At 60.8% G+C, this 54,698-nt stretch carries 45 protein-coding genes; 18 read left to right on the forward strand and 27 right to left on the reverse strand.

All coding sequences use genetic code 11. From position 1 onward, the window contains the following. From KGA85_RS21565 to KGA85_RS21585, 5 genes are all read left to right on the forward strand, one after another. Window positions 1-548: calcium-binding protein (locus KGA85_RS21565; protein ID WP_411741686.1), on the forward strand; the 548-nt coding region annotated here is incomplete at its 5' end. 185 nt (window positions 549-733) lie between these two features. Continuing rightward, a complete protein-coding gene (locus tag KGA85_RS21570) occupies window positions 734-1,315 on the forward strand; it encodes a hypothetical protein (protein WP_223461756.1) in 582 nt (193 codons plus the stop codon). Window positions 1,316-1,927: 612 nt separating this feature from the next. Beyond that, window positions 1,928-2,575, forward strand: coding sequence for a hypothetical protein (locus tag KGA85_RS21575; RefSeq protein WP_046037771.1), 648 nt, complete (start codon window positions 1,928-1,930; stop codon window positions 2,573-2,575). 266 nt (window positions 2,576-2,841) lie between these two features. After that, window positions 2,842-4,881, forward strand: a complete 2,040-nt coding sequence (locus tag KGA85_RS21580) for an FAD-dependent oxidoreductase (RefSeq protein ID WP_223461754.1) — start codon at window positions 2,842-2,844, stop codon at window positions 4,879-4,881. Window positions 4,882-4,952: 71 nt separating this feature from the next. Beyond that, window positions 4,953-5,879 carry a 1-aminocyclopropane-1-carboxylate deaminase/D-cysteine desulfhydrase gene (locus KGA85_RS21585; RefSeq protein ID WP_223461751.1) on the forward strand — a complete coding sequence of 309 codons (927 nt, stop codon included), beginning with the start codon at window positions 4,953-4,955 and terminating at the stop codon, window positions 5,877-5,879. A gap of 133 nt (window positions 5,880-6,012) precedes the next feature. Here KGA85_RS21585 and KGA85_RS21590 read toward each other — a convergent pair whose 3' ends face one another. The 3 genes from KGA85_RS21590 to KGA85_RS21600 form a co-directional block, all read right to left on the reverse strand. Then, window positions 6,013-6,573 (reverse strand): cytochrome b, encoded by a 561-nt coding sequence (locus KGA85_RS21590; protein ID WP_223461749.1) that lies wholly within the window; start codon window positions 6,571-6,573, stop codon window positions 6,013-6,015. Window positions 6,574-6,756: 183 nt separating this feature from the next. Further along, window positions 6,757-7,584: a phosphonoacetaldehyde hydrolase gene (phnX, locus tag KGA85_RS21595; protein WP_223461747.1), complete on the reverse strand. Its 828-nt coding sequence runs from the start codon at window positions 7,582-7,584 to the stop codon at window positions 6,757-6,759. A gap of 154 nt (window positions 7,585-7,738) precedes the next feature. Further along, window positions 7,739-8,848 (reverse strand): 2-aminoethylphosphonate--pyruvate transaminase, encoded by a 1,110-nt coding sequence (locus KGA85_RS21600; protein WP_223531900.1) that lies wholly within the window; start codon window positions 8,846-8,848, stop codon window positions 7,739-7,741. Window positions 8,849-8,957: 109 nt separating this feature from the next. On the opposite strand from KGA85_RS21600, the gene KGA85_RS21605 reads away from it, so the two are divergent. Then, window positions 8,958-9,821 (forward strand): LysR substrate-binding domain-containing protein, encoded by an 864-nt coding sequence (locus KGA85_RS21605; protein ID WP_046037777.1) that lies wholly within the window; start codon window positions 8,958-8,960, stop codon window positions 9,819-9,821. 121 nt (window positions 9,822-9,942) lie between these two features. Here the strand turns inward: KGA85_RS21605 and KGA85_RS21610 are convergent, their stop codons facing one another. Continuing rightward, window positions 9,943-10,815 (reverse strand): LysR family transcriptional regulator, encoded by an 873-nt coding sequence (locus tag KGA85_RS21610; RefSeq protein ID WP_223531898.1) that lies wholly within the window; start codon window positions 10,813-10,815, stop codon window positions 9,943-9,945. Window positions 10,816-11,083: 268 nt separating this feature from the next. Here KGA85_RS21610 and KGA85_RS21615 point away from each other — a divergent pair, with 268 nt between their 5' ends. Then, window positions 11,084-12,409, forward strand: a complete 1,326-nt coding sequence (locus KGA85_RS21615; protein WP_223543362.1) for an MFS transporter — start codon at window positions 11,084-11,086, stop codon at window positions 12,407-12,409. Window positions 12,410-12,479: 70 nt separating this feature from the next. Beyond that, window positions 12,480-13,871 carry an FAD-dependent oxidoreductase gene (locus KGA85_RS21620; RefSeq protein ID WP_223459950.1) on the forward strand — a complete coding sequence of 464 codons (1,392 nt, stop codon included), beginning with the start codon at window positions 12,480-12,482 and terminating at the stop codon, window positions 13,869-13,871. 3 nt (window positions 13,872-13,874) lie between these two features. On the opposite strand, the gene KGA85_RS21625 is transcribed toward KGA85_RS21620, so the two are convergent. Then, window positions 13,875-15,296, reverse strand: a complete 1,422-nt coding sequence (locus tag KGA85_RS21625; RefSeq protein ID WP_223459957.1) for a type VI secretion system Vgr family protein — start codon at window positions 15,294-15,296, stop codon at window positions 13,875-13,877. Window positions 15,297-15,521: 225 nt separating this feature from the next. Here KGA85_RS21625 and KGA85_RS21630 point away from each other — a divergent pair, with 225 nt between their 5' ends. Continuing rightward, on the forward strand, window positions 15,522-16,226 hold the full coding sequence (locus KGA85_RS21630) for a YebC/PmpR family DNA-binding transcriptional regulator (RefSeq protein ID WP_223459948.1): 705 nt from the start codon (window positions 15,522-15,524) through the stop codon (window positions 16,224-16,226). 141 nt (window positions 16,227-16,367) lie between these two features. On the opposite strand, the gene KGA85_RS21635 is transcribed toward KGA85_RS21630, so the two are convergent. From KGA85_RS21635 to KGA85_RS21675, 9 genes are all read right to left on the reverse strand, one after another. Then, a complete protein-coding gene (locus tag KGA85_RS21635) occupies window positions 16,368-17,687 on the reverse strand; it encodes a leucine-rich repeat-containing protein kinase family protein (RefSeq protein ID WP_223459947.1) in 1,320 nt (439 codons plus the stop codon). Between the two features lie 108 nt (window positions 17,688-17,795). Beyond that, window positions 17,796-18,920: a cell division protein ZapE gene (gene zapE, locus KGA85_RS21640; protein ID WP_223459945.1), complete on the reverse strand. Its 1,125-nt coding sequence runs from the start codon at window positions 18,918-18,920 to the stop codon at window positions 17,796-17,798. A gap of 321 nt (window positions 18,921-19,241) precedes the next feature. Beyond that, window positions 19,242-20,303: an ABC transporter substrate-binding protein gene (locus KGA85_RS21645; protein WP_223459943.1), complete on the reverse strand. Its 1,062-nt coding sequence runs from the start codon at window positions 20,301-20,303 to the stop codon at window positions 19,242-19,244. 18 nt (window positions 20,304-20,321) lie between these two features. After that, on the reverse strand, window positions 20,322-21,437 hold the full coding sequence (locus KGA85_RS21650; protein ID WP_223459942.1) for an NAD(P)/FAD-dependent oxidoreductase: 1,116 nt from the start codon (window positions 21,435-21,437) through the stop codon (window positions 20,322-20,324). Continuing rightward, window positions 21,434-22,789 (reverse strand): NAD(P)/FAD-dependent oxidoreductase, encoded by a 1,356-nt coding sequence (locus KGA85_RS21655; RefSeq protein ID WP_223459940.1) that lies wholly within the window; start codon window positions 22,787-22,789, stop codon window positions 21,434-21,436. Before KGA85_RS21655 ends, KGA85_RS21650 begins: the two co-directional genes overlap by 4 nt. 127 nt (window positions 22,790-22,916) lie before the next feature. Beyond that, window positions 22,917-23,207, reverse strand: coding sequence for a (2Fe-2S)-binding protein (locus KGA85_RS21660; RefSeq protein ID WP_223459938.1), 291 nt, complete (start codon window positions 23,205-23,207; stop codon window positions 22,917-22,919). 7 nt (window positions 23,208-23,214) lie between these two features. Further along, window positions 23,215-24,009 carry an ABC transporter permease gene (locus KGA85_RS21665; RefSeq protein WP_223459937.1) on the reverse strand — a complete coding sequence of 265 codons (795 nt, stop codon included), beginning with the start codon at window positions 24,007-24,009 and terminating at the stop codon, window positions 23,215-23,217. Between the two features lie 6 nt (window positions 24,010-24,015). After that, window positions 24,016-24,876, reverse strand: a complete 861-nt coding sequence (locus tag KGA85_RS21670) for an ABC transporter permease (RefSeq protein ID WP_223459935.1) — start codon at window positions 24,874-24,876, stop codon at window positions 24,016-24,018. Next, window positions 24,873-25,898, reverse strand: a complete 1,026-nt coding sequence (locus KGA85_RS21675; protein ID WP_223459933.1) for an ABC transporter ATP-binding protein — start codon at window positions 25,896-25,898, stop codon at window positions 24,873-24,875. Before KGA85_RS21675 ends, KGA85_RS21670 begins: the two co-directional genes overlap by 4 nt. Before the next feature lie 244 nt (window positions 25,899-26,142). Here KGA85_RS21675 and KGA85_RS21680 point away from each other — a divergent pair, with 244 nt between their 5' ends. After that, window positions 26,143-26,979: an IclR family transcriptional regulator gene (locus tag KGA85_RS21680; RefSeq protein WP_223459931.1), complete on the forward strand. Its 837-nt coding sequence runs from the start codon at window positions 26,143-26,145 to the stop codon at window positions 26,977-26,979. Window positions 26,980-27,014: 35 nt separating this feature from the next. Here KGA85_RS21680 and KGA85_RS21685 read toward each other — a convergent pair whose 3' ends face one another. Continuing rightward, window positions 27,015-27,767: an anti-sigma factor family protein gene (locus KGA85_RS21685; RefSeq protein ID WP_223459930.1), complete on the reverse strand. Its 753-nt coding sequence runs from the start codon at window positions 27,765-27,767 to the stop codon at window positions 27,015-27,017. Continuing rightward, window positions 27,764-28,270 (reverse strand): sigma-70 family RNA polymerase sigma factor, encoded by a 507-nt coding sequence (locus KGA85_RS21690; RefSeq protein ID WP_223459927.1) that lies wholly within the window; start codon window positions 28,268-28,270, stop codon window positions 27,764-27,766. The genes KGA85_RS21685 and KGA85_RS21690 overlap by 4 nt, the downstream gene beginning before the upstream one ends. A gap of 163 nt (window positions 28,271-28,433) precedes the next feature. On the opposite strand from KGA85_RS21690, the gene KGA85_RS21695 reads away from it, so the two are divergent. After that, window positions 28,434-29,519: a catalase family peroxidase gene (locus KGA85_RS21695; protein WP_223459926.1), complete on the forward strand. Its 1,086-nt coding sequence runs from the start codon at window positions 28,434-28,436 to the stop codon at window positions 29,517-29,519. After that, window positions 29,516-30,061 carry a cytochrome b gene (locus KGA85_RS21700; RefSeq protein WP_223459924.1) on the forward strand — a complete coding sequence of 182 codons (546 nt, stop codon included), beginning with the start codon at window positions 29,516-29,518 and terminating at the stop codon, window positions 30,059-30,061. Before KGA85_RS21695 ends, KGA85_RS21700 begins: the two co-directional genes overlap by 4 nt. A 62-nt stretch (window positions 30,062-30,123) precedes the next feature. Here KGA85_RS21700 and KGA85_RS21705 read toward each other — a convergent pair whose 3' ends face one another. Beyond that, window positions 30,124-31,275: a M14-type cytosolic carboxypeptidase gene (locus KGA85_RS21705; RefSeq protein ID WP_223459922.1), complete on the reverse strand. Its 1,152-nt coding sequence runs from the start codon at window positions 31,273-31,275 to the stop codon at window positions 30,124-30,126. Window positions 31,276-31,758: 483 nt separating this feature from the next. Next, window positions 31,759-32,100 (reverse strand): DUF6124 family protein, encoded by a 342-nt coding sequence (locus tag KGA85_RS21710; RefSeq protein WP_150725904.1) that lies wholly within the window; start codon window positions 32,098-32,100, stop codon window positions 31,759-31,761. Between the two features lie 129 nt (window positions 32,101-32,229). Here KGA85_RS21710 and KGA85_RS21715 point away from each other — a divergent pair, with 129 nt between their 5' ends. Then, entirely contained in the window at window positions 32,230-32,877 is a 648-nt protein-coding gene (locus KGA85_RS21715) for a LexA family protein (protein WP_223459921.1), read from the forward strand. Window positions 32,878-32,916: 39 nt separating this feature from the next. Here KGA85_RS21715 and KGA85_RS21720 read toward each other — a convergent pair whose 3' ends face one another. From KGA85_RS21720 to KGA85_RS21735, 4 genes are read right to left on the reverse strand one after another with little or no spacing between them, the layout of a single operon-like run. Beyond that, window positions 32,917-34,872, reverse strand: coding sequence for an acetyl/propionyl/methylcrotonyl-CoA carboxylase subunit alpha (locus tag KGA85_RS21720; RefSeq protein WP_223459919.1), 1,956 nt, complete (start codon window positions 34,870-34,872; stop codon window positions 32,917-32,919). Next, on the reverse strand, window positions 34,872-35,684 hold the full coding sequence (locus KGA85_RS21725; RefSeq protein ID WP_223459917.1) for a gamma-carboxygeranoyl-CoA hydratase: 813 nt from the start codon (window positions 35,682-35,684) through the stop codon (window positions 34,872-34,874). The genes KGA85_RS21720 and KGA85_RS21725 overlap by 1 nt, the downstream gene beginning before the upstream one ends. Before the next feature lie 13 nt (window positions 35,685-35,697). Then, entirely contained in the window at window positions 35,698-37,305 is a 1,608-nt protein-coding gene (locus KGA85_RS21730) for a carboxyl transferase domain-containing protein (RefSeq protein WP_056724065.1), read from the reverse strand. Window positions 37,306-37,317: 12 nt separating this feature from the next. Continuing rightward, on the reverse strand, window positions 37,318-38,481 hold the full coding sequence (locus KGA85_RS21735; RefSeq protein WP_223459915.1) for an isovaleryl-CoA dehydrogenase: 1,164 nt from the start codon (window positions 38,479-38,481) through the stop codon (window positions 37,318-37,320). Between the two features lie 205 nt (window positions 38,482-38,686). On the opposite strand from KGA85_RS21735, the gene KGA85_RS21740 reads away from it, so the two are divergent. Beyond that, window positions 38,687-40,384 carry an AMP-binding protein gene (locus tag KGA85_RS21740; protein ID WP_223459913.1) on the forward strand — a complete coding sequence of 566 codons (1,698 nt, stop codon included), beginning with the start codon at window positions 38,687-38,689 and terminating at the stop codon, window positions 40,382-40,384. Window positions 40,385-41,001: 617 nt separating this feature from the next. Here KGA85_RS21740 and KGA85_RS21745 read toward each other — a convergent pair. From KGA85_RS21745 to KGA85_RS21755, 3 genes are all read right to left on the reverse strand, one after another. Beyond that, on the reverse strand, window positions 41,002-41,901 hold the full coding sequence (locus KGA85_RS21745; RefSeq protein ID WP_223543363.1) for a hydroxymethylglutaryl-CoA lyase: 900 nt from the start codon (window positions 41,899-41,901) through the stop codon (window positions 41,002-41,004). A 147-nt stretch (window positions 41,902-42,048) separates the two neighbouring features. Further along, on the reverse strand, window positions 42,049-42,450 hold the full coding sequence (locus tag KGA85_RS21750) for a MerR family transcriptional regulator (protein ID WP_085725920.1): 402 nt from the start codon (window positions 42,448-42,450) through the stop codon (window positions 42,049-42,051). 218 nt (window positions 42,451-42,668) lie between these two features. Beyond that, a complete protein-coding gene (locus tag KGA85_RS21755) occupies window positions 42,669-43,598 on the reverse strand; it encodes a LysR family transcriptional regulator (protein ID WP_223461402.1) in 930 nt (309 codons plus the stop codon). A 164-nt stretch (window positions 43,599-43,762) separates the two neighbouring features. Here KGA85_RS21755 and KGA85_RS21760 point away from each other — a divergent pair, with 164 nt between their 5' ends. Next, a complete protein-coding gene (locus KGA85_RS21760; protein WP_223461403.1) occupies window positions 43,763-44,992 on the forward strand; it encodes an acyl-CoA dehydrogenase in 1,230 nt (409 codons plus the stop codon). 117 nt (window positions 44,993-45,109) lie between these two features. Here KGA85_RS21760 and KGA85_RS21765 read toward each other — a convergent pair whose 3' ends face one another. Both KGA85_RS21765 and xthA read right to left on the reverse strand, forming a co-directional pair. Further along, window positions 45,110-46,450 carry a substrate-binding domain-containing protein gene (locus KGA85_RS21765; protein ID WP_223461405.1) on the reverse strand — a complete coding sequence of 447 codons (1,341 nt, stop codon included), beginning with the start codon at window positions 46,448-46,450 and terminating at the stop codon, window positions 45,110-45,112. Between the two features lie 187 nt (window positions 46,451-46,637). Beyond that, window positions 46,638-47,450, reverse strand: a complete 813-nt coding sequence (gene xthA / locus KGA85_RS21770) for an exodeoxyribonuclease III (protein WP_007999540.1) — start codon at window positions 47,448-47,450, stop codon at window positions 46,638-46,640. Between the two features lie 299 nt (window positions 47,451-47,749). Between xthA and KGA85_RS21775 the strand changes: the two genes are divergently transcribed. The 3 genes from KGA85_RS21775 (at window position 47,750) to KGA85_RS21785 (ending at window position 53,861) form a co-directional block, all read left to right on the forward strand. Continuing rightward, window positions 47,750-48,400, forward strand: a complete 651-nt coding sequence (locus tag KGA85_RS21775) for a GNAT family N-acetyltransferase (protein ID WP_046037811.1) — start codon at window positions 47,750-47,752, stop codon at window positions 48,398-48,400. 65 nt (window positions 48,401-48,465) lie between these two features. Then, a complete protein-coding gene (locus KGA85_RS21780) occupies window positions 48,466-50,193 on the forward strand; it encodes an autotransporter assembly complex protein TamA (RefSeq protein WP_223531892.1) in 1,728 nt (575 codons plus the stop codon). Continuing rightward, a complete protein-coding gene (locus KGA85_RS21785; protein WP_223531890.1) occupies window positions 50,190-53,861 on the forward strand; it encodes a translocation/assembly module TamB domain-containing protein in 3,672 nt (1,223 codons plus the stop codon). The genes KGA85_RS21780 and KGA85_RS21785 overlap by 4 nt, the downstream gene beginning before the upstream one ends. Window positions 53,862-54,698 lie beyond the last annotated feature (837 nt).

A 54,698-nucleotide genomic window follows, 5' to 3' on the forward strand; every position in this document is an offset into this window, starting at 1 on the left:
ACATCATCATCGGTGGCGCAGGTACCGACACGATGGTCGGTGGCGTCGACAACGATGTCTACGCAGTCACCGAGCTTGGGGACGTGGTGAGCGAGCTTGGCGGTGAGGGTATTGACACGGTCTGGACTTCGCTCGCGAGCTACACCCTGGGTGCCGACGTCGAGAATCTGTTTTTCGGCGGCAGCGGCAACTTCGCGGGCAGCGGCAACGCGCTCGACAACACGCTCGTGGGCGGTGCGGGTAACGACGTGCTCACCGGCGGTGGCGGTAACGACCTGCTGAGTGGCGGCGTCGCTGGCAACGATACGTTCGTGTTTGCTGCCGCGGGTTTCGGCAACGATACGATCCTGAACTTCGGAGCTAATCCGGCCGGACAGGACTTGCTCAATATCACGGCGCTGGGGATCAATAGCGCGACGTTCGCTGCCAACGTGACCATAACGGCTAACGGGGCGGACACGGTGGTAGGGATCGGGGCGGACACGATTCACCTTGTTGGTGTCAACAGCGCGGCCGTTGATCAGACGGACTTCATTCTGGCCACTTGAGGTCCTGGTCAGTACTGTCGCAGGGAGCGTGGACAGAGGAGGGGAGGGCAATGGATGCCCTCCCTTTCTCCTTCCATTCAATTGCCCATTAGCTATCGGGGTGCCAGCAGCGTACTGGAACTCATCAAAGCAGGTTGGAACCGAGCGGCGAAAACAAAAAACAATGGAAAAAAGGAAGCCCGGCCTTGAACATTTCAGCCATCTGCCTCTTGAGCAGCCTATTGGTTTCGGTCGCGGCGTCTGCTACCGGAGTGACTCCGCTCTTCGACCTGGACTTCACCAGATCAGCCACGGAAACGCTGAAAAAACTGGATATCAACGACGCTTGCATTATCGCCGTCTCAAGTCCTGCGGCGTTTACCTTCTGCCGAAAAGGGTCGTCAACGCTCTGGAAGTATCAGGTGTTGGATCTGGAGCAACTGGCGGCGATCCAGACTGGCCAAAAGCGCTCTTCGACGGATGATCAGCGAATTACCGTTGAGGAAGTCGATAGCGCTGCCTGCGAGCAGGATCACCTTGCGCTATTGGTTAATCCGGTTATCAGGCGTGGACTTGTCCTCGGCCTGATCAGCCTGTTTCTGTTGATTGGCCTGCGACAGACCTACCGGGCAATCCTGTATTGCCGTTATGACCAATCCGGGTTTTCGAAGTCCGGCTTGCGGCGGTTGAGCGAATCCCGGTTACCGCACAATTCAACGGTAATGGCGTTGGCCGCGTGGGGTGTAGCTGCAGCCATGGCATTTGTTTACTTCGGATTTTGGGCATGACCACAGATGACGAATAAGTAACTTGATTCACGCCCTGATTGATTCAATTGATCCTGCGTTGCGGCCTGCGTGAAGTGGTGGCCGGATTATCGTGGAATCCGCAGTTGGAGTTGGCTCTGGATGAGAGTCGCTCGCTATTGTGCGTGTTGTCGGATGTATAACAACTAGTGGATCCAATGTGCAGTTGTAAAAATGCAAGTAGTCAAGCAGGCCAGTTGTGGTGGGGCATAGAGTGAAAGTTGGCTCATTACTGTCGCTTCAGGCGCACTTGCGCTACGCACCGTTTGTCGGTGGTTTGTTCAAGAAATGAACATTGGAGCGTCTGTGGCCTCTGATTCCTAAGCACGTCAGTCATGACCTGCCCATGCAGTCGCAAAAAAGAAGTGGAAATTGAATTTCAAATGCAGTGAATGCACATGGGGATTTTTATCTAAAAATCAGGGGGGTGATAAACCAGCCGGTCATTGAATCGCCAAGCGAGTCAATGAGGTTAACAGTGCCGAGTCCATGATTTGGCTTATCTTTTAGAAGTAAGGTCGTACAGGGTTTTTAATAATTAAAGATTCTGTCAAGTGGTCGATCCGTACTCTCGAATAAGGTGGAGAAAATACCGTGGCGATAAATACCATTATGAGTCTGCTGGAAAATAAGGAATTCCTGGAGTTTTTGCGTCTGGGCGTTATTTACGTTCATTTGGTGGCGTGTTGTGTGGCCATCGGTTTGGTGCTGACCAGTGATGTTGCGATGGTCAGGGATCTTTTAAAACGGAAAGTATTCACTGAGCATGATAATGCTCACATGGAAAGTCTTCAGAAGTCTGTCATCGTTGCACTAATAGCGCTGTGGGTAACGGGTGTCGCTGTCGTCGGTATCGATTACCTGGATAAGGGTGCCGATTACTTTTTGAATCCAAAACTTCAAGCCAAAGTCATTATTGTGGCGTTGCTGACTTACAACGGCATCTTGTTGCATCGCATGGTACTGCCAGCCCTGCAAAAGGCGGGCTCCTTGCTAAATCTCGGATTCAGTGCACGGATGCTGGCGTTGGCCTGCGGGTCGTTGTCGGCAGTGTCCTGGATGTATGCCGCCATGCTGGGTGTCGGGCGCCCTTTGGCCTGGAAGTATTCCCTTTCCGAACTGTTGATGGCTTATCCGGTGCTGATTGTGCTCGGGTTCCTGGCGATGGTGGCGTTGACCCAGCGAGCGAAACAACAGGACGACTATGTTGCGCCTGCTCGGTCAGTAGCAAGCGCATGCTAAGCCGGTTCTGCGCGTAAACCTTGCGGGCTTCTCCAGAGCCCGAAAGGAAGCGGCCTTCTGGTGCAGGTTTCAATCCGGACCTGCACCGCAAGGTCGTTTTTGTTTTGAGTCATCCCCGGGTGCCCAAAGCCGCTGCTCATTTCGATCAATAATTTGTCAGTTACGGTCATTGAGGGATGACGGCGCGACTCTTAGTCTGTCGAACATGACTGATGGGGGCCACAGAGCTCCTGCACTTTCCGTGATCGCTCGATGTGGAGTTACCGATGACCGCCGCTCAATACCCGCACCTGCTGGCTCCGCTGGACCTGGGTTTCACCACGTTGCGCAACCGCACCCTGATGGGGTCGATGCACACTGGCCTTGAAGAAAAACCGGGTGGCTTCGAGCGCATGGCGGCGTACTTTGCCGAGCGTGCCCGTGGCGGTGTCGGCCTGATGGTCACTGGCGGTATCGGCCCGAACGAAGAGGGTGGCGTGTATTCCGGTGCGGCCAAGCTGACGACCGAAGAAGAGGCGCTCAAGCACCGTATCGTCACCCGTGCCGTGCACGACGCAGGCGGCAAGATCTGCATGCAGATCCTCCATGCCGGTCGTTATGCCTACAGCCCGAAACAGGTTGCGCCCAGCGCGATCCAGGCGCCGATTAACCCGTTCAAGCCCAAGGAGCTGGACGAGGAAGGCATCGAGAAGCAGATCAGCGATTTCGTCACCTGCTCGGTGCTGGCACAAACCGCCGAGTACGACGGCGTGGAAATCATGGGCTCCGAAGGTTATTTCATTAACCAGTTCCTCGCCGCCCACACCAACCACCGCACCGACCGCTGGGGCGGCAGCTACGAAAACCGTATGCGCCTGCCGGTGGAAATCGTGCGTCGCGTGCGTGAAGCGGTAGGCCCGAACTTCATCATCATTTTCCGCCTGTCGATGCTCGACCTGGTCGAAGGCGGCAGCACCTGGGAAGAAATCGTGCAACTGGCCAAGGCCATCGAGCTGGCCGGTGCGACCATCATCAACACCGGTATCGGCTGGCACGAAGCGCGGATTCCGACCATCGCCACCAAAGTGCCGCGCGCGGCCTTCAGCAAGGTCACGGCCAAACTGCGGGGTTCGGTCAATATTCCGCTGATCACCACCAACCGCATCAACACCCCGGAAGTGGCCGAGCAGATCCTGGCCGAGGGCGATGCCGACATGGTGTCCATGGCGCGGCCGTTCCTCGCCGACCCGGATTTCGTCAACAAGGCCGCTGAAGGTCGCGCCGATGAAATCAACACCTGCATCGGTTGCAACCAGGCCTGCCTCGATCACACCTTCGGCGGCAAGCTGACCAGTTGCCTGGTCAACCCGCGTGCCTGCCACGAAACCGAACTCAATTACCTGCCCGTGCAGCAACTGAAGAAAATCGCCGTGGTTGGGGCCGGCCCTGCCGGTTTGTCCGCCGCGACCGTGGCCGCCGAGCGTGGCCATCAGGTGACGCTGTTCGATTCGGCCAGCGAAATCGGCGGTCAGTTCAACATCGCCAAGCGCGTTCCGGGCAAGGAAGAGTTCTTTGAGACCATTCGCTACTTCAACCGCAAGTTGCAGACCACCAACGTCGAGGTGTGCCTGAACACCCGCGTGGACGTAGCGCAACTGGTCGAAGGCGGTTACGACGAGATCATTCTGGCCACCGGCATTGCGCCGCGCCTACCGGCCATTCCAGGGGTGGAAAACGCCAAGGTGCTGAGCTACCTGGACGTGATCCTTGAGCGCAAACCGGTCGGCAAGCGCGTTGCGGTGATTGGTGCCGGTGGTATCGGTTTCGACGTCTCCGAGTTCCTTGTGCATGAAGGCGTCGCTACCAGTCAGGATCGCGCCGCGTTCTGGAAGGAATGGGGCATCGATACACACCTTGAAGCGCGCGGCGGTGTCGCTGGTATCAAGGCCACGCCCCATGCGCCGGCCCGCGAGGTGTTCCTGCTGCAACGCAAGAAATCCAAGGTTGGCGACGGCCTGGGCAAGACCACTGGCTGGATACATCGCACCGGTCTGAAGAACAAACAGGTGCAGATGCTCAACAGCGTTGAATACCTGAAGATCGACGACGAAGGCCTGCACATCCGCATCGGCGAAACCGGCGAGCCGCAGGTGCTACCAGTGGACAACATCGTGATCTGCGCCGGGCAGGATCCGCTGCGTGAGTTGCATGACTGTCTGGTTGCGGCGGGGCAGAGCGTGCATCTGATCGGTGGCGCGGACGTTGCGGCAGAGCTGGATGCCAAGCGGGCGATCAATCAGGGTTCGCGGTTGGCGGCGCAGTTGTAATCCACGTCCGACAAGCTCCCTCGCCACAAAGGTGCTGCTAAGATGCCGGATCACTCCAATGATCCGGCATCATGCTTTCTCCTCCTGACAACTGGCTTCCTCAAGTCCCCCTCGACCCCCTTCACCTCGACTGGCTCACTCACGCCGGCATCGAAGTGGCGATCCTGCGCCTGGACCAGATCGACCCGCTGATCAGCGGCAACAAATGGTTCAAGCTCATCGAACACCTGAAAACTGCCGAGCACTTGGGTGCCGAAGGCATCATCAGCCTGGGTGGCGCGCACTCCAATCACCTCCACGCGTTGGCGGCGGCGGGCAAGCGTTTCGGCTTTTCCACCGTCGGCCTGTTGCGCGGGCACCCTCAGCAAACCCCGACGGTCAAGGACTTGCAGGCGTTCGGCATGCAGTTGCACTGGCTGGGTTACGCAGGCTATCGAGCGAGGCATGAAGAGGGCTTCTGGCAACCCTGGCAAACCCGCTATCCGACGTTGCATCCGGTGCCTGAAGGGGGAGGAGGTTTGCCTGGCGCCCTGGGTTGCACGCAACTGCGGGCCAGCGTTTGCGCGCAATTGGAGGGTTTGGGCTGGAGTGACTACGACGGCTGGTGGCTGGCCTGCGGAACCGGCACGACGCTGGCCGGCCTGGTGCTGGGCGAAGCGGGGGATCATCCGGTGTACGGTGCCCTGGCGGTGCCTGGCGATCACGGGGTGGCGCAGCAGGTCGAGAGGATCATGCAGGAAGCGGGTCTGGTCGATGCGGCGTATGAGCTGTTCGAGGCCAGCCGCGGCGGGTTTGCCAAGGTTGATCCGCTGCTGCTCGACTTTATCGAAAAGACAGAGCAGGCCGGGAATATTCCATTGGAGCCGCTGTACACCGGTAAGGCACTCATGGCCCTCAAGCAACAAGTCGAGACGGAAAAGTTCGCCCGGGGCACGCGACTGATATTTGTCCACACGGGCGGCTTGCAGGGGCGGCGGGGATTCAATTCACAAACCTGAAACGCACCGCAAATCAATGTGGGAGCGAGCTTGCTCGCGATGGCGGTGTGTCAGTCGACAAATGCGCCGAATGCAATACCCGCATCGCGAGCAAGCTCGCTCCCTCATTGGCATTCATTGGCATTCATTGGTCTCAGGAGTCACGGTTCACGCTCTTGGGCATCATCCGCAGCAAGGTGTTATCGCCCACCACATAGTGGTGATACAGCCCGGCCACGGCATGCAGGCCGATCAGCCAATAGCCGATAGTGCCGCCGAGCTCATGCCAGCCCTGGAGCTGTTTGGCCAGGTCCTTGTTTTCCTCTACCAGCATCGGCAGGTCGACACCGTAGAACATCACCTGATTGCCTTTGGCGCTGGTGACCAGCCAGCCGAGAATCGGCGTGACGATCATGAAAATGTACAGCGCCCAGTGCATCAGCCTGGCCAGCGTCGTTTGCCAGTGCGGCGAGGCCGGGAAGATCTGCGGCGCCGGGCCGAGGCTGCGCGCGAACAATCGCAGCCAGACCAGAACGAATACGGTCAGGCCGAGCATGAAGTGTGATTCGACGATCAGCGTGCGCCCGCCACTGCCCTTGGGAAAGATCCCGCGAAACTCGATACAGGCGTAAACCAGCACCAGCAGGACCAGCATCAACCAATGCAGCGCGATCGATACGGTGCTGTAGCGCGATTCGGAGTTTTTCCACGGCATACGGTGTTCCTCAGAGGTCCGGTTTAAAGCCACCGTTCTTGTCCGACGGTGTGTTCTAACTGTAATCCTGTTTCACCGGGTTTGCCTGAGGCGATTGGTCGCTGGATGCTCTGGTTCGGGTAATACACAGAAAAACCCTGTAGGAGCGAGCAAGCTCGCTCCTACAGGGGGGAGTTGCGTTTTTTAGCTCGATTGCGGCATTTCACCGTTGGCCAGGCGCTTGTTGATGTCGGCGATCACTTCCGGCAGATCGGTGATGGTATCGATCATGTAGTGCGGGCGTGAACCTTCGAACATTGCGTGGATGCGCTTGCGCTCGCTGTCCAGTTGGTCGCTGCCCAAGGCGCGATAACCTTCGTAGTCCAGGCCCAGGGCGTTGCCCGAGCAGATCAGCGCCACGGTCCACATGCCGGCGCGGCGACCCTCGAGAATGCCCGGCACCGTGTCATCGATCTTCACGCACGCGGCAACATCGTCGATGCCCAGGGCGATGACGTTGGCCAGTGCCTGGGCGGGCCATGGGCGACCGTTCGGGACTTCGTCGGTGGCGACCACGTGATCGGCCACGTAGCCGTTGGTGGCGGCCAGTTCGACCACTTTGTCCATGACCTGTTTCGGGTAACCGGAGCAGGAGCCGATCCTGATCCCTTGCTGGCGCAGGTTGGCGATGGTCTCCAGCGCCCCGGGAATCAGCGCCGAGTGTTCGGCGATTTTTTCGATCTGCAGCGGCATGAAGCGTTGGTAAATCGCGGTGACGTCATCGTCGGTCGGCGTGCGGCCGAACACTTTGCGATAGCGCTCGGCAACTTCCGGTTGATCGCACAGGGTGCGGATGTGGTCCCATTTGCCCATGCCCATCGGGCCACGGGCTTCTTCGATGGACACCTGCACGTCGAACTCGGCGAAGGCCTCGACGAAAATCTGCGTCGGGGCGAAGGAGCCGAAGTCGACCACGGTGCCGGCCCAGTCGAGGATGGCGGCTTGCAGTTTGGTTGGGTTGGAGTAGTTCATGGCAATTAAATTCCTGTAGAAACTGACTATTGGAGAGCAGCTTTTACTGTGGGAGCGAGCTTGCTCGCGATGGCGGTTTTTCATTCAACCTATGTGCTGACTGATCGGGCCTCATCGCGAGCAAGCTCGCTCCCACAGGGGGGTAAGGTGTTGCTTAGATCTCCAGGACTTCCATCTCGCGCAACACTTCAGCAATCGCCGCCACGGCTTCGCGCATTTCGACGGGTTGGACATGGCCGATGCAACCGACGCGGAAGGTTTCGACCTGGGTCAGTTTGCCGGGGTAGAGGATGTAGCCCTTGGCCTTGACCCGTTCGTAGAATTCCTTGAATGCGTAGCGCGGATCTTTCGGGGCGTGGAAGGTGGCGATGATCGGCGCCTGAATCGCCGCTGGCAGGAAGCTGCGCAGCCCCAGTTTGCTCATCTCTTCCATCAATGCCTGGCAGTTGGCGGCGTAGCGTTCGTGCCGCGCGGGCAAGCCACCTTCTTCGTTGTATTGCAGCAGGGCTTCGTGCAGCGCGGCGACCACATGGGTCGGCGGGGTGAAGCGCCATTGGCCGGTCTTGGCCATGTAGGCGTGCTGGTCCTGCAGATCCATGGCCAGCGAATGCGAGTTGCCGGTGGCGTTGGCCAGGGATTCTTTGCGAGCGAAGACAAAACCCATGCCCGGTACGCCCTCCAGGCATTTGCCCGAGGCGGCGATCAGTGCGTCGAACGGCACTTGCTGTGCATCCACTGGCAGGGCGCCGAAGGAACTCATGGCGTCGATGATCAGGCGCTTGCCGCGTTCTGCGACGACCTGGGCGATTTGCGGCAGCGGGTTGAGGATGCCGGTGCTGGTTTCGCAGTGAATCAGGGCGACGTGGGTGATGTCTTGATCGGCACGTAGCAGGCGGTCGACGTCGGCGGCGGTGGTCGGCTCGTCTTCGGCGGTTTCAAAAGTGCTGAAGGAGCGGCCCAGCACTTCGCAGATTTTCGCCAGGCGTTTGCCGTAGGCGCCGTTGATCAGTACCAGAATCTTGCCGTCCCGAGGCACCAGCGTGCCGATCGCCGCCTCGACCGCGAAGGTGCCGCTGCCTTGCAGGGGTACGCAGTGGTGGGTGGCGGCGCCGTTGAGGATTGCCAGCAGTTGCTCGCAGAGGCTGGCGGTCAGTTGGTTGAAGCGGTCATCCCATGAACCCCAGTCGATCATCATCGCCTGACGGGTGCGGGGCGAAGTGGTCAATGGGCCGGGGGTGAGCAGGATGGGTTCGGCAGTACTCATTCTCGTGTCCTCGCAATCGATGGGATGAAGCGTTGGTGCCTAAATTGCAATTTGCCGTGTTATCAATCAAATTGTTTGTTGTTATGCCAGCCATCAGCGAGGGTTATTCATGAACCTGTTCCAGCTCCGCGCCTTCGATGCCGTGGCCCGGGAAGGCAGCTTTACCCGGGCGGCGGCGCGGCTGTTCATCAGCCAGCCGGCGGTTACCGGGCACATCAAGGCCCTGGAGGAGCACTACCAGATCACCCTGCTGCGTCGCACCGCCCGCCGCGTGGAACTGACTGAGGAGGGCACCAAACTGGCGGCAATCACCCGGGCGATGTTCGGCCTGGCCGAAGAGGCGCAGGTGATGCTCGAAGCCAACCGGCAATTGCTGACCGGGCGCCTGGAGGTGGCGGCGGACGGTCCGCACATGGTCATGCCGATGCTCGCCAGCCTGCGCGCGCGCTATCCCGGGATCACGGTGAACCTGCGCCTGGGCAACGCCCAGGAAACCCTGGCGGCGTTGTTGTCCGAACATGCCGACGTGGCGGTGCTGACTGAGGTCGAGCCGCGCAAGGGCTTGCATCTGCAGGCGCTGAACGAATCACGGATTTGCGCGCTGGTGCCCGACGGGCATCCTTGGGCGCAGAAAACCAAAGGCGTGCAGCTCAAGGAACTGGATCAGGTGATCATGGTGCTGCGCGAGCCGAGTTCGATTACCCGGCGCACCTTCGATGAGGCTTGCGCACAGGCCAAGGTCAATCCACGGGTATTGCTGGAACTGGACAGCCGCGAAGCGGTGACCGAGGCGGTGGCCGCCGAACTGGGGGTGGGGGTGGTGTCGTCGGTGGAGGTCAGCCACGATCCTCGGGTGGCGGCGGTGCCGATCATTGGCGAGGGGTTGGTGAATCGACACATGATGGGGTGCATGGAGCGGCGGCGGGATTTGCGGTTGATTCAGGCGTTTTTCGGGTTGGCGCCAGGCAGGTAGACCGGGTTGCCTGCATCGCGAGCAAGCTCGCTCCCACAGGGGATTTATGTTGGTCGCCTATTTTGTACACGACGCAAATCTACTGTGGGAGCGAGCTTGCTCGCGATGACGTCGGACCTGCCTAAACAAGACTCTCGCGCACCATCTCCAGAAAAGTCGCCACCACCCGCCGAGAACTCTGTTCGCGCAAGCACACCAGTGTCTCGGTCAACCGCCGTTTGCAATCGGTAATCGGCAGTGCGCAAACCCGCGAATCCGCACCAAACTCGGCAGCCGACACCACGCCCACCCCAATCCCGACCACCACGGCTTCCCGCGCCGCCTCCCGACCTTCAACCTGAATTGCCGGGCGAATGCGGAACCCGGCACCGGCCATTTCCTCCTCCAGGGTCTGCCGGGTCACCGAACCGATTTCCCGCAACACCAGCGGCGTGTCGTCGAGGTCCGCGAGGGTGATGGATTCGCGGTCGGCCCACGGATGATTGCGCGACACGAACGCCACCATCGGGTCGTTGCGCAGGGGCAGGGAAAGCAGGCGTTCATCGCTGACGTCACGGCCCAGCAACGCCAGGTCGGCCTGATAGTTGAACAGTCGGAACAGCGATTCATCGGTGTTGCCGGTTTCGATCTTCACGCTGATCCCGGGGTAGCGTTCGCAAAAACGGGCGATCTGCGGCAGGACGTGGACCGGCGCATCCACCGCCAGAATCAGGCTGCCGGTCTGCAACGCCTGGGAGTCCTGCAACAGTTCTTGGGCTTCGGCTTCGATGACAAACAATTTCTGCGTCACGCTCAGCAGGCGTTCGCCCAGATCGGTCAGGCGCACCGAGCGCTTGTTACGGTGAAACAGCAACACCCCATAGCGCTCTTCGAGTTTGCGCACCTGGTCGGAAATCGCCGGTTGCGTCAGAAACAGGCGCTCGGCGGCTTTGGTAAAGCTTCCATGCACCGCCACGGCGTGGAACGCTTTGAGCTGGGCGTGGGACACCGACATGGGAATCTCCAGTAACAAGCTGAACTTATATTTGAAATACGATAAATCGATTTCACTTATTAATCAGTAATTGTTTTTATCCACCTCAGCCCCGGTGACTGGTCAGTCGAACAGCAGCGGGTGCCATGAGCCTGTGCGTGCAACTACAGGACTCATCTGACCGGTATCCGCCGTAGGGACAGGGCGATATCGCAGTGCTCAACAATAAAAAGACAGGCGTTTTCTTCCAATTCTGCCGGCACACTCACACCCTGAGGTCAGAACCACAATGAACAAGCACATCGGCACCATCAAGCGTTGGCGCGTGCAGATCTTCGCGATCACCTGGCTCGCCTACGCCGCGTTCTACTTCACCCGCAAAGCATTCTCGGTCGCCAAGCTCGGTATTGGCGAAGACCCGACCTTCATGCTCGACAAAATGGCCATGGCCAACCTCGACGCCATCTACCTGACGGCTTACGCCGTCGGTCAATTCACCTGGGGCATCCTCGCAGACCGTTTTGGCCCGCGGGTCGTTGTGCTCGGCGGGTTGCTGATTTCCGCCGCCGCGGCGCTGGTGATGGGCAACTTTGCAACGATACCGATTTTCGCTACCTGCATGCTGATACAAGGCCTGGCGCAGTCCACCGGTTGGTCTGGGCTGTGCAAGAACCTCGGCAGCTTCTTTCCCTCCGAGCAACGCGGGCGGGTATTGGGCCTGTGGAGTTCCTGCTACGCCTTTGGCGGTCTGGTGGCCTCGCCGTTTGCCGGTTGGTGGGCGTACACGCTCATCGGCAGCTGGCATGCGGCGTTCATTTCCAGTGCGGCGGTGGTTGGGCTGGTCGCCGTGCTGTTTTTTATTTTCCAACGCAACAAACCGGAAGACGTCGGCTTGCCGGCGGTGGAGCCGGAACTTGAGCTGACCGCCGAACAAGCTGACGCGCAAAGCAAAATCAGCATGTGGGAGCCATTGAAGGAAATCCTGCGCAACCGCACGGTGCTGGTGCTGGGGTTGGCGTACTTCATGCTCAAGCCGGCGCGCTACGCGATTCTGTTGTGGGGGCCGGTGATCGTCTTCGAACAGATGCCTTCGGTGGGCAAGGTCGGTGCGGCGATCATTCCGACCGCGTTCGAACTGGCCGGGTTGCTCGGGCCGATCCTGATTGGCCTGGCCTCGGACAAGCTGTTCGGCGCCCGGCGCATGCCGGCCTGCGTGATAAGCCTGTTGGCGCTGACGGTGTCCCTGGCGTTTTTCATGGGCGCCTTGCATACCGGCAGCGTGCAGCTGGTGGTGGCGCTGCTGTTCGTCATGGGCCTGACCCTCTATGGGCCGGACTCGATGATCAGCGGCTCGGCCGCCATCGACTTCGGCACCGCCAAGGCCGGCGCCACGGCAGCCGGTTTCGTCAACGGCTGCGGCTCGGTCGGGGCGATTCTCGGCGGGCTGCTGCCGGGCTACTTCGACACCGTTACCGTGTTCATCGTCTTCGCCGGCTGCGCCATGTTCTCGGCGCTGGTGTTGATCCCGCACTGGAACAGCCGCCCCGGTGGCCTGGGTACTCAATTCGCCTACGTGCCCAATAAAGCGATGACCATCAAACCCCTGCGTACCTGAATCCTGTCCCTCGTCGCCTGCTGCACCTGCGGCAGGCTGGCGTGTGGGCAACTGACCGGAGATTGACCCCATGAGACCCTTTTGGCTGGACCAGGCCTTGAAGGCTGATGCATCCGAAACCTGTCCGCCACTGCAAGGCGACAGCCGCGCCGACGTGTGTATCGTCGGTGGTGGTTACACCGGGTTGTGGACCGCGATCATGCTCAAGGAACAGAACCCCGAGCTGGACGTGTTGCTGATCGAAGCGGACATCTGCGGTGCCGGGGCCAGTGGACGCAACGGCGGTTGTGCGTTGTCGTGGTCGGCCAAGTATTTCACCCTTGAGCGTTTGTTCGGCGTCGAAGAAGCCGTGCGCCTGGTCAAGGAGTCCGAGCGCAGCATTCACGCCATCGGCGCCTTCTGCGAACAGTATGCGGTGGACGCCGATTACCGCCTCGATGGCACGCTCTACACCGCTACCAATCGTGCGCAATGCGGCTCGACTGATGCGGTCATCGCCGCCCTGGAGCGCAACGGCATCAACTCGTTCACCCAGCGGCCAGTGGCCGATGTGCAGCGCATGGCCGGTTCCAGCAAGCACCTGGAGGGCTGGTTTTCCCCGGCGGCGGCCAGTGTGCAGCCGGGTAAACTGGTGCGTGGTCTGCGCCGGGTAGCCTTGCAACTGGGGGTGAAGATTCACGAAAACACCGCCATGACCGGGCTGGAAGAGGGCAGGCCGGCGGGCATTCAAACTCCCAGCGGCACCATTCGTGCCGACCGCGTGGTGCTGGCGATGAACGCCTGGATGGCCCGGGCGTTCCCGCAGTTCGAACGCAGCGTGGCGATCGTTTCCAGCGACATGCTGATCACCGAGCCTCGGCCGGACCTGCTCGACGAAATCGGCTTGACCAGCGGGGTCACGGTGCTCGATTCACGGATTTTCGTGCACTACTACCACAACACCCCGGACGGCCGGATCATGCTTGGCAAGGGCGGTAATACCTTCGCTTATGGTGGACGCATGCTGCCGGTGTTCGACCAGCCTTCGCCTTACGCCGGATTGTTGCAGAACAGCCTGGCGGACTTCTTCCCGGCGTTTGCCGACGTCAAGGTCGAGGCGACCTGGAATGGTCCGTCGGACCGTTCGGTGACCGGGTTGCCGTTTTTCGGGCAGATGAGCGCCAGTGGCAATGTGTTTTACGGTTTTGGCTACTCCGGCAGCGGAGTCGGGCCCTGCCATATGGGCGGGCAGATTCTGGCGTCGATGGTCCTGGGCCTGGACAACCCCTGGACCCGTTCGCCGCTGGTCAACGGACCGTTAGGCTTTTTCCCGCCGGAGCCGATTCGCTACATCGGCTCGCTGATGGTACGCAACGCCATCCGCCGCAAAGAGCGCGCGGAGGATCACGGGCGTCGGCCACGGCACCTGGACGTGCGCCTGGCGAAGTTCGCCGCCGCGGCCGGCAAGGCCGACAAGGGCTGAGGATCAGGGCGCAAGGTCCGAGCGGCTGAGCAGCCAGTCGAACAGCAGGCGGGTATCGCCATGGGGTTCATGCGGACGAGGGTGGCGATGTTGTGGCTGGGGGCCCATGGCCGTACAGAGCACTGGGCGGTCCGGGTCACTGTCGAGGAAAATCACCAGTACCTCGCTGCCAGCCACGGGCAAGCGGGCCGGATCGATCCAGTCCTCGGCGGTGGTCAGCGCCAGCGGCAACCACAGGCCGGTGGACGCCTCTGCGGTTGATTGTGTGGCAGGCCAGAGGTGCACCTGAACCCGGCCATCCTCATCCACCGTTGCCGGTTGCCCGACCGGGCCGCACACCTGGCCGGGCTGATACCCGGGGATACTCGGCCTGGGTTGTTTGAGCGCGGGCCGGAACACCGTCGACCAGGGGATGGCGCTGAATTGATTGCGGTAACCCGGGGCCGTGCCCGCTGTGTCGTCGAGCAGAATGGACGACTGACGCCCCTGATGGCGGATTTCGGTGACCAGCCATTGATCATTGAAATTCGCCAGCGGATGCTCGGCTACCTGAACGATCCGGCCGCTACGTAGTGCACCCTGGTTACTTTGACCGTGGATCTGCAGGTGTCGGCAGCGCAGGCGTTCCAGTTGTCGACGGCTGAGCTGGTCGCGACGTTGTTGCTCGCGAGCGCAAAGGTGCCTTGCAGTGGCGAACGAGTGATTGGCTGCGCCTTCGCTGATGTCCGCTGCACCCGGATTCCTGGCGCCTGGGCGCACAGGGGAGAGCGGAGCATCATGGCGCTGGAACAGTTCGCTGATCACAGGTTCGAGATGTTCGTCGAGGGCATCGCTGCGCATCGGCATGAGCAGCGGTTCCTGGGGAAAACTCAGGCTGTCATCGGCCAGCACCAGCACATGGCCGTCGCGTTGATGCTCGAAGTGATAATGGATGCCTTCCTCCTCGCACAGTCGTTGCAGCAACGCCAGATCGGTTTCTTCGTACTGAATGCAAAAAGGGCGCAGGGGATAGTGCCCGGTTGCCAGTTCAAAGCGATAGCTGCCGACAGGCAACCCATGTTCCTCCAGCAACTGGCGCAGGATCATGGGCACGCTGGCACGCTGGAAAATACGTCGGCATCGTTGCTGTTCCAGTGCCTGGACACGGGGTACCAGCGCCAGTTTGTAAGCGACCCGGTATCCACTTCGATGTTCACAACTGGCGCTGTGCAGCACGCCATGAATGCCTTGGTCGTGGCCGAAGTCGAGGAACGCCGGTTGGCGCAGCAATCGCTCAAGGTTCAGGGCCGGTGCCAGCCCGATAACTTCGATGTCGAATCGATAGGGCTGGTTGAGTGCTTCATGACCACTGAACCGGACCACCTGGAAACTCAGGTCGTCGTCGAGAAGCGTCAGGGTGGTGGGACTTTCCTTGTCGTTGTGCATCGAACACGCTGCCGCCGTGAAGTAGGGTGCAAAGCGTACGAAACCCCAGCGCATTGCGGGCACGGCAAAGCGACATTTCCGAATCGCCCTACAACCGCTGGTGAAGATGTCGATGCAAGTCGGGATTTTTTGGTCGATTGCCAACTTTAGGCCGTATAAACTTGTGCAAAGCGTCGGCCAATAGATGTCTCGGCGCCACAGATGCCACAGATAAGAGAGTGAGAAATGGGCGCACAGTGGAAGGTTAAACACAAAGAAGCGGCAGCCAATGCCAAGGGCAAGATCTTCGGCAAACTGGTGAAAGAAATCACCATTGCTGCGCGCAACGGCGCTGATATTGCTACCAACGCACACTTGCGCCTGGTGGTTGAACAGGCCAAGAAAGCTTCGATGCCCAAGGAAACACTGGATCGCGCCATCAAGAAGGGCGCGGGCTTGTTGGGTGAGACCGTGCAATACCATCGCGTGACGTATGAAGGGTTCGCCCCGCATCAGGTGCCGTTGATCGTTGAATGTGTGACCGACAACATCAACCGTACCGTTGCCGAGATCCGCGTGGCGTTCCGCAAGGGCCAGTTGGGGGCTTCCGGTTCGGTGGCCTGGGACTTCAACCATGTCGGCATGATCGAAGCGTCGCCGGACTCCCCGGATGCCGACCCGGAAATGGCCGCCATCGAAGCCGGTGCACAGGATTTCGAACCGGGTGAGGAGGGTGCGACCCTGTTCCTGACCGAGCCGACCGACCTCGACGCGGTACAGAAAGCCCTGCCGGAACAAGGCTTCACCGTGCTGTCGGCCAAACTGGGCTACCAGCCGAAAAACCCGGTCAGCGGCCTGAGCGATGAGCAGATGGCGGAAGTCGAAGCGTTCCTCGAAGGCCTCGATAACCATGACGACGTGCAGGACATGTTTGTCGGCTTGGCGGGTTGATCGAACTGGCCTGGATCTGACTTGTGGCGAGGGGGCTTGCCCCCGATGGACGGCGAAGCCGTCCCAAAAGCGACGGCTGCTGCGCAACCGAACGGGGCGATTCGGCGTTCCGACAAGCCCCCTCGCCACATTGTTTTGTATTTACAATTTGAACTCAGCCAATTCCTGAACAACTTCATCAAACCCCGGCCGCTCCAGCACGTGCGGCTGACAGCAACGCCGCTCCAAATCTTCCAGCACCCCACGCAGTTCATGGCTCAACCCCGAATCAACCCGCTCCAGCAGTTCGCCTAGCAACACCCCGAACGCCCGCACCTCGATCCGCTGCAAGGCACGGCTTTCAAGGCTGTCGGAAATCCCGTGGAACGACGCCGCGCCAAAGTCCCCTAGCAAGCAATCACCCTGCTCATTCCACAGAATATTGTGCCCATAGAGATCGCCGTGGGTGATGCCATGGCTGTGCAGGTGCTCGGCCACCGAGGCAATGCCCGAGGCAATGCGTAGCGCCACCGCCGCACTGAAATGCAAGCCATCGGCATAAATGTCGCGGCTGCACGACGCCAGGCTCGGCAGGCTGGCGAGGTTGAGAAAACTAGGCGGAATCAACTGCATGACCAGCCCCGCCGTTTGTTGCGGGTGATCAACAATCCGCCCTTCGACGCGAATCAGGTTCGGGTGCAGGCCAGCGGTGATACACGCGTTCATCTCGTGCAGGGGCGAGCCATCGCTGGTCATTTCGCCCTTGTAGAGCTTCACTGCAACAGCCATGGGCGGCTGGTCAGCCGGTTGCCAGACGGCCTGATGAATCACCCCGGACGCCCCTTCGCCGAGTTTTTTCTCCAGGTGCAATGCCGGCCAGTCAATGCGCGGTGTGGCGTCGAGGGCGGCGGCATCGGCTTCGGTTTCCAGTGGGTTACCGGCGTACGCTAGCCAGGTAAGGCTCGGCAATTCCAGCAACCATTGCGGCAACCCGGTCAACTGGTTGGCGGCGATGCGGATCAGCTCCAGCCGATGACAATTGCGCATCGACTCCGGCAACGCCTGCAGGCGGTTACCGGCAAGCATGAGCTTTTGCAGGTATGGCCGCTCTCCCAACTCGCTCGGCAGCGTCTCGATGCAATTGTCGGTCAGGATCAGCCAGCGCAGCAGCGGTGGGAGTGCCGCAGCGGGCACGTGAGTGATGCGATTGGCCTTGAAGCCGATCATCGTCAGTGCGGCGCATTGGCCAACACAGGCCGGCAATTCGGTGAAACGGTTGTCGGAGCAGAACAGCACGCGCAAACGGGTCAGGCGATGCAAGTCCTCGGGCAGGGCGCTCAAGGCATTGCCGCTGAGATTGAGCACTTCCAGCGAGTCCGCCAGATCGAAAATCTCCCGAGGGAATTCGGTGAGGTTGTCGACCAGATCCAGCCGCGTGATGCCCGACAACTCGCCGGCACGCAATTGAGCAAGGGTATGCATGAACAGATTCGCTATTGATCAAGGAAAAGGCGCGTGGCCCCGGAAATGCGCGACATGATAGCGGCAAAGACGGCTGATCTGTCAGGCCGTGCAGTCGACAAACATCGATCAGGCCGGTTCGCTGACTTCGACCAGTTGCCCCAATCGACTGCGAGTGCGCGCCAGATCAATGGCATCGCCGTCCAGGCTTTCGCGCAGGGCGTGCTGCCCGAGCAGCGTCAGGTGCTTGTCCTGGTCGTACAGCACGTCGATGAGGTTGATGAACCGCTGTTGGGCGGCAATCGAACATTCACCGAGCGGCGGCAGGTCATCGATGATCCAGCTGTCAAAATGGCGGCACAGCTCCAGGTAATCCATCACGGCCGTGGGTTGGTCGCACAGGTCGGCGAAGGTAAAGCCGATGCGGCGTCCTTCGCAGAAACGGGCCTGGAAATGCCGGGTGCCGACGGGCAACGACATGACTGGGGTATCGCGATCCGGCAGGTTCAATGACTGACGCTGCGCCACGCTCGCCGGCCAGACGTAGTGACCTTGAGTGAACAACTGCTGTGCATGGGTCCGGGCCTGGCTTCGATAGTCGTGGGGCCCGCCGACTTCCATCACCTGCATGCGCGCATTGATCAGGTCGATCACCGGTTTGAAGCGTGCGTGGTACAGCGGATTGGGCAGCAGGCCTTCGGGCGGGTAATTGGAGGTGACCAGCAACAGGATGCCGCGCTGAAACAGTGCCTTGAACAACCGGGTGATGAGCATCGCATCGCCGATGTCGTGCACATGGAACTCGTCGAAACACAGTACCCGGCAATCGCTGAGCAGTTCATCGAGGGTGATCGCCAGGGCGTCGGCCTGTTCGCGGTGCTTGAACATGCCCTGGTGCAGTTGGGCGAAAAACTGATGGAAGTGCAGGCGTTGTTTTTGCGCGAGGGGAATGGCCCGGAAAAACCCGTCGAGCAGCCAGCTTTTGCCGCGCCCCACGGCACCATGCAGGTAAAGGCCGGGAAGCGGTTCCGGCAAAGCACCCATCAGCATGCAGGCATGCCGGGCCATGCAGTCGATCACCCGCTGTTGGCTGTGACTGAGGGTGTAGCCCCGGGCATGGGCCTGATGGCGAAAGTAGTCGTGGATGACTTGGCCAGCCGCGCCGCTGCCCGCTGCCGGTGCCTTGCCGAGAAGGCGACGCAACGTTTGCCAGCGTGATTTGATTGGCGAACGGTTGGGCGGTCGAACGGCCACTGGGATATCACCTATGGTGTGCGGGCAGGCTCTCCGAGCTGCGGCGGCATAGTGTAACCAGAGCAGGGAATTTGCTTCCAGCTGTGTCGGCATATACTGGGCTAACGTCACTGGGTTCTAAAGGAACACCGCGAAACCTGTGGGAGCTCGCGGATTTTGCGTACACCCACTATCCCTGTGGGAGCGGCGGTGCGGCGATTCGACTTGCCCGCGAAAGCGTCAGGTCAGTCAATATCTATGTGAATGACGCACCGTATTCGCGAGCAACCCTGCTCCCACAAGGTTATGCCAATGTCCAGACCACTGCGCCTGGCCAGTGACCTAGCGCTCGATACTGCGGTTCCAACGTGCACTCCATGCCGGACGTTGTTCGTTGACCTGATCCCAATCCACGGCAATCGCCGTATTAAGGTACTGTTTCATGGCTTCGACCTGACCATGGGTTCGCTCGGTGGTCGGGGTGTTGGGGTTGGACGGAATCTGGTCGCCATCCTCGAGTGCGACGGCCTGGGCTTCGGGGGTCAGCAAGAAGGCGGCAAGTTTTTGCGCCAGCTCCGGTTGCGTGTTGTTGGCGATTGCGCATTCGGCGACGTTGAGCACCACGGCGCCTTCCTTCGGCTGTGCGTATTCCACTGGCATGCCCTTGAGCTTCAGAGCCGTCACTTGGGTCGGCGTCAACGGGAACAGCGCCGCTTCGTCGGTCTGAAGCATTTCGGAGATCTTCGCCGAGCTCGGAATGTATTCCAGTACGTTACGCCCGACGGTGTTCGGCCAGGCCTTGAAACCAGGGTCGACATTGGTTTCAGTGCCACCCTGGATCCGGTTGAACATCAGGAAGCCGTGCAAGCCGAACGTCGAAGAGGCCATCGACTGGAACACCAGTTTGTCCTTGAAACGCGGGTCGGCCATGTCCATCCAGGAGGTCGGCGCGCTCCAGCCTTTTTCTTTGAACAACCGGGTGTTGTATGCCAGCCCGGTGACCCCCAGGCTGACCGCCACGGCCTGGTCCTTGATCCGTCCCTTGGCCGGAATCTGTTCCAGCGTCGGGCTGTCTTCGAGTTTGTCGCACAGGCCCATGGAGATCGCGCGGTACATGATGCCGTCGTCGAGGAACATCACGTGCATCTGCGGGTTGCCCTTGCTGGCCTGGACCTTGGCCAGGATATCGGCTGAGGTGCCCGGCACGATCACCACTTTGACGTTGTTGGCCTTCTCGAAAGCCGGCAGCACCTTGTCGGCATAGAGCCGCTCCATGGTCCCGCCGTTCATGCCCAGATAAAGTGTCGGCTCGGCCTGGGCCTGAGTGACCGTGAGCAGGGCGCCCACGCAAGAAAAACTTAGCCAAGAGAAACCGAGCAGTGCACTGCGTTTGACATTATTCATTGGCGCGACCTTCCTCTATCAAGCTACGGAGATGGAGTGAAACCGGGTGATGGAAAACGCATCCAGCGACGTTTTTGACGCGCCGCTACAGATGATTTCGGTGAGCGCCTGGCCCACCGCGGGACCGATCTGGAAACCGGCGCCGGCAAAGCCGAACGCGTGCAACATACCGGGTTGGGTGCCACTGTGGCCGATCACCGGTTGGCGATCGGGCAGATAACCTTCGGTGCCGCTCCAGGTACGAATCGCCTGGGCACCTTCCAGAAACGGGTAGAGCTCGACGGCCTGGCGGAGTATTTCCAGCACTGCGCCTTGACCGGGGCGGGCGCGGGCCTCGTCGAGGGCAAAGCCCTGGCCGCCGCCCAGTACGCAATTTCCCCGGGTAACCTGACGGGCATAAATGCCTCCGCCCTCGACGCCGGTGCTGGCATCCATCACCAGCGGCAACGGTTCGGTGACCAGCATCGCCGGGTGACCTGAATGCATCGGCACCGGTTCGCCGAACTGCGTGGCCAGGCTGCCGGCCCAGGCCCCGGCGCAGTTCAACAGCCAGGGTGCACGCCATTCCAGGCCAGTTTGAGTACGCACACGAAATCGTTGTCCGTCATGTTCTACAGCGCTCACCGCGCATTGTTCGTAAACCTGCGCGCTCTGTTGCCGCGCCGCCCGAGCGAACGCCGGAGACACCAGGCGCGGGTTGGCGTGACCATCGTCCGGGCAATAGGACGCGCCTGCCGCCACGTCTCCGACCCACGGAAAACGCGCGCGCAATTCGGTTCGGTCGAGCACTTGCAGATCGAGACCGAACCCCCGACTGCTATCGGCGTAGTCCTGCAGGGCTTGCAGATCGTTGAGGCTGCGGGCCAGTTTCAGGTGACCGCTACGCTGGTATTCGCCGTCGATGCCGATCAGTTGTGGCAACTGCGCCCAGATTTCGTGGGCCTTTTGCGACAGCGGCAATTGCGCCAGGGGACGACCCTGACGCCGCACGCCGCCGTAGTTCACGCCGCTGGAATGTGAGCCGCAAAAATCCCGCTCCAACAGCGCCACGCGCCGGCCGGCCCGACTGAGAAACAGGGCGGCGCTTGCACCGACAATGCCACCGCCAATGATGACTGCATCGACTTCGTTCAAAGCTCGATCTCCAGGCCAAACGGCAGCGGTTTGATCGGTGCCTGGGCGCGCAACCGGCCGATATCGGACACGGCGCGCTGGCTCTGGCAGGCAATGATTTCTGCTGCTGCGGCACCGCACATCCGACCCTGGCAACGCCCCATGCCGACACGACAATGAGCCTTTACCCGGTTGATTTCCCAATGACCTTCGCGCACCACGTCGCGAATATCCCCGGCGCGTACTTCTTCACAGCGACAGACCATCACGTCATCGGCGATACCCGCGGCCCAGTTGTCGGGAAATGTAAAGGCGCGTTCGAGACCCTGGCGAAATTCGCCAATGCGTTCCAGGCGGTGTTCCAGTTGCGCAGGGCGCTGTGCTGGAATCAGATGACCCATGTCTTCGAGCAGTGCCAAAGCGGCGAGCTCCCCGGCCATTTCCGCCGCGTCCGCACCCATGATGCCGGCGCCGTCGCCCGCCAGATAAACCTCGGCGACACTGCTGCGGCCCGCGCGGTCACGCTGGGGTAACCAGGCGCGATTGAGCGGGTTCCAGGCGAATTCACAGCCGAGCAGATCGGCCAGTTGGGTTTCACTGCGCAGGCCGTGAGCGAAGGCCACGGCGTCACAGTCGAGTGAGTGGTTGCCCTTGGCATTGGACCAGCGCAGCGATTGCACACGTTGCTCGCCGTTGATGGCTGTCAGGGTCGCGCCTTGATGCACAGGGATGCCGCGCGCGGTCAGCCAGCCGCGGTAATAAACGCCTTTGGCCAACGTAGACGGTTGCGCCAGCAGGCCGGGCAGGGCTCGGGCCTGTGCGCTGAAGGGTGAGCTGTCGAGCACCGCGACCACGTTGGCCCCAGCCTTGGCGTATTGATAGGCGACCAGGTACAGCAGCGGGCCGCTGCCGGCGAACACCACGCGTTCGCCGATGGCGCAGCCCTGAAACTTCAAGGCGATTTGCGCCGCGCCGAGGCTGTAGACCCCCGGCAATGTCCAGCCCGGTACGGGCAGAATCCGGTCGGTGGCGCCGGTGGCGACGATCACCCGGGAGAACTCCAAACGTGCTGCGCGGCCGTTCTGCAAGGTGTCGAGGGCGCCGTCTTCGGCATTCCACACCAGGGTTTCGGGGCGGTAATCGATTTGTTCGCGCAGTGCGTCAATCGTCTGATGCAGCGCATTGGCTTTGCCTGCTTCAAAGCCATACAGCTTGACCGGCGATCGTTTGAAGTTGGCCGGTTGACGCCGATAAATCTGCCCGCCGCCGCGTGCGGCTTCGTCCAGCAGCACCGGACGCACGCCATGGGCAACCAGCGTTTGTGCCGCACGAATGCCCGCCGGACCGGCGCCGACGATGATTACGGATTTCATGCGCACCTCATCGGTTGAATTTTGTCGGGAGCAGATTTGTCTGGGCAGCTTGTGGGGCATGTAAGGGCCCCTTCGCGAGCAAGCCCGCTCCCACAGGGGAGCTGAGTTTTACAGGTGAAATTCGTGTTCATGCCAAACGTCCCGGTTCGCGGCAGACCTGCTGCCCGGCTTCGAGCAGCGTCGAGCAGGCACGCACCCGGCGGCCATCGCCCAGTTGCACCCAGCAATCCTGACAGGCCCCCATCAGGCAGAAGCCAGCGCGGGGTTCGGCGCTGAAGTCGCTGCCGCGCAGGTGTTCGCTGCAAGTCAGCACGGCGGTCAGCACGGTATCGCCGAGCAAACCACTGGCGGGATGGCCGTCGAGGGTAAAGTCCAGGGCCGGGCGGTCAGCTTCGGCCAGTCGTTTCAGCAGAGCCATGGCGCCCTCATTGTTTACCCACCAGAACCCGATCCAGGCCGTAGACCCGATCAAGCAGAATCATCGTCAGCGCGGTCAGCGCAATCACCAGTGCCGACACCGCCGCCATCATCGGATCGATGGATTCAGTGGCGTACACGTACATGCGCACCGGCAGGGTTTGTGTGGCCGGCGAGGTGACGAAAATCGACAGTGTGACTTCGTCGAAACTGTTGATGAACGCCAGCAACCAGCCACCGGCCACCCCCGGCAGAATCATCGGCAGGGTGATCTGGCGGAACAGCGTGAAGCGCCCGGCACCCAAGGATTGCGCGGCGTATTCGGCGCTGCGATCCAGGCCAATGGCCGAGGCCAGCACCAGACGCAGCACATACGGTGTAATCACCAGCACGTGGGCGAAGATCAGCCAGACGAAGCTGCCATTGACACCCAGCAACGCAAACAGGCGCAGCAACGCCACACCGAGTACCAGGTGCGGAATGATGATCGGCGACAGAAACAGGCCGTTGAGGAAGTCTCGACCGGGAAACTCGAATCTGGTGATCGCCAGCGCGGCGGGCACCGCAATCAGCGTCGCCAGGGTGGCGGCACTGAACGCCAGGATCAGGCTGTTGTAGAACGCATCGACAAAATCGGCACGCTCGAACACCGCGCGAAACCAGCGTAGAGAGAACTCCGTGGTCGGCAGGCTCAGGGTGTTTTCCGGGGTGAAGGCCACGAGGCAAACCACCACCAGCGGCGCCATCATGAACAACACCACCAGGGTATGAAACAGCAGGGCGAAAGGACCGTTCCTGGACATGACGAATTATCCCAATGACTTCTTGTAGCGGCCTTCGATCATGCGATTCCACGACAGCATGATCAGCAGGTTGATGAGCAGCAGAGCCACGGCAATAGTCGCGCCCATGGGCCAATTGAGATCCGACAGGTACTGGTCGTAGATCAGCGTGGCAACCATCTTCAGCCGACGACCGCCGAGCAGGCCGGGGATCGCGAAAGAGCTGGCGGCCAGGCCAAACACGATCAATGTGCCGGACAACACACCGGGCATGACCTGTGGCAGCACGACCTGGCGAATCACCGTGAAGTGACTGGCGCCCAGCGACTGCGCGGCTTGTTCGGCGGCGGGGTCGAGTTTCTGCAGCGAGGTCCAGACCGGAATGATCATGAACGGCAGCATCACGTGCACCAGCGCAATTACCACCGCGAACGGCGTGTAGAGCAGCTTCATCGGCGAGCCGCCGAGGGCTTGCAGGGTCTGGTTGACCAGGCCGTCGGTGCCGAGCAACAGGCTCCAGCCGAAGGCGCGTACCACCACCGAAATCAGCAGCGGGGTGAGGATCAGAATCAGGAAAATCGAGCGCCAGGGTGTGCCCATGCGGCTGAGGATGTAGGCCTCGGGCACCCCGATCAGCACGCAGAGAAAAGTGGTCAGGGCGCTGATCCACAAGGTGCGCAGAAAGATCTCGTAGAAATACGGATCGCCCAGCAGGCTGCTGTAGTGCTCGACGGTGTAGGCGTCGCCGTTGATCCCCGAGCTGTAGTCGAAGACGTTGAATGACAGCACCAGGGTCAATCCCAGCGGGATGATCAGCAAACTGAGGTACAAGGCCAGGGCCGGTGCGGACAGCCAATACCCTTGGCGGGTGGCGGTGAGCGTACTCATGCTGGCACCTCGTCGACACTCAGCACTCGCAGCAGCGCCGCGTCCCAGTCCAGACCGACTGCAGTGCCTTCGTTCAAGGGTGCAGAGCCATCGTTGCGGCGCACCACGCAGAGTTCGCCCAAGCCTGTCCCGACGCCGTACAGCCATTGGCTGCCGAGGAAAAACCGACTGACGATCTTGCCTTGCAAACGACCGTGGCCAGCATCGCGCAGATCGATTTTTTCCGGCCGCAGGCTCAAGGTCAGATCGCCTTTGCCAACACTGCACACCTGAATCACACCGGCACCATTGCGCTCGCCGGGCAGCAGATTGGCCTTGCCGACGAATCCGGAAATGAACTCGGTGCGCGGGTGTTCGTAGAGGGTGTAGGGCGCGTCGATCTGGGTGATGCGTCCAGCCTGCATCACTACGACACGGTCGCTGATGGACAGCGCTTCCGACTGGTCGTGGGTGACCATCAGCGTGGTGATTGCAACTTCGCGCTGGATGCGGCGGATCTCGAATTGCATCTCTTCGCGCAGATTGGCGTCGAGGTTGGACAGTGGTTCATCCAGCAACAGCACCGGCGGCTGAATCACCAGGGCGCGTGCCAGGGCGACGCGCTGGCGCTGGCCACCGGAAAGCTCCCGCGGGTAGCGCTCGGCGTGCTGGTTCAGGCGCACCAGTTTCAATACCCGGTCGACCCGTTGCTGGATATCGGCGTTCGGCACCTTGCGCATGCGCAGGCCAAAGGCGACGTTGTCCTTGACGGTCATGTGCGGGAACAGCGCGTAGCTCTGGAAGACCACCCCCAAACCGCGGCTGGCGGGTTTGGCGTGGGTGATGTCGCGGCCATCGAGCACGATGCGCCCGCTGGTGACTTCGACGAAGCCGGCAATCATTTGCAGGGTGGTGGTCTTGCCGCACCCCGAGGGGCCGAGCAAGGACACGAATTCACCTTTCTCGACCGAGAGGTCGGTGGCGACGACGGCGTCGATTTCGCCGTAGCGTTTGCAGAGTTTTTCAAGTTGCACAAAAGCCATGACTGCGCTCCACCTGAGATTGTTATGCGTCACCCAAAGGCGCGCTTTTTTGTATGGGCAGATACGAAAAGATGTTGCCGGGGTGCGTGGCGCTCGACTTGAGTCGGCTGCCGCTGTTGTTCGAATCGCCCCTGTCTGGACGCAGAGTAGGACGAAGACTAGGATGGGCTCAATGGCCTATTTCACTGAGGCGATGACTATTTTGAGTTTTATTCGGTCAGTAAATTAATAATCGGAAAACAAGATGCCAGATTCCATTGAGCGGAATGAAAACAAAAATGAAGTCGGTGTCGGCGCCGTCTCAAGATTGTTTGCGGTACTGCGAACACTGGGGGATACCGTCGAGGGCGGCGAGCGGGTGACGCAACTGGCGCAGCGCATCGGTTTATCGCAACCGACCACGCACCGGTTGCTGCGCAGCCTGATGGACGAGGGCATGGTCGAGCAGGATGCGCGCAGTAAACGCTATCGCCTGAGCCTGGATTTTTTCGCTCTGGCGGCTCGTGCGGGCAACACCGGAAACCTGCGCGAATTGGCACGGCCGGCGCTCCTGAGGCTCTCGGCGTCGCTGGGTGATTCGTTGTTTTTGCTGGCGCGCTGCGGCTTTGATGCGATCTGCCTGGACCGCAGCGAAGGGCCGTTCCCGATCCGCACCTTTACCGGGGATATCGGCGGGCGTGTGGCGCTTGGCGTGGGTCAGGGCAGCCTGGCGATTCTGGCGTTCCTGCCGGAGGAGGAGCGCAACACCGTCATCCATTACAACTTGCCGCGCCTGAAAGACTTCCACCTGTATGACGAGGTGTTCCTGCGCTCGGAAGTCGAAAACGTGCGCGCCCTGGGTTACGCCGGGCGCAATACCGGCGTGCTGCAGGGCATGGCCGGGGTGGCCGTGCCGATTCTCGATCGTGAAGGTCGCGCGGTGGCGGCGTTGAGTGTGGCGACCGTGAGTGACCGATTGGGACCGGATCGCCTGCCGACGGTGGTGGACATGCTCAAGCGCGAAGCGGCGCTGATCGGGCCGCGGATCAATCCGTTCGACCCGCTACTGCGCCGGCCTTCGCAGGTGTTCGGGCAAGGGTAAGTTTTGCCCGCTCCCACATTTGATTGGTGTCACCATCAATACTGTACGGTTTTGCTGAGCATCCGCGCCGCTGGCGTATCCGCCGGGCTGACCATCGCATAGTTGTAGCCACTTCCCGACCAGTACTCGGCCTGCAACTCGCCATCACTGCGACTGCCCCTGGGCAGCAGAAAGTTTTTCGGCCCTGGCGGGCGCACATAGAAACTGATTTTCTGCCCGCTCTGATCCTCGTAGACCACCATTGCCGCAGGGCCTTGCTCGGTACTCAGTAAACGCCCGCTGGCCGGCTTGAACCCGGCACCCGAGAGGTCGGGCAGGCGATTGGCCTGGGTGAAGTAGCGGTCGAGCCAACCCTGCATGTCGCCGTCGTCGCTTGCCTTGTAATCCGCCGGTAGGAGGCCTTGCTGGGCAATCAGGCGATAGGCCTGCAGGGCATCGGTCATTGGCAGCTGGGGATTCGCGAGCGTCATCTCCCGCGCTTGCCAACCGCTGAAACCGCCGATGCTGACGGCGATGAGCAACACCGCGGCACTGGCCAGGTGTCGACGGGATTGGCGTTTGAGGCGCTGGCGTATCACCGCCGGATCAAGGTCCGGGTTCGAGGGTTGTTGCAAGGCACCACTCAGGGCTGCGCGTAGTGTCTGGGCATCCTGCTGCCAGGCGCGCACTTGCGCGGCCATCTCCGGGTTACCGGCCAGAAAAGTCTCCACCAGGCGTCGGTCGGCGTCGCTCAGTTGGTGGTCGACGTAGGCGTGCAGGTCTCGTTCGCTGGGGGGCATGCTGATCATTTGAGTCTCCGCAGGGAAGGGCGGTTGATTTCGCCCTCGCTGAGTTGGCGCAGGGCCTGGCGAGCCCGGGACAGGCGGGACATCACGGTGCCGGTGGGTACGTCGAGAATCTCGGCGACCTCTTTGTAACTCAAGCCTTCCACCGACACCCAGAGCAGCAGCGCGCGTTGCTCGGTGGGCAGTCGGTCGAAAGCGTTGAGGGTCGATTGTGCAATCACGGTGCGCTCCACCGAGGGCTGGGCATCGTCACGCCCGGTGAAGAATTCGAGCATGCGCGCATAGCGCCGGGAGCGGCGGTGCGCATCGAGAAACTGCCGATAGAGAATCGAGAACAGCCAGGCGCGCAAGTCGCCCTCGGTGCGTTTGCCGGCCCAACTCGACAGCGCCCGCTCCAGGCTCGCCTGCACCAGGTCGTCAGCGCTGCTGGTGTTGCGCGTCAACGACACGGCAAACCGCCGCAGTCCGGGAATGATTTCTCTGAGTTGTTCGTCGATATCGTTCATGAAGTTCTGGCTAGTCACTACGCTGGACTGTGGACCAGGAAGACGCCCGGCATTCGAGGTTATTCCACGTCAGAAAAAATAAAAACCGCGCGTGGGAATAAACCTGCGTGCGGTTCGTCTGCTTGATTCCTCTCATTTGTGGCCGATGGCCCTGGAGTCTTTCATGGTAGATCGATCATCACCGCCAACCCGGCCACCCTTGAGTGCGGCGAGCCTGACGTTGCGTCTGGCTGGCATTGCCGTGGTCGTTGCCGCCGTGGCTGGGGCGTTTGCCTACGTCAACGGCACCTTTGACCCACAGCGCCTGACCCCGAAGAAACTGATCAACGTGCTGGAAACCAACAACGGCGTGCACCCGGGATTCCGTCGCAACCATTCCAAAGGCGTGTGCGTGATCGGGCATTTCGAGAGCAGCGGTGAGGCGCGCAGCTATTCCACCGCTCAGGTGTTGAACGAAGCGCGGACACCGGTGGTCGGACGATTCGCCTTGCCCGCCGGCAACCCTTACGCGCCGGACAGTGCCGTGCCGATCCGCAGCTTGGCCTTGCGCTTCACCCAGGCCAACGGCCAGCAGTGGCGCACGGGGATGAACAGCATGCCGGTGTTCCCGGTGGGCACGCCCGAGGCGTTCTATCAACTGCAAAAAGCCCAGTCGCCAGACCCGGCCACCGGCAAACCGGACCCCAAGGCCGTGCCGGCGTTCTTTGGTTCACATCCCGAATCCGCACCGTTCCTGGCTTGGATCAAGACCGCCAAGCCGTCAGCCAGTTACGTCACGGAGACCTATAACAGCGTCAACGCGTTTTATCTGGTGAGCGCTACCGGACAACGCCAGGCCGTGCGCTGGAGCATGGTGCCGGTGGCTCAAGATGCTCCGGGGGCTGCGGCGCCGGAGGGGGGCGACTTTCTGGAGAAAGACCTGGTTCAGCGCATTGCCGCAGGGCCGTTGCGTTGGCAGTTGAACATCATCCTGGCCAATCCTGGCGATCTAGTGAACGATGCCAGCAAAGCCTGGCCTGAAGGGCGCAAAGTGTTGAACGCGGGCACGCTGGTGCTGGAAAAAACCCAGCCGCAACTCAATGGCGAATGCCGTGACATCAACTACGACCCGCTGGTATTGCCCGCCGGCATCGAAGGGTCCGACGACCCGTTGCTCGCCGCTCGCTCAGCCGGTTACGCCAATTCCTACCTGCGTCGCACCAGCGAAGTCAGCCAGTTGCCCGCCGCCAAACAGGAGGCCCAGCAATGAGCACTCAACCGAACCACTTCGCTCCATTGGCGCGACTGCTGCACTGGCTGATGGCGTTGATGATCATTGCCATGCTGTTTATTGGTGCCGGCATGGTTGCCTCGGTCTCCGAGCGGCATGAATGGCTGATTCATCTGCACAAACCCTTGGGCATTGCGATCTTGCTGCTGGTGATCGTGCGCCTGGTGGTGCGTTTCTCCACCACACAGCCACCTCTGCCGGCGGACATGCCGGGTGTGCAAGTACTCGCGGCCAAGGCCTCGCATGTCTTGTTGTATGCATTGATGCTGGTTTTGCCGCTGCTGGGCTGGGCGATGATTTCGGCCTCCGGCGAACCGGTGATGCTCAGCAGCTCGCTGCAATTACCGTCGATTGTGCCGGCGAACGCACAAGTGTTTGCGTTTTTGCGCAAGGCGCATGGGTATCTGGCGTACCTGCTGTTTCTGACCGTGTTGCTGCATTTGGCGGCCGCGTTGTTTCACGGCTGGGTGCGTCGCGATGAGGTGCTGGACAGCATGTTGCGGGGCAAGGATCGCGGCTAGTTGCAATGCAGAGAAAGATCGCAGCCTGCGGCAGGCGGCGATCTTTTGATCTTGAAGGGTGATCAGCGCAAGGTGTCGACCATATCTGCAAGCGTGGTCAACACATCCTTGCCCAGCTGTTTAGAACGCTTGCCCGACCAACCGGTTTCCGCGTTCGGATGGTCGTCGTGATCCTTGAACGGCATTTCCAAGGTCAGCGACAGGCAGTCGTACTTCTGACCCACACTGTTGCAGGCTAGCGTCATGTTGGCCTGGCCCGGTTCGTCGCGGGTGTAGCCGTACTTGGTCTGGAAGTCTTTGGTGGTGTGCTTCAGGTGGCTGCGGAAGTGCTCTTCAAGCTTTTCGATCCGTGGCGTGTAGCCTGGATTACCTTCGCAACCGGCGGTGAACACGTGAGGAATTTCCTCATCACCGTGAGCGTCGAGGAACATATCGACGCCGTACTTTTCCATCTGCTGCTGTACGAACAGGACTTCCGGGCTGGTCTCCTGGCTGGCGTTCTGCCAGGCGCGATTGAGGTCCTGGCCCATGGCGTTGGTGCGCAAGTGACCGTGGAAAGCACCGTCCGGATTCATGTTGGGCACCAGGTACAGGTCGGCGCTGGCCAGCAGTTTGTTCAGCACCGGGTCGTCGTGCTTTTCCAGGCGCTCGATCACGCCTTCCATGAACCACTCGGCCATGTGCTCGCCCGGATGTTGCTGGGCGATGATCCACACTTTGCGCTGGCCTTCGGCGCCGGTGCCTTTGCGCAGTAACTGGATGTCGCGACCTTCGACACTCTTGCCGGTGGCCAGCAGTTCGGTGCCGGCCTTGGTCAGCGCCTGCTCGATCAGCCAATCGTGGCGACCACGGCTGTAGGGTTCGAAGTAGGCGAACCAGGCATGGGTCTGCTCGGCTTCGAGGCTGAATCGCAGGCAGTCGCCTTCGAAAATGGTGGGTACGCGGAACCAGTTGACGTGATCGTAGGACGCCACCGCCTGATAGCCGGTCCAGGCCTTGTTATAGGAGGATTGGCTGGCATTGTTCAGGCGAAACCAGTGCTCCTGGCCGACATGCAGGCCACTGGCCTTGAAGTGGAACCATTGGAAATGGTTGCTTTTGGTATCGGGGCGGATCGCCAGCAGGGGCTTGAGCGGGTCGCTGACGTCGATCACCTGGATGTTGCCGCTGTCGAAGTTGGCACTGATGTCGAAAGAGGATTTAGCCACGGCCATAATCGGGTCCTGAATATGATTTTTATGGCGGCTACTTTACACGCAAGAGTGAGGTGAAACCGAGGGAAATTGCGGGGTGCAGAGGTGGGGGCGTCCTCCTTGACGCCGTCGCAGCTTAGAGACTGTGCGATTGATTCTCAAGTGCTATCTGTCGCTGGTTTCAACCCATGATGCCGGGCTTCTCTCGCCAACCGGCATTCTTTTGATATCATCCGCGCCATCGAATTTGCGGCACCCAAAGACTTCATTAGCCTGAAGCCAAAGCCAGAAAACTGGCAAAAAAAGACCCGGCAAAAAGCCGGGTCAAAAACCGTGATTAGCCTGATGAGGAGATAGTCCAGGAGACCGACCTAAGGTCACCTGGTCCATCGACTGATCTCGCGATCAGTGGATGCAATAATAATCATTCTCGTTTGCAGGTCAAGCGTTTTTACCTGCGCGACAGGAAAACTCTTTCCTGCCCTCTCGATTTGCCTTCTCACCTCAACCGTTTTCATACTTCTCCAGTGATCGATCGACCATCGCCTTGGCCATGTCGATCATGTGCACCGTCGAAAACGCCAGGTCGCGATTTGCGCCTTGCAGGTGATTGGCTGACTCGTACGCAGTGGCGGCAGCACAGCGCAACAGGTCCAAAGCATGGACCAGTGCCTCTTCGCCGCTGATATTGCGGTTCACATCAAAAAAACGCGGCTCGGCCACTTCCTCTGAAATAGCTGGTTTCAAGTAATAGTCCAGCGCGCGTTGTGCCGCCGCTGAGCCCAGGGGCGAAGTGAAGGTGGTGTCGATTTGCATGTCCGGCAGGTCATTGGTGGGTTGGTTCATGGCGATGGCAAGCTCCGTGTTAGATTCAGATCCGTGAATCGATCCTAATACGAACTGTATTTGTGACGATAATTTAAATACTACAATTTGTGTTTTGATGGCCGGAGTCGCCCACGTATCGTGCCGCACATGGATAAATGGATTGAATTGGTCAAGGCCAAGATGAGTGAACTCAAAATCACTCAAGAGATACTCGCCGAGCGCCTCGGGATGTCCCAGGGCGGCATTGGCCACTGGCTCAACAAACGTCGTGAACCCGGCATCGAAGACATGAACCGTGTGCTTCGGGCGCTGGGCCTTGAGTTTCTCGAAGTGGCGCTGGTGATCCGGGAACCGCAGGCGTCAACGGATGACGAAATCCCCCTGACACAGAAGTACAACCCGTACTTTCGCTACCCGGTCAGTGACTGGCGCGAACCTGCCGAAGTGCGCGACGGCGAGGTTGCGGTGTATGGAAAAGGGCACTTTGAACTGTCCGATTACCACGCCCGGGGGCCGGCATTCTGGTTGAGAGTGGCAGGCGATGCGATGACCGCACCCAATGGCATCAGCATCCCGGAAGGCATGCTGATTCTGGTGGACCCGGCGGTGGACGCCGAGCCTGGCAAACTGGTCATTGCCCAGTGGCCGGACAGCACCGAAGCCACGTTCCGCAAGCTCATCGAAGAGGGCGGGCAGCGTTATCTGGTCCCGCTCAATCCGACGTATCCGAAAGCCTTGTACGCCGAAGAATGTCGAATCATCGGCGTAGTAGTTCAGGCAACAGCCAGGTTCTGATCAGATCGGTCCTCGCGATGCGTAGGACCGATCTTCATTTCACGCTTCTTCAAGTTCGACCAGCGCACTGCCTTCACTGACCATCTCGCCTTCCTGGCAATACAGCGCCTTGATCACCCCGGCGTGGGGCGCGCGGATGCTGTGCTCCATCTTCATGGCCTCAAGTACCACCAATTGCGCCCCGGCTTCGACCGATTGCCCGGCCTCCACCAACACGCGCACGATGCTGCCGTTCATGGGGGCGGTCAGTCCGCCGTGATGGCTGTGGCTGGCCTCGACGGCGCTGATCGGGTCGTAAGCCTCGATGCGGTGCAACTCGCCATCCCACTGCAAGTACACATGTTCGCCACGGCGTATTGCGCGGTGTTGACGGCGCACGCCAGCCTGCTCGGTCAGTAGATGTTCGCCCTTGAGTCGAGCGCGGTGGGCATTGATGTCGCCCAGCGTCAGCGCCCGGTCCTGGCCTTCACAGCTCAGGTGAAGGGTGATTTCTCTCGGCAGTCCAGCGCGCAGCCCGTTACCCGCCGCCCATGGCGAACTCGGGTCATCGGATCGGGTGGCAGGCGGTTGGCTCTGGGCAAACGCCTGGGCGGCGGCTTGCCAGAAATCATCGCTGAGTTCCGCAGGGGCCGGCAGCAACTGCTCCTGATAGCGCGGTATAAAGCCGGTATCCAGTTCAGCAGCGGCAAATGCCGGATGGCCGATGATGCGCCGCAGGAAATTGATGTTGGTCTTCAGCCCGCCGATGGCGAACTCGCCGAGCATGCTCAGCAGGCGCAAACGCGCTTGTTCACGATCCTCGCCCCAGGCAATCAACTTGCCGAGCATCGGGTCATAGAACGGCGAGATCTCGTCGCCTTCTTCAACGCCGCTGTCCACCCGACGCCCCGGCCCCGGGGCGGATTCGCGATACAGCTCCAGACGACCGGTCGCCGGCAGGAAATCATTGCCCGGGTCTTCGGCATACAGCCGCACTTCGATCGCGTGACCCACCAGCGGTACCTGGTCTTGAGTCATCGGCAATGCTTCGCCACGAGCCACGCGAATCTGCCAGGCCACTAGGTCGAGACCGGTGATGGCTTCGGTGACTGGGTGTTCCACTTGCAGACGCGTGTTCATCTCCATGAAGAAGAACTCGCCCCGCGCATCCAGCAGAAACTCCACGGTGCCAGCGCCGACATAGCCGATGGCCTGCGCCGAACGCACGGCGGCCTCGCCCATGGCGCGCCGCAGCTCCGGACTAAGGCCTGGCGCCGGGGCTTCTTCGACGACTTTCTGGTGCCGCCGCTGAATCGAGCAGTCACGTTCGTTGAGGTACAGGCAGTTGCCGTGTTGGTCGGCGAACACCTGGATTTCCACATGACGTGGCTTGAGCAGGTATTTCTCCACCAGCATCCGCGAGTCGCCGAACGACGATTGCGCCTCACGTTGGGCCGAGGCCAGGGCTTCGGCCAGTTGGCTGACGTCCTCGACTACTTTCATGCCTTTGCCGCCGCCCCCGGCTGTGGCCTTGAGCAGCACCGGGTAGCCGATGCGCTCGCAGGCATCGCGGAAGGTGTCGAGGTCTTGAGCCTCGCCGTGATAACCGGGCACCAGCGGCACGCCAGCGGTTTCCATCAAGGCTTTGGCGGCGGATTTGCTGCCCATGGCGTCGATGGCCGAGGCGGGCGGGCCGAGGAATATCAAGCCGGCGTTTTCGATGGCGCGGGCGAATCCGGCGTTCTCCGACAGAAAACCGTAGCCGGGGTGAATCGCCTGGGCACCGCTGGCCTTGGCGGCAGCGATCAGTTTGTCGATTTGCAGATAGCTGTCGGCGGCTTTGCTGCCACCGAGGTCGACACGAATGTCGGCTTCGCGGCTGTGCCGGGCGTCACGGTCGGTGGCGCTGTGCACGGCCACGGTGGTCAGGCCCAGGGCCTTGGCGGTACGCATCACCCGGCAAGCGATTTCGCCACGGTTGGCCACCAACAGGGTGGTGAGGACAGGTGCGCTCATCAACGGGGCTCCTTGGTGGTTTCGGCTTGCCAGCTCGGCGGACGTTTTTGCAGGAAGGCGCGCAGGCCTTCCTGGCCTTCTGGGCTGACGCGGATGCGGGCGATGGCGTTTTCGGTGTAGCGACGCAATGCCGGGGTCAGTGAGCCGTCGCCGACCTCGCGCAGCAAGTCCTTGCTGGCGCGCATCGCGGCCGGACTGTTGAGCAGCAGATTGTCGATCCACTGCTCGACTTTCTGTTCCAGCTCGGCACTTGCATAGCTCTCCGACAACAAACCGATTTCCCGAGCCCGTTGCCCGCCGAAGCGCTCGGCGGTCAAGGCATAGCGACGTGTCGCGCGCTCGCCAATGGCTTGCACCACGAACGGGCTGATGACCGCCGGTGCCAGGCCGATGCGCACTTCCGACAGGCAGAACTGCGCATCATCGGCGCCGATGGCCATGTCGCAGCAACTGATCAGGCCCAGCGCGCCACCAAAGGCTGCGCCTTGCACCACCGCCAGGGTCGGCACTTTGAGTTTGGCCAGGTTGTACATCAACTCCGCCAGTTCCCGGGCGTCATCGAGGTTGGTGGCGTAATCGAGCTCGGCCGATTGCTGCATCCAGGCCAGGTCGGCGCCGGCGCTGAAATGCTTGCCGCGACCGCGCACGATCAGAAACCGCAGGCTGGTATCGCTCGCGACTTTGTCGAGGGCGAGGATCAGCTCGCGGATCATCTCGGCATTGAAGGCGTTGTTCTTTTCTTCACGGCTGAGCCACAGCGTGGCAAAACCACGGGGGTCGGTCAGCAGTTCGAGGGTGTTGAAGTCGCTCATGTTCTTCTCCCGATCACATCCGGAACACGCCGAAGCGGCTCGGTTCGATTGGCGCGTTCAACGACGCGGACAAGGCCAGGGCCAGTACGTCGCGGGTCTGGGCCGGGTCGATGACACCGTCGTCCCACAGGCGCGCGCTGGAATAGTAGGGGTGACCCTGTTCTTCGTACTGGTCGAGGATCGGTTGCTTGATCTCGGCTTCCTGTTCGGCGCTGAAACCCTGGCCGCTGCGTTCGGCCTGCTCGCGCTTGACCTGCACCAGCACGCCGGCCGCCTGTTCGGCACCCATCACGCCGATGCGCGCATTCGGCCACATCCACAGGAAGCGTGGATCGTAAGCCCGACCGCACATGCCGTAGTTACCGGCCCCGAAGCTGCCGCCGATGATCACGGTGAATTTCGGCACCTTGGCGCAGGCCACGGCGGTCACCAGTTTTGCGCCGTGCTTGGCGATGCCTCCGGCCTCGTATTTCTGGCCGACCATGAAGCCGGTGATGTTCTGCAGGAACAGCAGCGGGATGCCGCGCTGGCACGCCAGTTCGATAAAGTGCGCGCCTTTCTGCGCCGCTTCAGCGAACAGGATGCCGTTGTTGGCGAGGATCGCGATCGGGTAACCGTGCAGGTAAGCAAAACCGCAGACCAGCGTCGTCCCGAACAACGCCTTGAATTCGTCGAATACCGAACCATCCACCAGCCGCGCAATCACTTCGCGCACGTCAAACGGTTGCTTGGCGTCGGCCGGGACCACGCCGTACAACTCGTCGCTGCTGTAGAGCGGGGCGATTGGTGTGCGTTGCTGAACCTCACCTTGCTTGCGCCAGTTGAGGTTGGCGACGCTGCGGCGTGCCAGTGCCAGGGCGTGTTCATCGCTCTCGGCGTAATGGTCGGCCACCCCGGAAATCTTGCAATGTACATCGGCCCCGCCGAGGTCCTCGGCACTGACCACCTCACCGGTCGCGGCTTTCACCAGTGGCGGACCGGCGAGGAAGATCGTCGCTTGTTCGCGGACCATGATCGCTTCGTCGGCCATCGCCGGTACATAGGCGCCGCCAGCGGTGCAGGAACCCATGACCACCGCAATCTGTGGAATGCCCATGGCGCTCATGTTGGCCTGGTTGAAGAAGATCCGCCCGAAGTGCTCGCGGTCCGGAAACACTTCATCCTGGCGCGGCAGGTTGGCGCCGCCGGAGTCCACCAGATAGATGCACGGCAGACGATTCTGCTGGGCGATGGTCTGGGCGCGCAGGTGTTTTTTCACGGTCAACGGGTAATACGAGCCACCTTTCACCGTGGCGTCGTTGGCGACGATCATGCACTCGACGCCTTCCACACGGCCGATCCCGGCAATCACGCCAGCCGCCGGAACGTCTTCGCCATACACCTCGTACGCCGCCAGTTGGCTGATCTCCAAAAATGGCGAACCCGGATCGAGCAAGCGGTTGATGCGCTCGCGAGGCAGCAGTTTGCCCCGCGAGGTGTGGCGTTCCTGAGCCTTCGGGCCGCCACCTTGCGCCACTTGGGCGAGCAATGTGTGCAACGCGTCGACCTGCTTGAGCATCGCCGCGCTATTGGTGGCGAACTCCGCTGAACGGGGGTTGAGCTGGGTATGCAGGGTAGCCATGGACAGCTCCGTTTAGCGGGTTTCGTTGAACAGTTCGCGACCGATCAGCATGCGACGGATCTCACTGGTGCCCGCGCCGATTTCGTACAGCTTGGCGTCACGCAACAGACGGCCGGCCGGGAATTCATTGATGTAGCCGTTGCCACCGAGAATCTGGATTGCGTCGAGGGCCATTTGTGTGGCGCGTTCGGCGCTGTAGAGGATCACGCCGGCGGCGTCCTTGCGTGTGGTTTCGCCGCGCTCGCAGGCCTGGGCCACGGCGTACAGGTAGGCGCGGCTGGCGTTGAGTTGGGTGTACATGTCGGCGACCTTGCCCTGGATCAGCTGGAATTCGCCGATGCTTTGGCCGAACTGCTTGCGGTCGTGGATGTACGGCACGATCAGGTCCATGCACGCCTGCATGATCCCGGTCGGGCCACCTGAAAGGACAACGCGCTCGTAGTCGAGGCCGCTCATCAGCACTTTCACGCCGCCGTTGAGCACGCCGAGGATGTTTTCTTCCGGCACTTCAACGTCATCGAAAAACAGCTCGCAGGTGTTCGAACCGCGCATGCCGAGCTTGTCGAATTTGTTGCTGCGGCTGAAGCCTTTCCAGTCGCGCTCGACGATGAACGCGGTGATGCCATGAGGGCCTTTTTCCAGGTCGGTCTTGGCGTAGATCACGTAGGTGTTGGCGTCCGGACCGTTGGTGATCCAGGTCTTGCTGCCGTTGAGCACGTACTTGTCGCCACGTTTTTCGGCGCGCAGTTTCATCGACACCACGTCGGAACCGGCATTCGGCTCGCTCATGGCCAAGGCGCCGATGTGCTCGCCGCTGATCAGCTTGGGCAGGTACTTGGATTTCTGTTCGTGGTTGCCGTTGCGGTTGATCTGGTTGACGCACAGGTTGGAGTGAGCGCCGTAGGACAACGCCACCGAAGCCGAGCCTCGGCTGATTTCTTCCATGGCCACCACGTGGGCCAAGTAGCCCAGGCCGGCACCGCCGTACTCTTCCGGCACGGTAATGCCCAGCAGGCCCATGTCGCCAAACTTGCGCCACAGGTCGGCGGGGAACAGGTTGTCGATGTCGATCTGAGCGGCGCGCGGGGCGATCTCCTTGGCGACGAAGGACTGAACCTGATCGCGCAGCATGTCGATGGTTTCACCGAGGGCAAAGTTCAGGGATGGATAGCTCATGGGTCACCTTTTGGCTTTTTTGTAGGGCAGGGAGGGCCGTGATTGGGTTCTCACCTTTACGTTAACGTAAGCCTGTGACGAATGGCTGTCAATCACCCTTTACGTTAACGTCAACTTGAGCGAGAGTAGAGGCAGTTCAAGATAGAACGCGGACCACTCCTGTGGGACCGCCGGTAGCCCATAAATAAAGACAATAGGGGTCGTCATGGATCAACCCAGTGCAAGCCCGCAACGCAGTTACACCCGTGGTTCCCAGGACAAAGCCTTGCTGGCGATGACCATTGGCCAGGCGTTCGACAACACGGTTGCGCAGTACCCGGACGGGGAGGCGCTGGTGGTGCGCCATCAACAGCTGCGTTACACCTGGCGGCAATTGGCCGAGGCCGCGGACCTGCATGCCAGAGCACTGCTGGCGCTGGGGCTACAAGCCGGGGATCGCCTCGGCATCTGGGCGCCGAACTGTGCGCAGTGGTGCATCAGCCAGATTGCCACCGCGAAAATTGGCGTGATCCTGGTCAACATCAATCCGGCGTATCGCAGTTCCGAACTCGAATACGTATTGAAGCAGTCCGGCTGCCAATGGCTGGTGTGTGCCGGGGCCTTCAAGTCCTCGAACTATCACGCGATGCTGCAAGGCCTGGTGCCGGAGTTGGCCGGGCAATCCATCGGCAAGTTGCAGAGTGAGCGGCTGCCGGAGTTGTGTGGCGTCATCAGCCTGGATGTGCAGCCACCTTCGGGGTTCCTGCCATGGTCGCAACTGGCCGATCTGGCGGGCGGCGTCACGGTCGAGCAACTGCATGAGCGTCAGGACAGCCTGCATTTCGATCAGCCGGTGAATATCCAGTACACCTCCGGCACCACCGGTTTCCCCAAGGGCGCGACCCTCAGTCACTACAACATTCTCAACAATGGTTACATGGTCGGCGAAAGCCTCGGCCTGACCGCCGCTGATCGCCTGGTGATCCCGGTGCCGTTGTATCACTGCTTCGGTATGGTCATGGGCAACCTTGGTTGTATCACCCACGGCAGCACCATGATTTACCCAAACGATGCGTTTGATCCGCTGCTGACCCTCAGCACCGTCGCCGAAGAGAAAGCCACTGCGCTGTACGGCGTACCGACCATGTTCATCGCCATGCTCGATCAGCCCCAGCGTGCCGAATTCGACCTGTCGAGCCTGCGCACCGGGATCATGGCGGGCGCGACCTGTCCTATCGAGGTGATGCGCCGGGTCATCAGCGAAATGCACATGAGCGAAGTGCAGATCGCCTACGGCATGACGGAAACCAGTCCGGTGTCGTTGCAGACTGGTCCTTCAGACGACCTGGAACTGCGCGTGACCACCGTTGGCCGCACGCAGCCGCAACTGGAAAGCAAGATCATTGACGAAGCGGGCAATCTTGTACCGCGCGGCACCATCGGCGAACTGTGCACCCGCGGTTACAGCGTGATGCTCGGTTACTGGAACAACCCCGAAGGCACGGCGGACGCCATCGACCAGGCGGGGTGGATGCACACCGGTGATCTGGCGAGCATGAACGACGAGGGTTACGTGTGCATTGCCGGGCGCAACAAGGACATGATCATCCGCGGCGGTGAGAATATTTACCCGCGGGAGCTGGAAGAATTTTTCTTCACCCATCCGGCTGTTGCGGACGTGCAGGTAATCGGCATTCCTTGCTCGCGCTACGGTGAAGAGATCGTCGCCTGGATCAAGTTCCACCCCGGCCACAGCGCCACCGAGCAAGAGCTGCAAACCTGGTGCAAGGAGCGCATCGCGCACTTCAAGACGCCGCGTTACTTCAAGTTCGTCGAGGAGTTTCCGATGACGGTGACTGGCAAGATCCAGAAATTCAGGATGCGCGAGATCAGTGTCGAGGAGTTGCGCATCAATAAAGCCTGACCACAAATCCCCTGTGGGAGCAAGCCCGCTCCCACATTTGATTGGGGAAAACCTGAATGCCAGACAGCACAAAGGGGAGCCGAAGCTCCCCTTTAATTTTCGTTGCGCGTGCTCTTTTTTTATTATTGAGGGTCGGTCTGTTTTTGTTTTTGGCAACCGTTGCCCTTTACCGCTGTTTTTGGCGATCCCCATTCGGGATCAAGAGCAAACGTATTTTTTTGAGCGCTGATCTACTTTCTCGCTGAGCGATCCAACCAGTACGGGAGCTACCTGAAGGTAGTTTTATTATTCTCTGTCCGGTTGCGGGTAACTCCGAAAAGCACCCTGAAAAGCACATCTTCTCCAAAAAAATCTGTTAGCTGCGTCTCTGCCGTGTTGTTTTTGTTATGTCAGAGTCGTTACGTCTTGTTTTTATTAGGTTTGCCGCAATTTTTTTATTCTTGTTGTGCGATAGATATAGCAGGAGGCATGCCAACTTTTTAAAAGCCTTTAAAATCAATGGTTTGCAAATTTATAGGGTTTTGCGCTTCAGGCAAACCCCTACATTTTGTTTCCGTGTTACTCGCTTGCGCCCACGTTTCAGACACAGCGGTAACACCCGGACACACTCAGCACGCTCACTGTGCGCTGCGGGCCCTGGCTACGCGGGAACCGGTAGGGCGACCCAATACCGTGCAAATCTGCTGGCCGGCGAGCATCAAGGCGTCGAGGTCGATTCCGGTGTCGATGCCCAGGCCGTTGAGCAGGTAAACCACGTCTTCGGTGGCGACGTTACCGCTGGCGCCCTTGGCGTAGGGGCAGCCGCCCAGACCGGCGATGGAGCTGTCGAATACCGAGATGCCTTCCAGCAGGCTGGCGTAGATGTTGGCCACAGCCTGGCCGTAGGTGTCGTGGAAGTGCCCTGCGAGTTTCTCCCGGGGCACATCCTTCGATACCACTTCAAACATCCTGCGGGTTGCGCCAGCGGTACCGGTGCCGATGGTGTCCCCCAGCGAAACTTCATAGCAGCCCATGGCATACAACTCGCGAGCGACCACGGCGACCTGCTCCGGGGCGACGTTACCTTCATAGGGGCAGCCCAGCACGCAGGACACATACCCGCGCACGGTCACTCCATGTTGTCTGGCGGCCTCCATGATCGGCCCGAAACGCTCCAGGCTTTCGCTGATCGAGCAATTGATGTTGCGCTGGGAAAACGCTTCGGACGCCGCCGCGAACACGGCCACTTCCTTGACCCCGGCGGCGAGGGCATCTTCGAAACCGCGCAGGTTGGGGGCGAGAGCGCCGTAGACCACGCCCGGTTTACGCTGGATCTGCGCGAAAACCTCGGCGGAGCCGGCCATCTGCGGCACCCACTTGGGCGACACGAAACTGCCGACTTCTATATAGCCGAGCCCGGCTGCGGTCAGCGCATCGACCAGTTGCACCTTGTCGGTAACACTGATGGGCTGGGCCTCGTTCTGCAGGCCGTCGCGTGGGCCGACTTCGACAATGCGTACGTGGGTGGGGAGGGGCATGGGGTTCGACCTGTGCTGATTGTCTGATTGTGCAGTGATCCCTGTGGGAGCGAGCCTGCTCGCGATGGCGGTAGCAAATTCAACGCTGATGTCGACTGACCCGGCGCTATCGCGAGCAGGCTCACTCCTACAGGGGATTTTGTAGGGTTACTGAATCGATTCCTGGCTTTTGAGCGTCTGCTCCAGCGCCTGCACGCAGCGCTCTTCGGCAGTATCGAGTTCCAGTTTCATCTGTTCGATGTCGAGCATTTGCTGTTCAAGCTGCTCCCGGCGCTCGCTGATTTTCGCCAGCATGCTGTGCAGTTGCTTGGTGTTACCGCTGGACGGGTCGTAGAGCTCGATCAGCTCGCGGCATTCAGCCAGGGAGAAACCGATGCGCTTGCCCCGCAGGATCAGCTTCAGGCTGACCTTGTCGCGGGGCGAGTAAATGCGTTCCTGGCCACGGCGCTCGGGGCTGAGCAGGCCTTGCTCTTCATAAAAACGAATGGCGCGGGTGGTGATGTCGAGCTCGCGGGCGAGATCGGAAATGCTGTAGGTCTGGCTGCTCATGGGCGCGCTCGCAAAAGGTCATGGCGCTAAGCTAATGTCAGGTTGACGTTTACGTCAAGGGGCAGGGTTTTTCTGTGTGCTGACGGGCCTCATCGCGGGCAAGCCCGCTCCCACAAAGATTTTCGGTGTACACATTTCTGTGCATGACCAAGATACCTGTGGGAGCGGGCTTGGTCCGGGCGGCGATCCGACGATGAACGATAACGCGGTGTGACGGCTTACACCTTCTCGAGCTTTTTCTCCTGCGCCGTCACCTGCTGGCACAACTCGATCATCTGCTCGCGCATCCAGCGGTTCGCCGGGTCCTGGTCGGTGCTTTCGTGCCAGTAGAGGTGGGTTTCCACCGGCGGCACATCGTTGACCGGCAGATAAAAGGCGTGCAGGTCGTTACGGCGGGCGAAGCGTTCCGGCACGGTCATGACCATGTCGGTCTGTTGCAACACTTGCGAGGCCATCAGGTAATGCTGGGAGCGCAGGGCGATCTTGCGCTGGATGCCCATCTTGCCCAGCGCCAGGTCGACATAGCCGAGGCCGCTGCGTCGGCTGGAAATATGGATGTGGGTCAGGCCCAGGTAATCATCCAGCGTGAGTTTCTCCTTGCCCGCCATCGGGTGCCCCTTGCGCATGGCGCACACATAGCGGTCCTCCATCAACTTGACGTGACGCACCTGCGGGTCAGTGTTGAGCGGCGCATCCACCGCGAAGTCGAGGCGACCGGCCGCCAGTTCCTTGGTGGTTTCACGGCGTTTGGACAGGAAGCTTTCGATGATCACCGCCGGCGCCAGGCGACGCAGGCGCTGGAATAGCAGCGGCAGGATCACCGCTTCGGTGAGGTCGGTCATGCTGATGCGGTAGGTCTTGACGGCTTGCTGCGGGTTGAAAATGCGGCTTTCCTGCACCGACACGCGCAGCAGCGAGAGTGCGTTGCGCACCGGGCCGATGATGTTCTGCGCCATGGGCGTCGGCACCATGCCCTGGGCGGTGCGCACGAACAGCGGGTCGTTGAAGGTCTCGCGCAACCGGGCCAGTGCGTTCGACACCGCTGGCTGGGTAATGCCCACAATCTGCCCGGCACGGGTCAGGTTGGCTTCGGTGTAGATCGCGTCGAAGACGATGAAAAGGTTGAGATCGACCTTGCTCAGATTCATTACGCGGCTCTCTTATTGTGTGGGCGGACTGACCGTGACGATCAGTCGATCATATATCGGTGATGAATGTTTATACACGCCGAGAATAGGCTAGGTAAATTATCAACGCTGTTCTAGCATCGATACATGACCTAAACAACCTCCCCCAAGAAGGTATCTCGCTCATGGATTTCGCTTATTCGCCCAAGGTTCAGGAACTGCGTGAGCGCGTAACAGCGTTCATGGACACCTACGTCTATCCCGCCGAAGCCGTGTTCGAGCGCCAGGTCGCCGAAGGCGATCGCTGGCAGCCGACCGCGATCATGGAAGAACTCAAACTCAAGGCCAAGGCAGAAGGCCTGTGGAATTTGTTTCTGCCTGAGTCCGAACTGGGTGCCGGGTTGACCAACCTCGAATACGCGCCGCTGGCGGAAATCATGGGCCGCTCGTTGCTGGGACCAGAGCCGTTCAACTGCTCGGCACCGGACACCGGCAACATGGAAGTGCTGGTGCGTTACGCCAACGAGGAGCAGAAACAACGCTGGCTCGAACCCTTGCTGCGCGGCGAGATCCGCTCGGCGTTCGCCATGACCGAACCGGATGTCGCATCCTCCGACGCCACCAACATGGCCGCCCGTGCCGTGCGCGATGGCGACGAGTGGGTGATCAACGGCAAGAAGTGGTGGACGTCGGGTGCTTGCGACCCGCGTTGCAAAATCCTGGTTTTCATGGGGCTGAGCGATCCGGACGGGCCACGTCATGCCCAGCACTCGATGATTCTGGTGCCGGTGGACACCCCCGGGGTAAAAATCCTGCGTCCACTGCCAGTGTTCGGCTATGACGATGCTCCTCACGGTCACGCCGAAGTACTCTTTGAAAATGTCCGGGTGCCGTACGAAAACGTCCTGTTGGGCGAAGGACGCGGCTTCGAAATTGCGCAAGGTCGCCTTGGCCCGGGCCGGATTCACCACTGCATGCGTTCGATCGGCATGGCCGAGCGCGCGCTGGAACTGATGTGCAAACGCTCGGTGAACCGCACGGCGTTCGGCAAGCCTCTGGCACGCCTGGGCGGCAACATCGACAAGATCGCCGACTCGCGGATGGAAATCGACATGGCACGCCTGCTGACGTTGAAAGCGGCGTACATGATGGACACCGTCGGCAACAAAGTGGCGAAAAGCGAGATCGCGCAGATCAAGGTCGTCGCGCCAAACGTTGCATTGCGGGTGATCGACCGGGCGATCCAGATCCATGGCGGGGCAGGGGTTTCCAACGATTTCCCGCTGGCCTACATGTATGCGATGCAGCGCACCCTGCGCCTGGCCGACGGCCCGGACGAAGTGCACCGTGCGGCGATCGGTAAATTCGAAATCGGCAAATATGTGCCGAAGGAGATGATGCGTAGCGGGCACTGACAGACACCGCGTTATCGTTCATCGCGGGCAAGCCCGCTCCCACAAGGACTGCATCGAACCTGTGGGAGCGGGCTTGCCCGCGATTGCGTCAGTCGATCCAGCACATCAACAGCAGATTCAGTAAACCCAAACCTCAACCCGCCGATTCTTGATCCTTCCCTCATCGGCGCTATTGGCCGCCACCGGCATTTCGGCGCCGAATCCGCGTATCTCGCGAAACACCACGCCGCTCTTCACCAACTCCCGCCGTACCGCCATGGCCCGCAGTTTCGACAACAGATCGGCGCGCGCCGGGTCGCTCTTGGCATCGCCAAACCCCACCAGCGTGACCTGACCATCGGTCTTGCCGTGCTGCTTTATATAGTCGAGCACTCGCGTCAGGTCTTGCCGCGCCTTGTTGTCCAGGCTGGCACTGCCTTCCTCGAAGCGAAAATTCACCGACAGCCGTTGAGCATGTCGACTCAGCGCCTGGTAACCCTCGGGCATCAACGCATTGGGGGTAACGGCCATGGCCTGGACGGTTTGGGCAACAAAGCCGTTCGCTGCGACTATGGCCTGGCCGCTGCTGCTTTGGGCAAAGGCCACCAGAGCGTCAGCCCAGGGATTTTTCCCGTTGGGTGGCAGGTAAAAGAACAACCGGCGGGACAACGGATAATCTTCCGTGGCAATGAGGCTGTTGAGCGGCAGCATGGCTTGCGATTGACCGTCGACAATGGCCACGGCTTTGGCCTGACGCACGTAGGGCAAACCGATAAAACCGATGCCTTGCGGGTCTGCGCTGACCGCATCAGACAGTTGTTCACTGGACTCGAAGCGTTTCGCCGCGCTGCCGAGGGTTTTCCCACGGCCACTGAGGACCAGTTCCTTGAAGGTGTCGTAGGTCCCGGACTGATCATCCCGCGCATACAGATGAATCGGCCCGCCGCGACCGCCGATGTCTTCCCAGGTCTTCACCTCGCCACTGAAAATGCGCGCCAGTTGCACGGTGTCGAGTTGGTTCAGCGGATTGTCCGGATGAAGGATGATCGCCAGGCCATCGATGGCGATGACCTGTTCGGCGCTCGGGCTTTTCAGGTCACCGAGCGATTGCAGGCTGGCCAGTTCGCTGTCCTTGATCGCGCGCGACGAGGCGGCAAGATCGGCGCTGGCGTTTTTTAGCGCGGTGAAACCGGTGCTGGAACCATGGGCCGCCACCTCCACCACGACCCGATGGCCTTGAACGGTTTCGCCGACGATGCGCAGTTCGTTGGCGGTGTCCGGGGTTTCGCGGTGAATCTTGCGCAGGCCCTGTTCACTCAGCAGGCCCTCGACCAGCGCCGGTCCCAATGCCGCGCCGATGGTGTTGGAACCCTGGATGAGCAGCACCGGGCCGTGTTCGGGTGTCGGCAAGTCGCCGGCCGAGGCCGCCTTCTGCAAGCCCGTGCACAGCATCAACAGGAACAACACGCGCAGCATCATGCCGGCACCTTATATAGCCAAAGGAGGTGTCGGGAGATTAAGTCAGTAAGGTTTCCGAAAAATGACACGTTCTCATGTGGGAGCGGGCTTGCTCGCGAAAGCGGCGGGTCAGTCGACATTGATGTTGAATGATTAACCGTATTCGCGAGCAAGCCCGCTCCCACATGAGAGTTGTGTTCGACGGGGATCAGCTCAACTCAAGCCAGATCGGCGCATGGTCCGAAGGTTTTTCCATGCCACGCAGTTCGTAGTCCACACCTGCGGCTTTCACCCGAGGCAGCAAGCCGTGGGAGGCGAGGATCAGGTCGATGCGCAGGCCACGCTTGGGCTCGTCTTCGAAGCCACGGCTGCGGTAGTCGAACCAGCTGAAAGTGTCGGTCACGTCGGGGTTCAGGTGGCGGAAACTGTCCACCAGGCCCCAGTTCTTCAGGCGGGCCATCCACTCGCGCTCTTCCGGCAGGAAGCTGCATTTGCCGGTTTTCAGCCAGCGTTTCATGTTGTCCGGGCCGATGCCGATGTCGCAGTCCTCTGGGGAGATGTTTACGTCGCCCATCACCACCAGTGGCTGGTCGTTCTTGAACTGGCTTTCCAGCAGTTGCTGCAAGTCGCTGTAGAAACGTTCCTTGGCCGGGAACTTGGTCGGGTGGTCGCGGCTTTCGCCCTGTGGGAAATAACCGTTCATGATGGTCACCGGCACGCCGTTGGCGTCGGCGAAGGTGCCCCAGATGAAGCGCCGCTGGGCATCTTCTTCGTCGGTGGCGAAACCTTTATGCAGGGCCAGCGGCTCCTGGCGCGAGAGCAGGGCGACGCCGTAGTGGCCTTTTTGCCCGTGGAAATACACGTGGTAGCCCAGTGCTCTGACTTCATCGAGGGGGAACTGGTCGTCGTGGACCTTGGTTTCCTGCAAGCCGATCACATCGGGTTGGTGCTTTTCGATCAGCGCCGCCAGCTGATGGGGACGGGCGCGCAGCCCGTTGATGTTGAAGGAGACGATCTTCATGGTCGGCAGTCCTGGCAAAAGGGCGATGCTAGCTGACATGTGGGAATCGGGCCAGTGTGGGGTGAGGGGATTCGGTTTTGTCAGTCAGTCTTGTGTGGGCAGTGATGGCCTCATCGCGAGCAGGCTTGCGCTCCTACAGGGAATGGATGGGGTCTGTACCTTTGTGGGAGCGGGCTTGCTCGCGAAGGCGATTTCATTGCCTACACTCATTGCGGATCTGTAAGGAACTGTGTCAGCGCCGACAGGCTCGTAACAACAAGAGTGCAGCCACCCGAGCTGTGCCGGGGAGATCAACCGTCATGCCCGAAACCTCAACCGTCATTGCCGATATCCATATGCTCGACAGCGGCTACGCCCGCGAAGCGCGTTCGCTGCTGTACCAGGCTTATCGACACGAGCCGACCTTCGGCTATCTGTTCGAAGCCGAGCGCCTTGGCTACGAACAGCGGGTTCGCGCCACCGTGCGCGAGCTGGTGACCCAGCACTTTCTCCAGGACCTGCCGGCCATCGGCCTGCTGGTCAACGACCGCCTGATCGGCATCGCCCTGATCGCACCGCCGCAACGTCGTCTCGGCGTCACCGAAAGTTGGGCTTGGCGCTTGCGCATGGTGCTCAGTACGGGATTTCGCTGCACCCGTCGCTACCTCGATTATCACGCCGCCGTGGAGGCCTGCGTACCGAACGAATCGGTGCACGTCTTGCCGTTGCTGGGGGTTCATCCGCAGTTCCAGGGCAAACATTTCGGCGAGCAACTGTTGCAAGCCGTGCACAACTGGTGCGCGGTGGATGAAAATTCACAGGGAGTGATCCTCGATACCGGGAACCCTCGCTACCTGGAGTTCTATAAGCGCCAGGGCTATGAGGAAATCGGTGAAGTTGCCGTAGGACCGATTCGCGAACACGTGTTTTTTCACCCCAATCCCCAGGTGTTACATACTGCAACGGCTTGAACGGCGAACTTTCCGGGCATGTCAGGCTCTATCACGCTCTCAAGCTCGTGATAGCATCCGCGCCTATGAAGTTTCCAGGAAGAATTACCAGCGGCGTACTGATGCTGATGACCAGTTGTGCGGCGCTGGCACAAAGTGAATTGGATGTACGGATCAAACCGTCCAATGATGAGCTGAAAGCCAATATTGAAGGCTATATCGGCAGCCTCGGCGATCGCGATGAAGAAGCGTTGCTGCGCTTCAGCCGTGGCGCCGAAGAACAGGCGCGCAAGGCCGCCCAGGCCCTGGGTTATTACCAGCCGCACATCGACAGCGAAGTGAAGGGCGGCGATAAGCCGCGCTTGGTGCTGAAGGTCGACCCCGGCGAGCCGGTGCATCTGCGTAACGTCACGGTACGTGTCGACGGTCCGGCAGCCGCCCTCAAATCCTTTCGAGTCCCCAAGAGCGACGCGCTCAAGCCTGGCGCCGTGCTCAATCATGGGCATTACGAGGACGCCAAGCGGCTGATCCAGAATCAGGCTTCGCGTTATGGCTTTTTCAGCGGCCGTTTCACCCGTTCAAAATTGTCGGTAGACCCCCGTGCCGGTGTCGCCGATATCGAACTGATCTATGAAAGCGGTCCGCGCTATACCTTGGGCAAAGTCAGTTTCGAAGGTGATACGCCGTTCGATGACGAGCTGCTGCAACGCATGGTGCCGTTCAAGGCCGGTACGCCGTATGACTCGGAGCTGATCGCCGAACTCAATCAGAACCTGCAGTCGAGCGGTTACTTCGAAGGCGTGCGGGTGGACGCGGCGCCCGCGTTGTCCAAGGACGATGCGATCCCGGTGGACGTCAAACTCGAAACCCGCAAACCGCGGACCATGGGCCTGGGCCTGGGTTTCTCCACTGACGTCGGTCCAAGGGCCAAGGCCAACTGGACCCGGCACTGGGTCAACGCGCAGGGGCACAGTTATGGCTGGGAAACCGAAGTCTCGGCACCTCGGCAAAACGTCGGGCTGTTCTACGACATTCCGCTGGACCCGCCACTGACCGACAAACTGCGTTTTGCCGGCGGCTATCAGAATGAGGACATCGCCGGCACCGACACCCACAGCAAGCTGCTGACCCTCGGTCCTGAATGGCACAGCAAGTTGCCCAGCGGCTGGCAGCGGGTGGTATCGCTCAAATGGCAGCGCGAGGATTACCAGCTCGGCGACGACTCGGGCCTGAGTAACTTGCTGATGCCCGGTGTGAGCTATTCGTACCTCAAAAGCGACAACCGCATTGACCCGCACAACGGCTATCGCCTGCAATTCGAATCCAAAGTGGCCAAGGAGGGTCTGGGTTCCGACAGCAACCTGATCTACGGCACGGCGCTGGTCAAAGGCCTGACCACGGTGTTCGATAATCACCGTTTCCTCGGACGGGTGCAGGTCGGCGGCAGTGCCACCAACGGTTTCAAATCGGTGCCGCCATCGCTGCGCTTCTTCGCCGGTGGTGACCAGAGCGTGCGCGGTTACGACTATCAGAGCCTGTCCCCGGAAAACTCCGACGGCGACCGCATCGGTGGTCGCTACATGGTGGCCGCCAGCGCGGAATACCAGTATTCCATCGCCGAAAAATGGCGGATCGCGACCTTTGTCGATCAGGGCAACTCTTTCAATACACTCGAACTGCCGAACCTCAAGACCGGGGTCGGTATCGGCGTGCGTTGGGTATCGCCGGTGGGGCCGATCCGCCTCGACCTGGCCCACGCGCTGGACGACGATGGCGGCATTCGATTGCACTTTTCCATGGGGCCTGAGCTGTGAAGCGTGGTTTGAAAGCAACACTGCTGACAATGGCGGCGCTGTTGATGCTGGTTGTCCTGACGCTGGCCACGGTGCTGGGCACGGCGCCGGGCAGCCGCTGGGCGTTGGGCTTCGTACCGGGCTTGACCCTGGAAAACTTCCAGGGCCGGCTGGGCGGGCAGTGGAGTGCCGACCGGGTGCTGTGGCAGCAGGACAGCAACCGGGTTGAACTGAGCAAAGTGATTTTTGCCTGGTCGCCGTTGTGCCTGACCCGCATGACCCTGTGCATTGAGCAATTGCAGGCCGATCAGGTCAGCCTGACGTTCCCGCCGGGTGCCGAAGAGCCAGACAGCGGCCCGATCACACTCCCGGAGCTCAAGTTACCGTTGGCCATCGAACTGGGGGAGATCAAGGTTGGCAGCCTGTTGTTCAACGGCAGCGAAGAGCTCAAGGGCTTGCAACTGGCGGCGCACTGGACGACAGCCGGTTTGAAGATCGACGCGGTGTCGTTACAGCGCGATGACCTGAGCCTGAACCTGTCCGGTCTGCTGCAACCCTCCGGCAACTGGCCCCTCAGCGCCTCCGGCAAGCTGACCCTGTTGTCGACACCTGAGCCCCTGGCGCTGGCACTGAAAGTCGACGGCGACCTGCTCAAGACCCTGAACCTGAAAGCCGACGGCAGCGGTTACCTCAACGGGCAACTGACCGGCGAACTGCAACCGCTGGTGGAAAACCTGCCGGCCAAAGTGCGGATCACCGCCGATGGCTTCAAGCCCAGTGCCGATCTGCCGGACACCCTGCAACTCAATCAGCTTGAACTCACCGGTGCTGGCGACTTGAAGAACGGCTACGCGCTGCTCGGCAAAGCCACGCTGCCCGCCGAACAAGGGCCAGTCGCACTGGCGCTGCAAGGCAAGGTCGACGCCAAGGGCGCGCAGATCGCCGCACTGGACCTGACCGCCAACGACAAGCAAAGCCTCAAGCTCACCGGACAGCTGGATTGGAGCAAGGGCCTGAGCGCCGAGGCGAAGATCGACTGGCTGGACTTCCCGTGGCACAGGCTCTATCCGCTCATCGACGAACCGCAGGTAGCGCTTCGCACCTTCACCGGCGAAGTCTCTTACACCGACGGCAAGTACCTCGGGCATTTCGACGCCGCGGCGGATGGTCCGGCCGGCGCCTTCACCCTGGCCAGTCCATTCGCGGGCGACCTGACGAAGATCTACCTGCAACAGATTCAACTTCAGGCCGGGCAAGGCAAGGCTGAAGGGCACCTGAACCTGCAATTCGCCGACGGCGTTGCCTGGGACACCGCGCTGGACCTGTCGGCGATCAACCCTGCGTACTGGGTCGCGGAGCTGCCGGGCACGCTGGCCGGGCCGTTGCGCAGTCAGGGCGAGATGAAAAACGAAGTGCTCAGCCTCAATGCCGACCTGGACCTCAAGGGCAAACTGCGCGGGCAACCGGCGGTGATCCAGGCCAAGGCCGATGGCCGTGGCGAGCAATGGAACCTCAACGCCCTGCAAGTTCGCCTCGGCGACAACAGCATCAGCGGCAAAGGCAGCCTGCAACAGAAGCTCGCCGGCCAGATCGATCTCAAGCTGCCGCGCCTGGCCCAGCTCTGGCCGCAACTGCGCGGCCAGCTCAATGGCCGCGTGGATGTCGCCGGCACGCTCAAGGCGCCCCAGGGCAAGCTTGACCTGCAAGGCTCGCAACTGGCTTTCCAGGACAATCGCCTGCAAAGCCTGAACCTGGACGCCACGCTGGACAGTGCGCAACGGGCGAAAATCGACCTCAAGGGCAGTGGCATCCGGGCGGGCGATACTTCACAGGGAACGCTGACCGCCAGCGGCCAGGGCGACATCAAGAACCAGAAGTTGAGCTTCGATCTGCAAGGGCCGAAGCTGAAACTGACGCTGGGTCTGGACGGTGCGCTGGATAAAGGCAATTGGCGCGGACGCCTGGCCAGCGGTGATATCCAGGCCGGTGGCCAGGACTGGAGACTGCAAGGGCCGGCGAAACTCGAACGCCTGGCGGACGGCAAAATCAACTTTGGTGCCCATTGCTGGGCATCCGGCCAGGCCAGCCTGTGCGGGGAAGACTCGCGCCTGATGCCCGAGCCGAAGCTGCGTTATCACCTCAAGCAATTCCCGATCGACAGCCTCGCGCAGTGGTTGCCGAAGGATTTCGCCTGGCAGGGCCGGCTCAATGCCGACCTGCAACTGGACCTGCCGGCCAGTGGCCCGAACGGTCAGGTCAGCGTCGATGCCGGCGGCGGCACGTTGCGCATCAAGGAAAAGGACCAGTGGCTGGACTTCCCGTACCAGACCCTGAAGCTCACCAGCAAACTCACGCCCAAACGCATCGACACCGAGCTCAATTTCGTCGGTGGCAAACTCGGCGAGCTGATGGTCCAGGCACAGCTCAATCCCTTGCCAAAGAACAAACCGTTGAGCGGCTCGTTCCGCTTGAGCGGGCTGGACCTGTCGGTGGCGCGGCCGTTCGTGCCGATGGTCGAGAAGCTGACCGGGCGCTTGAATGGCAGCGGCACGATTTCCGGTGGGCTGCTGGCACCGCAGGTCAACGGCAGTCTGCAACTCAGCGACGGTCAGATCTCCGGGCCTGAATTGCCGATGGAGCTGAAAAACCTGCACGTTCAAGCGCTCATCGCCGGTGAAAGCGTGCAATTGAACGGTGGCTGGAACAGCGGCAAGGCCGGGCAGGGCAGCCTGAACGGCAACATCGCCTGGGGCCAGGCGCTGGTGGTGGACCTGGCGCTCAAGGGGTCGCAGTTGCCGGTCACCGTCGAGCCTTATGCCAAGCTGGAAGTCGCACCGGACCTGAAAATCTCGATGAAAGGCGACGAGTTGGCCATCGCCGGTAAAGTGCTGGTGCCCAAGGGCGACATCATCATTCGCGAGTTGCCGCCGTCGACAGTCAAGGTCTCCGATGACACGGTGATCGTCGGTCAGCAGACCGAGGAGGGCAAACCGCCGCTGGCAATGAAGATGGACATCGAAGTGGTGGTCGGCGAGGACAAGCTGAGCTTTGCAGGATTTGGCCTGACCGCGAATGTGCAGGGGCATGTGCACATTGGTGACAACATGGACACCCGTGGCGAGCTGTGGCTCAACGACGGGCGTTATCGCGCCTACGGCCAGCGGCTTTCGGTGCGCCGGGCGCGCTTGCTGTTTGCCGGGCCCATCGATCAGCCGTACCTGGACATCGAGGCCATTCGCAAGACCGACGACATCATTGCCGGCATCCGTTTGAGTGGCAGCGCCGAGCAGCCGACCACGCAGATCTTCTCCGAGCCGGCCATGAGCCAGGAGCAGGCCCTGTCCTATCTGGTGCTCGGGCGTCCGCTGAGCAGCAATGGCGAAGACAACAACATGCTCGCCCAGGCGGCCCTCGGGTTGGGCTTGATGGGTAGCTCCGGGGTGACCAGCGGCATCGCCAAGAACCTGGGGATCCAGGACTTCCAGCTCGACACCCAGGGCAGTGGCGACGCCACCAGCGTGGTGGCCAGCGGCAATATTTCCGAGAAGCTCAGCCTGCGCTATGGCGTTGGCGTGTTCGAACCGGCCAACACCATTGCCCTGCGCTACAAGCTGAGCAAGAAGGTCTACCTCGAAGCCGCTGGCGGCGTGGCCAGTTCGTTGGACATCTTCTACAAGCGGGATTTCTAATTCTCAATCAAGCGGCGGTTCGGCAATCCGGTTTGCCTGCTCAGGCGGCCTGATAGCCGGCGTTTGCTTTGTTGACTGAGTACATATCCGTTTCTTCGGTAACGGCGGCTTATGGTTTCGCCCTGACGGCGACTCACTTTTTTTACAAGCGCCTAAAAAAAGTAAGCAAAAAAACGCTCGCCCCGAACGTACGGCCCCTCGCTAAGGCTCGGGGTTCCTTCGCTCCGGCATTCATCCGGGGGCATCGCCTCCGGTCGGCTTCGCTCGACCTCCTCTCGATGTGTTCGGCTTCGCCGAACGGCGCTGCGCGCCTACCCCCCGGATGAACACCTCCACTCAGCCTGCCGAGGGGGCGGGTGGATCAAGATCAAGAGCTGCAGGCGAGCTAACGCTCGGCCTGATGAGTGGTGAAGAGCGTGGGTGTACGCCACTTTGCCTTTGCTCTTCTGTGGGGGGCGGCGGTGCGGCGATCCGACTTGCTCGCGATGGCGACCTGACAGCCGATCGAAATTTTTCGGATGTACTGAATACCTGTGGGAGCGAGCCTGCTCGCGATGGCGGCCTTCCAGCCGACCAGGTACATCACAGGCGAACGAAACCCGCAAAGAGGCCGGCCGGTAGGCCGCCTCGCTTTTGCTTTGGCTTTTGATCTTGATCTTCTTGCCCCCTCGAGAGGCCGAGTGGAGGTTCTGCGCAGTGGGCAACCCGGCATGGATGCCGGGTTAGCCGCCGCCGGCCATGGATGGCCGATGGCGGCGGGCCCACGGAGCAGGACCGGAGCGAGGGCATGCCGAGCCTTGGCGAGGCACCGAACGTCAGGGGCAAGAGCCCTTGGTT

This window comes from Pseudomonas sp. GL-B-12, from assembly GCF_019955895.1.
Taxonomy (GTDB): domain Bacteria; phylum Pseudomonadota; class Gammaproteobacteria; order Pseudomonadales; family Pseudomonadaceae; genus Aquipseudomonas.

Excerpts from the sequence above, each read along its gene's own strand:
- KGA85_RS21580 (WP_223461754.1), top strand. The coding sequence starts at position 2,842 with ATGACCGCCGCTCAATACCCGCACCTGCTGGCTCCGCTGGACCTGGGT.
- KGA85_RS21585 (WP_223461751.1), top strand. The coding sequence starts at position 4,953 with ATGCTTTCTCCTCCTGACAACTGGCTTCCTCAAGTCCCCCTCGACCCC.
- KGA85_RS21590 (WP_223461749.1), bottom strand. The coding sequence starts at position 6,573 with ATGCCGTGGAAAAACTCCGAATCGCGCTACAGCACCGTATCGATCGCG.
- phnX (WP_223461747.1), bottom strand. The coding sequence starts at position 7,584 with ATGAACTACTCCAACCCAACCAAACTGCAAGCCGCCATCCTCGACTGG.
- KGA85_RS21600 (WP_223531900.1), bottom strand. The coding sequence starts at position 8,848 with ATGAGTACTGCCGAACCCATCCTGCTCACCCCCGGCCCATTGACCACT.
- KGA85_RS21605 (WP_046037777.1), top strand. The coding sequence starts at position 8,958 with ATGAACCTGTTCCAGCTCCGCGCCTTCGATGCCGTGGCCCGGGAAGGC.
- KGA85_RS21610 (WP_223531898.1), bottom strand. The coding sequence starts at position 10,815 with ATGTCGGTGTCCCACGCCCAGCTCAAAGCGTTCCACGCCGTGGCGGTG.
- KGA85_RS21615 (WP_223543362.1), top strand. The coding sequence starts at position 11,084 with ATGAACAAGCACATCGGCACCATCAAGCGTTGGCGCGTGCAGATCTTC.
- KGA85_RS21620 (WP_223459950.1), top strand. The coding sequence starts at position 12,480 with ATGAGACCCTTTTGGCTGGACCAGGCCTTGAAGGCTGATGCATCCGAA.
- KGA85_RS21625 (WP_223459957.1), bottom strand. The coding sequence starts at position 15,296 with ATGCACAACGACAAGGAAAGTCCCACCACCCTGACGCTTCTCGACGAC.
- KGA85_RS21630 (WP_223459948.1), top strand. The coding sequence starts at position 15,522 with ATGGGCGCACAGTGGAAGGTTAAACACAAAGAAGCGGCAGCCAATGCC.
- KGA85_RS21635 (WP_223459947.1), bottom strand. The coding sequence starts at position 17,687 with ATGCATACCCTTGCTCAATTGCGTGCCGGCGAGTTGTCGGGCATCACG.
- KGA85_RS21645 (WP_223459943.1), bottom strand. The coding sequence starts at position 20,303 with ATGAATAATGTCAAACGCAGTGCACTGCTCGGTTTCTCTTGGCTAAGT.
- KGA85_RS21655 (WP_223459940.1), bottom strand. The coding sequence starts at position 22,789 with ATGAAATCCGTAATCATCGTCGGCGCCGGTCCGGCGGGCATTCGTGCG.
- KGA85_RS21660 (WP_223459938.1), bottom strand. The coding sequence starts at position 23,207 with ATGGCTCTGCTGAAACGACTGGCCGAAGCTGACCGCCCGGCCCTGGAC.
- KGA85_RS21665 (WP_223459937.1), bottom strand. The coding sequence starts at position 24,009 with ATGTCCAGGAACGGTCCTTTCGCCCTGCTGTTTCATACCCTGGTGGTG.
- KGA85_RS21670 (WP_223459935.1), bottom strand. The coding sequence starts at position 24,876 with ATGAGTACGCTCACCGCCACCCGCCAAGGGTATTGGCTGTCCGCACCG.
- KGA85_RS21675 (WP_223459933.1), bottom strand. The coding sequence starts at position 25,898 with ATGGCTTTTGTGCAACTTGAAAAACTCTGCAAACGCTACGGCGAAATC.
- KGA85_RS21680 (WP_223459931.1), top strand. The coding sequence starts at position 26,143 with ATGCCAGATTCCATTGAGCGGAATGAAAACAAAAATGAAGTCGGTGTC.
- KGA85_RS21685 (WP_223459930.1), bottom strand. The coding sequence starts at position 27,767 with ATGATCAGCATGCCCCCCAGCGAACGAGACCTGCACGCCTACGTCGAC.
- KGA85_RS21690 (WP_223459927.1), bottom strand. The coding sequence starts at position 28,270 with ATGAACGATATCGACGAACAACTCAGAGAAATCATTCCCGGACTGCGG.
- KGA85_RS21695 (WP_223459926.1), top strand. The coding sequence starts at position 28,434 with ATGGTAGATCGATCATCACCGCCAACCCGGCCACCCTTGAGTGCGGCG.
- KGA85_RS21700 (WP_223459924.1), top strand. The coding sequence starts at position 29,516 with ATGAGCACTCAACCGAACCACTTCGCTCCATTGGCGCGACTGCTGCAC.
- KGA85_RS21705 (WP_223459922.1), bottom strand. The coding sequence starts at position 31,275 with ATGGCCGTGGCTAAATCCTCTTTCGACATCAGTGCCAACTTCGACAGC.
- KGA85_RS21710 (WP_150725904.1), bottom strand. The coding sequence starts at position 32,100 with ATGAACCAACCCACCAATGACCTGCCGGACATGCAAATCGACACCACC.
- KGA85_RS21715 (WP_223459921.1), top strand. The coding sequence starts at position 32,230 with ATGGATAAATGGATTGAATTGGTCAAGGCCAAGATGAGTGAACTCAAA.
- KGA85_RS21720 (WP_223459919.1), bottom strand. The coding sequence starts at position 34,872 with ATGAGCGCACCTGTCCTCACCACCCTGTTGGTGGCCAACCGTGGCGAA.
- KGA85_RS21725 (WP_223459917.1), bottom strand. The coding sequence starts at position 35,684 with ATGAGCGACTTCAACACCCTCGAACTGCTGACCGACCCCCGTGGTTTT.
- KGA85_RS21730 (WP_056724065.1), bottom strand. The coding sequence starts at position 37,305 with ATGGCTACCCTGCATACCCAGCTCAACCCCCGTTCAGCGGAGTTCGCC.
- KGA85_RS21735 (WP_223459915.1), bottom strand. The coding sequence starts at position 38,481 with ATGAGCTATCCATCCCTGAACTTTGCCCTCGGTGAAACCATCGACATG.
- KGA85_RS21740 (WP_223459913.1), top strand. The coding sequence starts at position 38,687 with ATGGATCAACCCAGTGCAAGCCCGCAACGCAGTTACACCCGTGGTTCC.
- KGA85_RS21745 (WP_223543363.1), bottom strand. The coding sequence starts at position 41,901 with ATGCCCCTCCCCACCCACGTACGCATTGTCGAAGTCGGCCCACGCGAC.
- KGA85_RS21750 (WP_085725920.1), bottom strand. The coding sequence starts at position 42,450 with ATGAGCAGCCAGACCTACAGCATTTCCGATCTCGCCCGCGAGCTCGAC.
- KGA85_RS21755 (WP_223461402.1), bottom strand. The coding sequence starts at position 43,598 with ATGAATCTGAGCAAGGTCGATCTCAACCTTTTCATCGTCTTCGACGCG.
- KGA85_RS21760 (WP_223461403.1), top strand. The coding sequence starts at position 43,763 with ATGGATTTCGCTTATTCGCCCAAGGTTCAGGAACTGCGTGAGCGCGTA.
- KGA85_RS21765 (WP_223461405.1), bottom strand. The coding sequence starts at position 46,450 with ATGATGCTGCGCGTGTTGTTCCTGTTGATGCTGTGCACGGGCTTGCAG.
- xthA (WP_007999540.1), bottom strand. The coding sequence starts at position 47,450 with ATGAAGATCGTCTCCTTCAACATCAACGGGCTGCGCGCCCGTCCCCAT.
- KGA85_RS21775 (WP_046037811.1), top strand. The coding sequence starts at position 47,750 with ATGCCCGAAACCTCAACCGTCATTGCCGATATCCATATGCTCGACAGC.
- KGA85_RS21780 (WP_223531892.1), top strand. The coding sequence starts at position 48,466 with ATGAAGTTTCCAGGAAGAATTACCAGCGGCGTACTGATGCTGATGACC.